The sequence below is a fragment of the Pseudoalteromonas sp. genome (assembly GCF_041629635.1).
In the GTDB taxonomy this organism is placed as follows: domain Bacteria; phylum Pseudomonadota; class Gammaproteobacteria; order Enterobacterales; family Alteromonadaceae; genus Pseudoalteromonas.
Genome location: NZ_JBFKMX010000013.1, coordinates 1 through 51,173 on the forward strand (window position 1 = coordinate 1; position 51,173 = coordinate 51,173).

The 51,173-nt window shown below is 39.7% G+C and carries 45 protein-coding genes; 19 read left to right on the forward strand and 26 right to left on the reverse strand.

The features are described from left to right. Positions 1-735: 735 nt before the first annotated feature. From ABYD77_RS03430 to ABYD77_RS03455, 6 genes are read right to left on the reverse strand one after another with little or no spacing between them, the layout of a single operon-like run. Positions 736-4,557 (reverse strand): cellulose synthase subunit BcsC-related outer membrane protein, encoded by a 3,822-nt coding sequence (locus ABYD77_RS03430; protein WP_372767014.1) that lies wholly within the window; start codon positions 4,555-4,557, stop codon positions 736-738. Further along, entirely contained in the window at positions 4,548-5,666 is a 1,119-nt protein-coding gene (gene bcsZ, locus ABYD77_RS03435) for a cellulose synthase complex periplasmic endoglucanase BcsZ (protein WP_372767016.1), read from the reverse strand. The genes ABYD77_RS03430 and bcsZ overlap by 10 nt, the downstream gene beginning before the upstream one ends. A gap of 2 nt (positions 5,667-5,668) precedes the next feature. Further along, the gene (gene bcsB / locus ABYD77_RS03440; protein WP_372767018.1) at positions 5,669-7,981 is read right to left on the reverse strand and encodes a cellulose biosynthesis cyclic di-GMP-binding regulatory protein BcsB; all 2,313 of its coding nucleotides are present in this window, start codon (positions 7,979-7,981) and stop codon (positions 5,669-5,671) included. Next, positions 7,965-10,592: a UDP-forming cellulose synthase catalytic subunit gene (bcsA, locus tag ABYD77_RS03445; protein WP_372767020.1), complete on the reverse strand. Its 2,628-nt coding sequence runs from the start codon at positions 10,590-10,592 to the stop codon at positions 7,965-7,967. Before bcsA ends, bcsB begins: the two co-directional genes overlap by 17 nt. Further along, entirely contained in the window at positions 10,589-11,302 is a 714-nt protein-coding gene (gene bcsQ, locus ABYD77_RS03450; RefSeq protein ID WP_372767022.1) for a cellulose biosynthesis protein BcsQ, read from the reverse strand. Before bcsQ ends, bcsA begins: the two co-directional genes overlap by 4 nt. Positions 11,303-11,331: 29 nt before the next feature. After that, positions 11,332-11,508 carry a hypothetical protein gene (locus tag ABYD77_RS03455; protein ID WP_372767024.1) on the reverse strand — a complete coding sequence of 59 codons (177 nt, stop codon included), beginning with the start codon at positions 11,506-11,508 and terminating at the stop codon, positions 11,332-11,334. Positions 11,509-11,818: 310 nt separating this feature from the next. On the opposite strand from ABYD77_RS03455, the gene bcsE reads away from it, so the two are divergent. From bcsE to tyrR, 3 genes are all read left to right on the forward strand, one after another. Beyond that, a complete protein-coding gene (bcsE, locus tag ABYD77_RS03460; protein ID WP_372767026.1) occupies positions 11,819-13,408 on the forward strand; it encodes a cellulose biosynthesis protein BcsE in 1,590 nt (529 codons plus the stop codon). Between the two features lie 168 nt (positions 13,409-13,576). After that, positions 13,577-15,190, forward strand: coding sequence for a cellulose biosynthesis protein BcsG (bcsG, locus tag ABYD77_RS03465; RefSeq protein WP_372767028.1), 1,614 nt, complete (start codon positions 13,577-13,579; stop codon positions 15,188-15,190). A 151-nt stretch (positions 15,191-15,341) separates the two neighbouring features. Further along, complete coding sequence (gene tyrR, locus ABYD77_RS03470) at positions 15,342-16,889, forward strand: transcriptional regulator TyrR (protein WP_372767030.1); 1,548 nt, start codon at positions 15,342-15,344, stop codon at positions 16,887-16,889. A gap of 16 nt (positions 16,890-16,905) precedes the next feature. Here tyrR and ABYD77_RS03475 read toward each other — a convergent pair whose 3' ends face one another. After that, a complete protein-coding gene (locus tag ABYD77_RS03475; RefSeq protein ID WP_372767032.1) occupies positions 16,906-17,391 on the reverse strand; it encodes a hypothetical protein in 486 nt (161 codons plus the stop codon). 84 nt (positions 17,392-17,475) lie between these two features. Here ABYD77_RS03475 and ABYD77_RS03480 point away from each other — a divergent pair, with 84 nt between their 5' ends. Beyond that, the gene (locus ABYD77_RS03480; RefSeq protein ID WP_372767034.1) at positions 17,476-18,009 is read left to right on the forward strand and encodes a thioesterase family protein; all 534 of its coding nucleotides are present in this window, start codon (positions 17,476-17,478) and stop codon (positions 18,007-18,009) included. A 53-nt stretch (positions 18,010-18,062) separates the two neighbouring features. On the opposite strand, the gene ABYD77_RS03485 is transcribed toward ABYD77_RS03480, so the two are convergent. Then, positions 18,063-20,654, reverse strand: coding sequence for a TonB-dependent receptor plug domain-containing protein (locus tag ABYD77_RS03485; RefSeq protein WP_372767036.1), 2,592 nt, complete (start codon positions 20,652-20,654; stop codon positions 18,063-18,065). Positions 20,655-20,925: 271 nt separating this feature from the next. Beyond that, complete coding sequence (gene smpB / locus ABYD77_RS03490) at positions 20,926-21,408, reverse strand: SsrA-binding protein SmpB (protein WP_274760499.1); 483 nt, start codon at positions 21,406-21,408, stop codon at positions 20,926-20,928. A 119-nt stretch (positions 21,409-21,527) separates the two neighbouring features. Here smpB and ABYD77_RS03495 point away from each other — a divergent pair, with 119 nt between their 5' ends. Both ABYD77_RS03495 and ABYD77_RS03500 read left to right on the forward strand, forming a co-directional pair. Further along, positions 21,528-21,959, forward strand: a complete 432-nt coding sequence (locus ABYD77_RS03495) for an SRPBCC family protein (protein ID WP_372767038.1) — start codon at positions 21,528-21,530, stop codon at positions 21,957-21,959. Further along, the gene (locus tag ABYD77_RS03500; RefSeq protein ID WP_372767040.1) at positions 21,959-22,288 is read left to right on the forward strand and encodes an RnfH family protein; all 330 of its coding nucleotides are present in this window, start codon (positions 21,959-21,961) and stop codon (positions 22,286-22,288) included. Before ABYD77_RS03495 ends, ABYD77_RS03500 begins: the two co-directional genes overlap by 1 nt. Positions 22,289-22,332: 44 nt before the next feature. Here ABYD77_RS03500 and ABYD77_RS03505 read toward each other — a convergent pair whose 3' ends face one another. Further along, positions 22,333-22,680, reverse strand: a complete 348-nt coding sequence (locus tag ABYD77_RS03505) for an outer membrane protein assembly factor BamE (protein WP_372767042.1) — start codon at positions 22,678-22,680, stop codon at positions 22,333-22,335. 111 nt (positions 22,681-22,791) lie between these two features. On the opposite strand from ABYD77_RS03505, the gene ABYD77_RS03510 reads away from it, so the two are divergent. Then, the gene (locus tag ABYD77_RS03510) at positions 22,792-23,118 is read left to right on the forward strand and encodes a GIY-YIG nuclease family protein (protein WP_372767044.1); all 327 of its coding nucleotides are present in this window, start codon (positions 22,792-22,794) and stop codon (positions 23,116-23,118) included. Here ABYD77_RS03510 and ABYD77_RS03515 read toward each other — a convergent pair. From ABYD77_RS03515 to ilvC, 4 genes are all read right to left on the reverse strand, one after another. Further along, positions 23,057-23,977, reverse strand: coding sequence for a M28 family peptidase (locus ABYD77_RS03515; RefSeq protein WP_372767046.1), 921 nt, complete (start codon positions 23,975-23,977; stop codon positions 23,057-23,059). The genes ABYD77_RS03510 and ABYD77_RS03515 overlap by 62 nt on opposite strands. Beyond that, complete coding sequence (locus ABYD77_RS03520) at positions 23,974-25,134, reverse strand: tetratricopeptide repeat protein (RefSeq protein ID WP_372767048.1); 1,161 nt, start codon at positions 25,132-25,134, stop codon at positions 23,974-23,976. The genes ABYD77_RS03515 and ABYD77_RS03520 overlap by 4 nt, the downstream gene beginning before the upstream one ends. A 78-nt stretch (positions 25,135-25,212) precedes the next feature. Continuing rightward, positions 25,213-26,115: a Dyp-type peroxidase gene (locus ABYD77_RS03525; protein ID WP_372767050.1), complete on the reverse strand. Its 903-nt coding sequence runs from the start codon at positions 26,113-26,115 to the stop codon at positions 25,213-25,215. A 357-nt stretch (positions 26,116-26,472) separates the two neighbouring features. After that, complete coding sequence (gene ilvC, locus ABYD77_RS03530; protein ID WP_372767052.1) at positions 26,473-27,948, reverse strand: ketol-acid reductoisomerase; 1,476 nt, start codon at positions 27,946-27,948, stop codon at positions 26,473-26,475. Between the two features lie 128 nt (positions 27,949-28,076). On the opposite strand from ilvC, the gene ilvY reads away from it, so the two are divergent. From ilvY to ABYD77_RS03575, 9 genes are all read left to right on the forward strand, one after another. Then, positions 28,077-28,967 (forward strand): HTH-type transcriptional activator IlvY, encoded by an 891-nt coding sequence (gene ilvY / locus ABYD77_RS03535; RefSeq protein ID WP_372767054.1) that lies wholly within the window; start codon positions 28,077-28,079, stop codon positions 28,965-28,967. 148 nt (positions 28,968-29,115) lie between these two features. Beyond that, a complete protein-coding gene (locus ABYD77_RS03540) occupies positions 29,116-29,898 on the forward strand; it encodes a MipA/OmpV family protein (protein ID WP_372767055.1) in 783 nt (260 codons plus the stop codon). After that, a complete protein-coding gene (locus tag ABYD77_RS03545) occupies positions 29,888-30,274 on the forward strand; it encodes a DUF3019 domain-containing protein (RefSeq protein ID WP_372767057.1) in 387 nt (128 codons plus the stop codon). Before ABYD77_RS03540 ends, ABYD77_RS03545 begins: the two co-directional genes overlap by 11 nt. 9 nt (positions 30,275-30,283) lie before the next feature. Beyond that, positions 30,284-30,970, forward strand: coding sequence for a response regulator (locus tag ABYD77_RS03550; protein WP_274760487.1), 687 nt, complete (start codon positions 30,284-30,286; stop codon positions 30,968-30,970). 22 nt (positions 30,971-30,992) lie between these two features. After that, on the forward strand, positions 30,993-32,234 hold the full coding sequence (locus tag ABYD77_RS03555) for an ATP-binding protein (RefSeq protein ID WP_372767059.1): 1,242 nt from the start codon (positions 30,993-30,995) through the stop codon (positions 32,232-32,234). 183 nt (positions 32,235-32,417) lie between these two features. Beyond that, entirely contained in the window at positions 32,418-34,199 is a 1,782-nt protein-coding gene (locus ABYD77_RS03560; RefSeq protein WP_372767061.1) for a DUF4856 domain-containing protein, read from the forward strand. Between the two features lie 91 nt (positions 34,200-34,290). Continuing rightward, complete coding sequence (locus ABYD77_RS03565) at positions 34,291-35,574, forward strand: imelysin family protein (protein WP_372767063.1); 1,284 nt, start codon at positions 34,291-34,293, stop codon at positions 35,572-35,574. A gap of 12 nt (positions 35,575-35,586) precedes the next feature. Further along, positions 35,587-37,794 (forward strand): TonB-dependent receptor family protein, encoded by a 2,208-nt coding sequence (locus ABYD77_RS03570; RefSeq protein ID WP_372767065.1) that lies wholly within the window; start codon positions 35,587-35,589, stop codon positions 37,792-37,794. 53 nt (positions 37,795-37,847) lie between these two features. After that, a complete protein-coding gene (locus tag ABYD77_RS03575) occupies positions 37,848-38,852 on the forward strand; it encodes a sterol desaturase family protein (protein WP_372767067.1) in 1,005 nt (334 codons plus the stop codon). A gap of 14 nt (positions 38,853-38,866) precedes the next feature. Here the strand turns inward: ABYD77_RS03575 and ABYD77_RS03580 are convergent, their stop codons facing one another. The 6 genes from ABYD77_RS03580 to ABYD77_RS03605 form a co-directional block, all read right to left on the reverse strand. Further along, positions 38,867-40,318: an aminoacyl-histidine dipeptidase gene (locus ABYD77_RS03580; protein ID WP_372767069.1), complete on the reverse strand. Its 1,452-nt coding sequence runs from the start codon at positions 40,316-40,318 to the stop codon at positions 38,867-38,869. A 19-nt stretch (positions 40,319-40,337) separates the two neighbouring features. Next, the gene (locus ABYD77_RS03585) at positions 40,338-40,553 is read right to left on the reverse strand and encodes a DUF3820 family protein (RefSeq protein WP_038640770.1); all 216 of its coding nucleotides are present in this window, start codon (positions 40,551-40,553) and stop codon (positions 40,338-40,340) included. A 38-nt stretch (positions 40,554-40,591) separates the two neighbouring features. Beyond that, positions 40,592-40,843: a hypothetical protein gene (locus ABYD77_RS03590; protein WP_372767071.1), complete on the reverse strand. Its 252-nt coding sequence runs from the start codon at positions 40,841-40,843 to the stop codon at positions 40,592-40,594. Positions 40,844-40,946: 103 nt separating this feature from the next. Next, entirely contained in the window at positions 40,947-42,533 is a 1,587-nt protein-coding gene (locus ABYD77_RS03595) for a cation:proton antiporter (protein ID WP_372767073.1), read from the reverse strand. Positions 42,534-42,589: 56 nt separating this feature from the next. Further along, complete coding sequence (locus ABYD77_RS03600) at positions 42,590-42,949, reverse strand: DUF3313 family protein (protein WP_372767093.1); 360 nt, start codon at positions 42,947-42,949, stop codon at positions 42,590-42,592. Between the two features lie 12 nt (positions 42,950-42,961). Beyond that, the gene (locus ABYD77_RS03605; RefSeq protein WP_372767075.1) at positions 42,962-43,240 is read right to left on the reverse strand and encodes a hypothetical protein; all 279 of its coding nucleotides are present in this window, start codon (positions 43,238-43,240) and stop codon (positions 42,962-42,964) included. Between the two features lie 175 nt (positions 43,241-43,415). Between ABYD77_RS03605 and ABYD77_RS03610 the strand changes: the two genes are divergently transcribed. After that, positions 43,416-44,159, forward strand: a complete 744-nt coding sequence (locus ABYD77_RS03610; protein WP_372767077.1) for a sporulation protein — start codon at positions 43,416-43,418, stop codon at positions 44,157-44,159. A gap of 54 nt (positions 44,160-44,213) precedes the next feature. Beyond that, the gene (locus tag ABYD77_RS03615; RefSeq protein ID WP_372767079.1) at positions 44,214-44,666 is read left to right on the forward strand and encodes a GNAT family N-acetyltransferase; all 453 of its coding nucleotides are present in this window, start codon (positions 44,214-44,216) and stop codon (positions 44,664-44,666) included. 54 nt (positions 44,667-44,720) lie between these two features. Here ABYD77_RS03615 and ABYD77_RS03620 read toward each other — a convergent pair whose 3' ends face one another. From ABYD77_RS03620 to ABYD77_RS03640, 5 genes are all read right to left on the reverse strand, one after another. Continuing rightward, positions 44,721-46,070, reverse strand: a complete 1,350-nt coding sequence (locus ABYD77_RS03620; RefSeq protein ID WP_372767081.1) for a sodium-dependent transporter — start codon at positions 46,068-46,070, stop codon at positions 44,721-44,723. Between the two features lie 166 nt (positions 46,071-46,236). Then, the gene (locus tag ABYD77_RS03625; RefSeq protein ID WP_372767083.1) at positions 46,237-47,547 is read right to left on the reverse strand and encodes an ATP-binding protein; all 1,311 of its coding nucleotides are present in this window, start codon (positions 47,545-47,547) and stop codon (positions 46,237-46,239) included. A gap of 3 nt (positions 47,548-47,550) precedes the next feature. Further along, the gene (locus ABYD77_RS03630) at positions 47,551-48,249 is read right to left on the reverse strand and encodes a response regulator (protein WP_372767085.1); all 699 of its coding nucleotides are present in this window, start codon (positions 48,247-48,249) and stop codon (positions 47,551-47,553) included. Continuing rightward, positions 48,249-48,620 (reverse strand): DUF3019 domain-containing protein, encoded by a 372-nt coding sequence (locus ABYD77_RS03635; RefSeq protein WP_372767087.1) that lies wholly within the window; start codon positions 48,618-48,620, stop codon positions 48,249-48,251. Before ABYD77_RS03635 ends, ABYD77_RS03630 begins: the two co-directional genes overlap by 1 nt. A 43-nt stretch (positions 48,621-48,663) precedes the next feature. Further along, positions 48,664-49,500, reverse strand: coding sequence for a MipA/OmpV family protein (locus ABYD77_RS03640; protein WP_372767089.1), 837 nt, complete (start codon positions 49,498-49,500; stop codon positions 48,664-48,666). A gap of 189 nt (positions 49,501-49,689) precedes the next feature. On the opposite strand from ABYD77_RS03640, the gene ABYD77_RS03645 reads away from it, so the two are divergent. Next, positions 49,690-50,841, forward strand: a complete 1,152-nt coding sequence (locus tag ABYD77_RS03645) for a serine hydrolase domain-containing protein (protein ID WP_372767091.1) — start codon at positions 49,690-49,692, stop codon at positions 50,839-50,841. Positions 50,842-50,876: 35 nt separating this feature from the next. On the opposite strand, the gene yhbY is transcribed toward ABYD77_RS03645, so the two are convergent. Continuing rightward, positions 50,877-51,173 carry a ribosome assembly RNA-binding protein YhbY gene (yhbY, locus tag ABYD77_RS03650; RefSeq protein ID WP_038640790.1) on the reverse strand — a complete coding sequence of 99 codons (297 nt, stop codon included), beginning with the start codon at positions 51,171-51,173 and terminating at the stop codon, positions 50,877-50,879.

Consider the following 51,173-nt stretch of genomic DNA (forward strand, 5'->3'; position numbering starts at 1 on the left):
AGGTCTGGTAGTGGAAGAGGGTACACACCAACAACTGCTCGAAAAAGATGGCTGCTATGCCGCGCTTTGGCGCAGTCAGAGTCAGTAATTATAATAGTATTGAATAATCTTACTGTCTGAAGTTATTAACTATAAAAAGGAAGCTCGCTCCCTTTTCTATCTTTCAATGCCAGTAGTTGGCAGCCCATTGCAATGATACCCTATTCAATTTCAAACAAGGCAAGTAATTAAGGAATTGTAGTAATATCATTGGTTTTGTATTAACGGCTGTTTCTCTTAGCAGCAATAGATGTGAGTAACTTAATTGTGCACTTTTCCTCTTTGGTAGTAAAAAATGGTGGGCAGTTATTTCTTTAATCGCAATGATCTTAGCACCTGCAGTTTTAATCAGTGACGATATCAACGCTTGAAAACGTTTTAATTTCCTCTTCTTTTAACAGAAAGATGACAGGAGTAATGCTATCAAGCGTTAGAATGCTTGCACCAGTGGAGCCATAACGCTTATCCCAATTAAGCTTTCAGTGTCTCTAGCCTTGATTCTCTTACTACCTTCTACAACAGAGAGTTACGCGAAAATTATGAGAAAATTAATATCTGAAAGAACAAGGTTATTACAACACTTAATACTAGAGTCTGTAATGGAGTTAAAGTGTTTCAGAAAAGTAGCGATCATATTAAGTAACCAAGAATGATATTATGCCTTCTTGTGATCGCTACTTGCGTGCTTAGTTCAATTTATAATGGTCTTGCCGTGGCATAAGGCGCAATCAGCCTAGGTACTAACGGTAATTCACCGTACATAGGGTTAAATAGATATTTCACGTAGATCTGTCCGTAATTTGGCTCATAGAAATCAGCACGGTCAATATTAAAACTTGCGCCAATCAACCATTGCGGTTGTAAGCGATATTCGACCAACCCTTCGATGCCCCATGAAAAGCCACTGCTTTTATCCGCAGCAAACACAGGGTCGATAGCTGTTTCAAGCGCTTTAAGCTCTGCAATTGCTTGTAGTTCGGGGTTGTTAGGGTAAAAATTGATGGCATCTGTGCTAGAACGTGAATAACCACCGTTAACATTAAGGCGATAGACTAAATCATCTTCAAAACGACCATCAAATGTAACCGGTACAGACAGGCCTAAGTATTTTTGCGGGCTATAATAGCCACCATGGCCATACGTTTCTTCTGACAGATTATGTTTATAGCCCCAATAGAACAAGTTAGTTCCCACTGACATTTCAAAGTCTGATTGTTGAATAAGGCGGTAGTATGCACCGGTCATCGCCCGTTTACGCTCGTTATCTAGCACATTTTTGCCTTGGTAGTACTGATAATCAAGCGTTGCCCAAAAGCCCCACTCTAGCCCGAGATCATGGTAAAGGCCTAATGTAATACCATTGCTAGTAACACCACCCCAAATCTCATTTTGATTAACATCTTCAAGGCCAGCGTAAGATAGTACGCTGTTAGTTATTGCTCGTCGCTCGATTTCAATGTCATAGCTAAAGTCACCTAAGCTACTTTGATACAGTAGTCCACCTACAATATTTGAAATTAAAAAGCCTTGTGGCGTAGTACCAATATCTACTCGCCAGTTATCGTTTTGCCAACCAAACCCTAGTGCAACACCTTGATCACGAGGTGTAATACTGAATAATGAACAAGTATCATAACACAGGGCACCCGTACCGTATCGACTTGCTGCATAACGCTCTGAAAAGTTAGTTTGTTGAGCCGAAATACTTACCGCATCGGCTTTCATAAACAGTTGCCCATCCATAAATGGAAAATAACCTTCAAATAGAGCGGCTCCTAAACCTAATTGATGATCATTTTGCGTGCTAGTTTGCCCACTAAAATCACCTGCTAATGCAATATGTCCATCGGTGCGGCTGTTAATTTGTGCAATTCTAGAACGGGCAGAGCGCATGTACCAAGTATCGGTTTTTTTATCTTGCGCGAGCTCGTGCAATACTTTTTTATCCGCAATATCGAGGTTCTGCTTAGTTAAGACCTGACGGTAATATTGGATTGCTAATTCACTCTCACCAAATTTGTCGGCAACTTGACCCGAAAGATTTAGCAATTCGCCATCAGCTGGAGAGAGTGCTAATAAATCTTTTTGCAACCTAAGTGCGCTATCTTGATCTTTAAAATCCAATAACAGCGCCATTAAACGGCGTTGATTATAGTTTTCATCAGCAGGCACGCGGTAAACAAGGTGACTGAGCACTTTCTCACCTAATGCATACTTGTTACTTAATAGTGCTTTTTGTGCGAGTTGGTACTCTGTTTCAAATTCAAGTTCGCCATACTTATGGGCATTTTCGTAAAGTAAATCTACTTGCTCAAATTCACCTTTATTGAGAGCAAATTCTAACAATCGTGTATTGGCAGGAATACTTGATGGGTTATTACTTAAATAAGACGTTAAGATAACTTCTTCACGATCAGGCTGTTTTTTAACCTGATAGCGTACCTTTAAATTTTCAATTTCACGTTTTTCACTTTGTGTTGATGCTGGTGCCATATGTAAATTGGCGAACCAAGTAGAAAGTGCTTCAATGTCATCGGCACTAAGTAACCACTCGCTATACAATTGATACCAGTAAAAATCGAGTTTAGGTGTGTTATCAAGCGCTGTCTTAAGTTGCTTCATGGCGCGATTATGCATACCAAGCTTATACCACTGCGCTGCAATTTGGGCATTTTGCAGATTGCTTAAATCATTTTGGTTTTCAATCTGTTGTAGTAGTGCCAGCGCAGATGCTTTTTGCTCTGTGTCAATCAGTACATCCACTTGTTCGAACTGCTCGCCAAGGGCAAGTGTTTCTTTTAGCTCTTTAATTTGTGGTGTGTAATCTTTTACACGAATATAAGATAGACTTTGTAAGCCAGCGCGAAAATCACCAAGAGAACGCATATACAAGGCATGGGTATAGCGAATTTCAGGGTGCATTGGAAAACGCCAAAGTGCTTGATTATATGCTTTTTTACTTGCGTCTATATCGCCTAACTTGCGCCATTCAAATGCCAAATCATAATAAAGCCAGCCATTGGTTGGTGACGTTTTAATTGCTTTTTCAAGCAATGCTATCGCAGCTTGAGGCTCGCCACGACTCGATAGTTCCTCTGCTTGTTCGCGATAGATAGCTGTTTTTGCGGCGTTTATTTCTGTAACTACTGAGTCACGTTGCTTTTTCGTTAAACTTGATTCAAATCGCTCTAATACCGCGATATCTTGTTGCTCTTCAACTATATTAAGCAACAGTGATAGCGCATAACTGTTGTTTGGATCTGTGCGTAGTACCCTTTGTAGGTATTTAGTTGCCTGTTGGGTTTCGCCTTTTGCTTTGGCCACTTGAGAGGAATATATCAGTACCGTGTTGGTGTCTTCTTTTAGCTTTAAGGCGCTGGCAAGAAGCGCTTCTGCTTCTGTCAACTCAAGCGCATCGATCGCTGCACGCGCCTTGGCAATAAGACCCCAGAACTTAGCGGTGTTAAGTAAGCCAAGCCAAATAGACTTATCACTGTTATCCGCCAAAGATGCCGCTTTACTGAAATACTGTTGGGCGTCGTCGTGTTTTCCTTGCGCCATTAATGCACGACCAAGATCGCCGACCACATCTTGATCCTTAGGTCTACCGGTAGCGGCTTTACGCAGTAGCTTTTCAGCAAGAGCATAGTTTTCATTTGCCATATGGCGCTTAGCGCGCTGCCAAGCTTGATAATTTGGATCTGCTTCAAGCTTTAGTTGCGCAACTAACTTCTCGCTAAACACTTCGTACTGTAATTTGCCTAAATCACTATTTGGATAAAGGCTAAAGAAGTAGCTGTATTGTGAGCGGGTGAACGAGTTAATGGGCATATCTTCGAGTGCATTCAACCACACGCGTTCAACTTCAATACGCATTTGTGAGTGGGTTGCGTACTTGCGTAAAATCGCCAGCGATTTTTTATCGGTAGGCTTGCGCTTTAAGATATGACGGGCATAGGCGACTTCGAACTCGGCGGTATTGGGGTAACGCTGTGCTAGCTTGGTAAATAGTGTTTTTGCTTGCTGCCAGTTATCGGGATCTGCTGACAAGATGTTTGCGTATTCAAACTTTAAACGTGCCGTCGGAATATCACCACGAAATAGGGCTTTAAATTGTTTAGCTGCTTCTTTAGATTGGCCAGCTCGTGCTAATAATCGCACAGCTTGTAACCTCTCTTTACCTTCCTTTGAATGAAGGTAAGCAATACTGTCTAAGCGTTGAATATAGGGGTAAAAGGGTTCGTCTTTTTTAAACGCTTTGAGTTCTTGCAACGCTTTTTCTAGTTCGCCCTGTTCGAAATAATAGCGGATCCACGCAGCACGAACATCAAGGCTCCCTGGTTCAACTTGTTCTAAACGGGCAAGGCTATCAATTACCAGTTGTGGCTTTTGTTGCGCCTCACCGAGTTCAACTTGCTCTAAAAGCCAACTAATAGGCTGCGCATCAAGACCTTCATTGGCATGAAGTGGTGTCCCAAGTAAACAGCTTACTAAAAGTGCTGCAGCTCTTAGTTGCATTCGGTACTCCATGCAGGCACTAATGAACCGTCATTAAGAAGTTCAAAACGTGCATTGGTTGCCGCAGTACCAAATAATGTCAGTACGCTGCTGTAATAATTGTTTCTTAGTTCGTAATCAATATTGGCATTGATCTTTTGGTTAACCATGCTAGCTGTTACACGGTCACCAAATGATTTCATAAAGGGTAGAATTGCCGCTTGGAAACCAAGGGGGCCAGTTTTATCTGTGCGGCCCGTTTTAGCGTAAGTGTTTAGTGGTACTTCGCGATTACTGCTTACTTTACGAGCCATAGGATCAAATTTAAACAATAGTTGTTCTTTGTAACTAACGTTATCGGCTAATAAGCCGACCCAAAGATAGCTGCGAATAGCATTGAAATTCCCTTCATCAGAGTGTTTTTTCGTAAAATGGAAACCTTTCTTTGGATTGTAAAGTACCCAATCAGGACTAAAACCTTTTGGTGCACTCTCTGATAGCACCACTAAAGACGAATTTAACAGTTCTTGCCATGGTTGACTGGGGTAGAGCTCAACAAAACGCTGAAAAATAAATGGTGGCAGATAGCTCGGGTTTAAGCGCCAAGTATCTTCATCAACTTTAAAGCCAAAAGGGGCTGGTAGCAATGTTAAGCCGAGACCCGGTAAAAATTCAGTTTCTTCTTTTAGAATACGTTTTGTCATGACAGCAGCAAGCACAGCATAGCGACGTTCGTTCCATAAACGGCTTGCTTCAGCTAGTGCATAAGCAATCCATAAATCTGAATCTGATGCGGGGTTTGAATCTAAAATACTATAACTTGTTGGCGTTTTTCGGCCCCAAAGCCATGCAGGTAAGCGAGCGCTTAAATCACCTTCAGCAAGATGACGCTCTGTCCAGTTTAATAACCTATCGAACGTTTCTTGGTCGTTAGCAACTAACGCAAAGAACATTGCATATGACTGACCTTCACTTGTAGTAATATTTTTTTCAGAACCTAAATCAATCACTCTCCCATCACTGGAGATAAAATTATTTTTAAATGTCTGCCATTCAGGCCATACCATACAGCTTTCAGCTTTTAACAAGGTCGGCACTAGTAGCAGTAATACTAACAATAACTTTTTCATAACTAGTCTTCCTTATTGCCAACACGTTTACGCGCTAATGTGTTCAGTACACGCCATAAAATAACAGATAAAATAAGTAATGTAATAATTGTCATAAATGCTAAAAGTAAAGGGTGATCCGATAAATGGAACCAAATTAACGTATGTAACGGCAGTGACCCAACATAGTAGCGCTCACCAAGGTGTGATTGATGTACTTTGTAAGGGTTGATAATGGTTGCTGTACCTTGCACTTCAATCAACTTTGTACCATCTATTAACGTATTATTGATTAAATGTAAGTCATTGCTTGATGCAGCCATAATAGATACAACACTACGCTCATCACTAAATGGCGATTGAAAACCAGCGATTGCTGCAAGCGAACCATAGCTTTCCAGTGAGACATGGGTTGATGCGTCTTCATTCGTTTTAGCATATTTATATGGCTGTGTTTCATAAATTGCCTGTTTAATCTCACGTAGTGAATGATTAATCAGTACCGACATATGCTCACTTTGAGCAAAGCTCTCAGCACCAGTCTGCGAACCAATCAATAAAATATCTTTGTTATCAAAATCAATTTCAGCACCATTGTCAGTTAAAATCGTTGCTTTTAATGATGGGTAACCGGTTGTTTGCCCTAGATGACCTGTTGCTGTAAGAAGTGTTTCTACTTCGTCACGATTCGGTGATTCTGGCAGTACGATTAAGGTTTCGCTTAAATCAGCAAACTTAGTGAATGGAAATCCGCCTTGCGCGTAAGCATGCAAATTTGGCATCGCAATATAATGATGATAATCAGAAACATCAATAGTTGAGTTTTCGTCAATGGAGCCAATAGTCCCTTCCGGGGCAGTGGTTTGACAGAATCCCTCTTTTTCAGTTGAAAATAGGAATTCAAAGGCAACGTCATTTTTAATGTCTACTTTAAATCCGGGCACGGTAAAATAACGTTCTTTGTCCGTATCGTCGGTTGATATTAATGGAATACGAATATCTTCATCAACCAGTGTTGAGTATTCATTAGGGTTAAGTTTATAACCTTGAACATACTCTTGGTTGATTGACATATTAAGGCGAGATATCCCTTTGTCTGTAGGCGGAGTATAACGATATTTTAATTCAATGGGTAACCCATCGGTGTACCAAGTAAATAGGTCTGGTGCAACGCGGATATCGAGTTTAACTGGTGGTGCACTGTAACCAATCGCTTGTAACTGGTTTTTATATTCAACTAATTCACCAAAACGAACAGGACGATCAGAGCGGATCCAACGAGGAGCATCATAGGCTTTGCGTGGCTCAATATACTCCACTTTGTTAATTTTTGCAGTACGGCCGGTCATCATTGGCAGGCCAAGGGCAAGGCCTTCTGCGGCTACTTTTAGATCATCGCTGTTACGACCTAGAATAAGTAAGAGCTTTTGGTATCTGTGTTTTGGGTTGGCAATAATTTCAACAACAGGACCATCAACCCCCGGATATTCGGCAAGGAAATCTGGGCGGTTATCATTTGTAGCAAAAACCACACTGTGTGAGCTGGGTAATTGATTGTAGTTAACAGGAAACTTTGCACCGCGCCAATTGGCTTTTGCACCAAACCAAGAGCTTAAAATACTGGCTGCATGCAGGGTTGTATTGTCTGGTGTTTCATTAAATACAAACGGTAAGTTAAGTTGTGAATAATCGCGCTCATCAAAAAAAGGTTCAGGGAATTGCGCTAGTAGACTCTCAAACGGCAGTTGTTGCTCAGTAAAAGTAATGCGACTCGTGCGGCTAATATCAGCCCAAATACTTGAATGGAATGGATCTTCACATTCTCGGGTATAGTGACCAATGAGTTCGAATCGCAAAGTATTGAAGTCTTCAACAAATTTAGGTTCCAGTTTGATGGAGTGACGCTGCATCCCCTCGTTTACTGTGTCTGGATTGACATCGGCAACCGGAATAGTAGCCATGACTTCTTCATTTAAATAAACTTTTAAATGCGAGAGTTCTTTGATAAGTGCTGGTGAGCTGGTAAACGCAAAATCAAGGCTTAAGTCGGTGATAATGTGGTCAACTCGGTTTGTGAAATCCACCGTTCGGCTAGCTTGCACACCACGAAGGCGCATGTCTGGCCGATTTAGCTCTTCAAAGGTATAAGATAGCGTACTTCTCGGACCTGCCTCAGGGTAGCCATCTTTATAAATATCTTTGTTTTCGGCAATTTTAAGTGAACTTCTTGTTAAGTTTTCAGAACCAAGAGTTTCACTCGTAGTTGCAGAGCCATTCACGCTGTAAAGCGAGCAGAGCGCTAAGATGCTTCCAGCTACTTTAGTTAGCACTTTCATAATTTAAGTTTCCCAGTTTTGGCTGTTGTGGCATAAATGAGCCAACCAAAATTAAAATATTACCAATCTTTGTTATGTATTTTTTTGCTTTTTCAGGGGCATGTAAAATTAAGCTCTTAAAGCCTCGCACACTGGTTTGGCGAACGTGCTTAAAACTTTCAGAGGGAAGATCATGCGTGAAATTTTCTTGCCAAGACAACCATGCATCAGCACGGCTGAATGTGGACTCAATATAGTTTTTCTCTTGTTCTAGGGTAAGTGCATTTAAAGTTAGGCCAGCGCGACTTCTACGGGCATTAATGACTTTACAAGGGAATGAAAATTGACGACGCCCACGAGACATAATGAGCTCTACATCGCTTTCAATTTTCACTAAGTCTTCAGCAGGTAAGTGAACTCCTACACCTACATCACTAAAATCAGTGACACGTACCTTATAGGTTTTACCTTGGCTATCGCGGATAGCTGCGGGAAAATCAGCAGCTACACGATGTGAGCGGCGGACTTGTTTTGCTTCAGCTGCAACTGCAATGGCCGCGCCTAAAATCATAAAGTTGTAGAGTGCCCAAGCCATACTAATTAATAAAACGCCTATTTGTACTGGGTCACCAAAGAAAAGGCGAAATACACCGATAATTAGCCCTACTAAGTTAATGCCGGCTAAAAATAAATATGGCTTTGAAATTTCCCAATCATAGAAATCTTTGTCAGTTAAGCCACCTTTTTCTGTGACGTTGAATTTACCTTTATTAGGGGCGAAAAGGGCTACGGTAGTTGGTTTTAAAATATACCAAGCAAGCACTGCTTCATATACTTCACCCCAAAAGGAATAGCGCCATTTACCTTGAATGCGCGAGTTAGTAATTTTTACCTGCATTAAGGTCGGCACAACATAGAGTAAAATTGCTAGAAATGGTGCATAGATGATGTACGCATCAAAATAGATTAACGCAAGTGGTGCTGTTAAAAATACGATGCGAGGAATACCAGAGAAAAAGTGCATAGCCGCATTGAGGTAACAAAAACGCTGACTCAGTGAAAGGCCTCGTCCAAGTAAGGGATTATCGACCCTAAAAATTTGTGCCATGCCACGAGCCCAACGAATACGTTGACCAACATGGGTTGATAAACTATCAGTTGCAAGGCCCGCGGCTTGAGGAATATTGATATACGCAGTGCGGTAGCCTTTACGCTGCATTTTGAGTGCCGTATGAGCATCTTCGGTTACTGTTTCAAAGGCGAAACCACCAATTTCATCAATGGCACTGCGACGGATAACGGCGCATGAACCACAGAAAAATGTTGCATCCCAGAGGTCATTACCATCTTGAATTAATCCATAAAACAGCATGTTTTCGTTCGGGATTTGCGCAAAATTACCAAGGTTCTTTTCAAATGGGTCAGCAGAGAAAAAATGGTGAGGTGTTTGCACTAAACACATTTTAGGGTCTTCAACAAACTGACCGATTGTCATCTGCAAGAATGAACGCACGGGGACGTGATCACAGTCGAATATGGCAATCAATTCGCCATCAGTGTAACGCATCGCATGGTTCAAATTACCTGCTTTGGCGTGAGAGTTATTGGGACGAACAATATAACCAACGCCAATTTCTGCTGCAAATTGTTTAAACTCGTCTCGTTTACCATCATCGAGAATATACACATTGAGCTTATCTTCAGGCCAATCAAGAGCCAGTGCAGAAATGGTTGTTGGTTTTACAACACTCAACGGTTCGTTGTAGGTCGGAATATATACGTCTACTGTCGGCCAATTACTGGTGTCTCTTGGTAGTTTAACCGGTTTTCGTTTTAGAGGCCTAATGGTTTGAAAGAAACCGAGGATCAGAATAAACCATGCATAGGCTTCTGCTGCTAACAAACCAATACCTAAAAATAGCGCAATTGGGTCGCCCCAATTGAGTGTTTCATTAAAGCGCCACCAAATATATCGGGTAGAGGTGGTTATTGACAGAGTTATCATTACAATTGTTGGCAGCGGACCTTTGATACCTCGCAATGAATAAGCAATAAATAGGATTAAGCTCATGAAGATAGCTTGCGCTTCAAGGGAAAAGGGTACTGTAATAAAGATTGCTAACAAGAAAAGAACTGCGGCAAGTAGTATCTTTGTGATATGGGGTTTTTCCCAAAAATCAGCAGAGGTAAGTTTTTGAAAGCCGGTTTGGGTGCTTTCATTAATTTCTTTGTTTAGCGATTGCCTTACTCTTAATGTGAACCATTTATCAAAACGAAGTGCCCAGTCGATAAAGAGCGGCAAGATTTTGAAAATGGAATATGTCGCTTCCTTTTCACTTACATCTTTAGCATCACGTTTAATTTTGACCAAAGCTAAAAAAATCAACTGAATAATAAATCGAAGCGGGTCGCCTAAACGAAAACGTTTTGGTTTTAACTGTGGGAAATAGCGATAAAAGGTATTATCAAAATCAATTCGCTCTAATTTAACAAAGGCAAATAGCACAAAATAGCCAACAGTAAGCAAAAGCGACATAAACACGCTATAGCTGTTTTCTTCGAAAAAGAAATTATAGCGTGATTTAATGAGGTCTACACCGCCATAAGGGGTTGATAAAAAGCGTGTTCTCATGACGATTTTGACAGACTTTTGCGCTTATTATTCAACCAGCTAGCCAAAGCATGAAAATCTTCTTTCACTACACTTAGAGGTGAACAGTTGATAAGCACATTCTTAGCAGCCAGAGCTTCTGGAACAGCGCTATCAAAATGAATAAAAAAGGGTGCCAATCGTTTTAAGTTTGCACGCCATATTTGGTATACATCAAGCTCTAGTGGATTGCTGGCATTAAAACGGTTTATCAAATAGTAACCATTATTGTCTAAGCGCCGTTTCTTTATTTGGCTATAACAACCAGGATCACAGGTCACAACGTTGATAACAATATCATGCTCATCGAGAGGAAGTTGTTCCAACGAAATATGACTCGGTACATCAAATAGTAACCAAGAGTCAGATTCCAATGCGAGACGTTTTGATTGATTAAGTAATGTACTCAGTGAAAAGTTGTTGGCCGGCTGCGAACCAAATGGAATATATTTCACATTATCTTCATTGATATAGGCAATATCAGTCCAGTTGGCGTTTGTTTCAGAGACTTTGTTAGACCAACCACTTTGGTTTTGCCATTGATGACCTAAATGAAGGCAGAGTTCATTTTTAGGGTCGAGGTCGATGCAGAGCACATTATGACCGCTGTTAGCTAATAGCGTTGCGATATTGGCAATAATAGATGTGGTGCCTGTACCGCCTTTAATGCCTTTTAAAAAAACTCGATTCATACAAAATTGTGCTTGGCTTCGGATAGTTGTTAAATTTCTTCTATTTCGCTGAAAAGATCGTATTTAGCAATGATTTTGATCTCTTTTTGCTTTTCCGTAACTTCAACGTAATCAGCTACTGCAATGTTGCTTTTCGATTCCAATTTAGAAATATCGTGTGCGTGATATGCATTTTCAAGCTTTTCTGCATTTCGACTATTTGTCACTATTTAAACCTCTTATCGTTAAATCCACCTATTATTAGGTAGTTAGCTTAGGATAAACTATTCCACTGAAGATTAAGAATATTTACCTGATGTTTGTATGTACACCTTTAAATTTATAAGGTTTATCAGCTGATAAAAATAAACTCAAGAAACGGAAATCTGAATTTATCGATTTTATCAGTAATGATACTGGACTTAGCTAAATGATTGTATATAAAATCATATTTTTAACTAAATAGAAAGTATTACTTTCATAGAACGATGCGTTATGTCTTAATAACGTGACTTAGATGATAAAAACGGGCTAAATGTGCATAAATTGAACTTTCCTGGCATTCAACTTGAGCAAGCAAATATCGCGAAAGGGGCAACGTATTTGTTATTTGCCAACAGCGAAGACGCTGGTATTGAATTCGCCTTGAGCTCGTTGGACGAGCACAATAAAAACTTTATTATTTCTCAAGACCCAGATCGCTTTTTGGCAAAAGCTAAACGTTGCTCAAAGAGTAATTACCAGGCATTCACCTTAGATCAAAGTTTTTTTATCGAAAACCGAACGCAATTTATAGCGCAAACATTTGAAGAGTTGAGTTTTTATTCGGGCTTTCGTAATAGTCATCTGATAATGCACTTTTCTGAAGCACTGACTCAACGTTTTGATGAGAAATTTATAGTCAAGATATTGAAAAAAAGTAAAGAATTGACGAAACGCTATAACGTAAGCCTGCTGTTTTTAATGACGGGTAAAACTGTGCAACAAAAAGCTAGCGATTTTTTAGCTCACAACGCTTTAATCGGTGGAATAGCCCACTTAAATACGCAATTAATGAGTCATCGGTTAGTGTTCGACTTTTGGCGTCATGCGCAAGGAATATCAACAAAAATAAGTTACTCAGTATATTTTGATGACTCACCTTATGCACAAATTGAAGAGCTACAACAAGATGACAATGCCCTCTACCAGCAAAACCTTGATCAGGTATTTATTGCTAAAGAGCTGTTGCCGAGTGAGACGAAATTGCCGCCAAATTATCATGTCTGTGATAATAACCTGCAAGTATTGGAAAGTGCTAAAACAAATCATGCTGCAACAGTTGTGCTTTACGCATCAAGGGATGTTGAGAAAGCCGTGCTTGCTGCGCAATGTTATGAGTTACGAGAGCATTGTGGTCCATGGTTGAAAATCGTAATCAAAAATAAAGACGGTGTGCTACGCCATCACGATGAATGCGTGTTCTTAACGTTAGGTGTTAATCTGATTTTACATACCACAACTGATATTTCTCGTTTAATGTCGCAAGTGCAAGCGCTGCAAGGCGTAAAGTTTGCACGCATATTGCCAAAAGATTATAAGGCAGTGTTGGCTCATGCAAATGGAGTGGAAGCAAAAGGGTATTTAACACCGCAGCATTTTATTGATGCTGTAAAAAAACAAAGAGAAGCAAGTTTATCTACGGGGATCAGTGGGGTGCTTGTAGTACTTGATTTGATTAAAGGTGTTGATGCAATTGATGCACTGCGACTTTTCTCAGTAAAACGAAATGGTGATTTTTTTACCGCAAATCAATCGCAGGTCTTTTTATATCTTCATGGCTGTCGGGAAAATGATGTAACTAATGCATTAGAGCGACTGTTTCGATTAGCTATCAGTGAGTTTTTTACTGCGCATGCTATTTACTCACAAGACTTATATATTGAACAACTATGCCGTGATCTTAAACGTGCAGATGACAATAAAGAATTAGAGGATTACTCAATTCAGCTGTTAGAATCAGCTGTTGAAGAGCAACCGCTTGCAATGAGTACATCAGGACGCACATCCTTAATCAGCGATATCAATCGTTTACCTAGTAGAAAGCCTTGTAAACCTTACACATTAGAATTAATGGACTCAGAGTAAATGTATTTAACTTATATTATGCTAGCGTTTGCTTTTGGCATTATGATAGGCATTGTAATTGCACAATTTGCGAAAGAATTAAAACATAGCATCAGCAAATTTTACAAAACCTGGACATTTAAACACAAAGCGATCCACCCTTATAAGCCACAGGAAAAAGACTAATTTATGAGTATTGTACACGCCGACAAAGATCCTTTGCGATATGATGCGTTAGGGCTTTGGAATTTATACTTTTTAGTAAAACTTGGTTTATATTTTGGTGAAGTAATTGACCTTCACGTGATAGAAAATATTGCGTTTATAGCGTTTTTGTTGCTTCCATTTAAACGAAGAATTCTAATAAAAATAAAACATGTTGTAGCGGTAGTTGTGGCACTATTTTTGTTACATTACGATTCCTATTTACCCCCTTTACAACGTTTATTGGAAAGTGGAGACTTACTCGGTGATTTTAGTTTCCCGTATTTAATAGAGTTGTTATCGCGCTTTTTATCATGGCAGTTTGTTGCGATGGTGCTGGTATTAGTGATTGTTTATATTTATTTAGTGAACTGGATCCGTTTTACTACGGTGAGTATTGCAGGGGTGTTATATATCGGTTTACTACAATTTTTTGCATCGCAAAGTGACCTACCTCCGGAACCTGTGCTAGTTAAAGATAGTGGCATATCAAAAGCAGGTCAAAGCCAAGTAAAAACAGTACTAAACCCTGAACAAGCAATTGAAGCTTTTTATCAGCAACAATCGCGATTACGTACTGAGTTCCCCTCATCTAATTTGGGTGGTGATTTTGATATTGTCTTACTCAACGTATGTTCACTTGGTTGGGATGATTTAGAGCGTGTAAATTTAGCCAAACACTCGCTGTTTAATCAATTTGATTTATTATTTGATAACTTCAGCTCTGCGACTTCTTACAGTGGTCCAGCAGGTATTCGATTATTAAAAGCCAGCTGTGGTCAAACTTCTCATCAAGGACTTTACAGTGATGCGAATAAGCAATGCTATTTGTTTGAGAACTTAGCAAATCTAGGTTTTGATAATGACTTTGCAATGAATCACAACGGTAACTTCGATAATTTCCTTGGCATGGTTGAAAGCCAAGGGCGAGTTGATGCAAAACTACAATCGCTTACGGGTGTAAAAATAGCACAGCGATCGTTTGATGGCACACCGATTTTTGATGATGGACAGGTACTTAATAAATGGCTTAAATCAAGACTGACTTCACCTAAATCAAGGGCAGCTTTATATTACAATAGCATTAGTCTACACGATGGGAATGTGCTTGAAGGTCGCAGTAAATTCGGCAGTAGCCTTAACAGCTATGGCACCCGAGCCGAAATATTATTTAAGCAGTTTGATCAATTCTTTAAGCGTTTAGAACAAAGTGGCCGCAATTATATGGTGGTTATGGTGCCAGAACATGGTGCTTCACTGGCCGGTGATAAAATGCAAATAGCTGGAATGCGTGATATACCAAGTCCAGCAATTCTTGATATTCCTGTCGGGGTCAAATTTATTGGTCCGAAAGTGAAAGTGAATAGTGCACAAAAAGTCATTTCAGAGCCATCAAGCTATTTAGCAATTTCAGAATTAATTGCCCGTGCTACCCGCCAGAATCAATTTGAAGGTACACTTGATTTGGCAGCATTAGTCGCAGATTTACCGAAAACGCCAATGGTTGGCGAAAACTCTGGTACACGTATGCAGATGTTTAATGGCAAACCTTACATTCAACTCGATGATGGTGAATGGATGGTATATCCAGGCTATTAATTTAAAAAGGGAGCAATTGCTCCCTTTTTATTTAAATGAATGGTTATTGGTTATAGCTTTTTTGTTCATTAATGTTTACAAATTTTCTTTCAATCTGTTGTTTTTTCAGTATTATCATGATCAATGTGCTTAAGCTGGTAATGGGGAAATTATGCGCTTAGAAATCCACTGTGCTGACCGAATCGGCATCGCTCAAGAAATACTCAATATATTAGTGAGTTATCAAGTTGATTTAAAAGGTATTGAGGTTGATGCCGTTAATTGTCGGATGTATGTCTCATTTCCACCGATTGAATTTGAACAGTTTCAAAAAATAATGCCTGAGATCCGTTTGATTCATGGGGTGGAGGATGTAAGAACCACGGCTTTTTTACCTTCCGAGCGAGAGCATAATGAGTTAACTACATTACTAAGTGCATTACCTGATGGTGTTATCTCTATTGATGTGAAAGGCATTATTCGTCATTGTAATGACTCGGCCTGTCGTGATCTTAATGCGCAAAGTAATGATATTATCGGTAATCATATCAATACATTATTGAAAGGTTTTAACTTTAGTCGTTGGCTTGAAAGCGAGCAGGTACTTGCACAAACTACGCGAGTAGAAGTGAATGGTGAAGACTTTATTGCCGATATTTTGCCTATTTCAGTACCTGATTCTGAACATGGTTTTACCTTTGTTGGTGCAGTGGTAAATATCAAATCGCAAAGTCGTCTAGGTGAACAGGTAAGTGCGTTCAGGCGCCAAGGCAATGAAAGCTTTGCGACAATTCATAGCTACAGCAGTGCCATGCGAAAGGTGGTTCGCGAAGCCCGCAAAATGGCACAGCTTGAGGCACCTATTTTAATCACGGGTGAAACGGGTACAGGTAAAGAATTATTGGCAAAAGCATGTCATTACGCTTCGAATCGAGCGAATAAACCTTTTGTTACTCTATCGTGCGCTTCATTACCTGACGATGTAGCAGAGCCCGAGTTATTTGGCTGTGCATTACCTAATTCTGAAAGCCGAGGGGTATTAGAGCAGGCAGATGGTGGTACTGTTTTCCTTGATGAAGTTGGGGAAATGTCACCACAATTACAAACTAAACTTTTGCGCTTTTTACAAGATGGTACATTCAGACGTGTTGGCAGTGAGAATGAGATTAAAGTGAATGTAAGGATCCTAGCTGCTACACAAAAAGATATTCCAGGCATGGTTCAAGAGGGGCGATTTCGTGAAGATCTTTATTACCGCATTAATGTATTGAGCTTGGAACTAGCACCACTTCGTGACCGTAAAGCGGATATTGTACCTTTAACCGAACACTTTATTAGTCGCTTTTCACATCAATTAGGAAGAAAGTCTCCTGTAATTGATGAGTCTACAGCTGCGTTTTTACAACAATATCCATGGCCTGGTAATGTACGCCAACTTGAAAATTCGCTCTATCGCGCTATTTCGTTGTTAGACGATGAGCAACTAAGTATTGAAAATCTGCAACTGCCCAGTTTTACTAATGACTTAGGTTATCTAGAATCTGATTTTGAAGGTACACTTGATCAGGCAGTTAAACGTTTTGAATCGACCTTGTTAAGAAAACTTTACCCGGCCTATCCTAGTTCACGCCAACTAGCAAAAAGGTTGGGGTTGAGTCATACAGCTATTGCCAATAAATTACGCGAATACGGTATTAACCGAAAGACGATTAAAGTATAAAAAAGCGCTAGCGAGTCTAGCGTTTTTTTCCTTTATCTTTATGGATTCCGCTTGGAATAATGTAATTTATTCCCTCTTTATTAAAGACTAATTTCACTGTTGGATTACTATTTTTCAAGAAGTAATCATATTGGTCAATCCACAGAATATAATCGCCTCTTACTGGATAATCTAAGCGCTTTTTTTCAAGCTTAATTGTATGAGGACCTATATTCCATACAAATTCAGAAATATAACCATTCGCGAACTCTTGAACAAATACGGCTTGATCGTCACCGGCAAGTGTGAGCGCGATGGAATACGAATCAGGTAGCTGATCCATAGGATATTGTTGGGAACCAATAGTAAATTGCTTCTTTTTACTATCCCATTTAAAGCCAAAATTAAATTCTTTTTTCAGTCCAGAAGGATAGGTAATGAAACCATTTCCGGGAAGATCGAAGTTGGCTTTTGCATTGCCACACAAGCACATTAATAAAATAAATACTAAGTACGATTTCATAATCACCTTAAAAATATCGACTTTCTCTTGAGATTATTATTAAACCTGAGAAAATACCTTTTTCTGGTATGACCTCTCAAGACTATGAATTTATATTTTAGATTACTATTACTTTTTTATCGGATAAAGCGGAATAAACTTTATCAACCTTTGTTAGAAGAAGTCGAAATTAATTATCGTGCACTGCCTTCCGACTGCGATATTAACCTACATTTAACTAATTCTCGGTACCTCGCGTTTATGGATTTGGCACGTACTTGGATGACCGAGCGATTAGGACTACTTCCCGTAGTGATGAAGAACCGTTGGTTTCCAATTGTCAATGCGACGGCAATTACTTACATTCGAGACATTAAGCCATTACAAGAATTTACCGTTGCCACTCAGCTTGTTGGTTGGGATCATAAATACTTTTATATTAAGCAAACCTTTAAATCTGAAAGGGGTTTACATGCAGTAGCGTATGTGCGCGGTGTGTTTAAGAAAAAAAGGGGCATTGTGACTGTGGAAGAATTACTTGAAGCTGCTGGCTTTGATGGTGAAGCGCCAGAATTACATGAAGAGATTGTACATTGGAAAGAAATGCTAGAGTGTAAAAAACAGCGAGACCATATTTAAAAAATCAATGTAAAGAAAAGCCCCAAATTGGGGCTTTTCGCTTTTTAGTCTAATTAAAACTTATAACTTGCCTGAACATAGGCAAATCGGCCTTGTCCGCTGTGAACGTTAACCACAAAGCCCATAAAATCATGATAAGCAAATGGTGGCTCTTCGTTTGTTAAGTTGGTAGCACCAACTGTAAGCACTAAATCTTTAATACCAAAATAATTCACTGACGCATCGAGTGTGGTCATTGCATCAACATCTTTATTTAGGTTTAAAGAAGCTTCTTGCTCGAACGAGTCGATATAGTTTAGTGCAGCAGTTGCGCTAAAGTCATCTTTAACCCAATCAACTGATGTAGTCCAGCGCATTTGAGGTTGCTCAAAACCACCTTCTTTGGTGCCTTTATAATCTTCAAAATTCAGAACATAGTTAAGCACATAGCCAAATTTAAACTGGCCAACTTCAGTATCTAAGTTATAACGAACGTCTAAGTCGATACCTGAAGTTTGTAAGTCACCAATATTTTGATAAGAGTCATTAACTTGAATCACTTCACCTGGATCATTCGCAATAGACGTAGGACGACGTTCAACAATATTGGGATCTAAACCGTACGTATCCATTACAAATTGCGTATCCGCACCAATGATATCGGTAATATCATAATCATAGTAATCGATAGAGAAATTCAGGTTCTCTGTAATATTGTAGATTAAACCTAGGTTATAACTTTCTGACTCTTCAGGCCCAAGCTCAGGGTTACCTTCAAAGATTGCAGTATATTCTTGCGGTTCACACGCTCTGTCTTGGTTACCAATCGCACTACAGCGAAGAGTATCTACAAGGTTTGGCGATTCATCAGTGCGGCCTAGACCGAGTTGGTGCAATGATGGTGCTCTAAATGCTGTACCCCAAGAACCTCGAAGGCTGACATCTTCCATTGGAGACCAGAAGAAAGAGACTTTAGGGTTTGTGGTATCACCAAAGTCACTGTAGTCTTCGTAGCGTGCAGCAAGTTGCACTTCTAGAGAATCTAATACTGGAATAGACATTTCACCGAAAACAGACATGTTATCGCGAGAACCATTTGCTTGTGTCGCTTCGGTACCAAATACTTCACCACGCAAGAACTGGTCATCAGGATTATCACTAATTGACTCTTCGCGGTATTCACCACCGAAGGCTAACATTAAGTCACCGTGTTCCATTGCGAAAATTGAGCCTGAAGCTTTGAAATCAAGCGATTTCATAGTTGATTTACCAATACGTGTCGTGGTTGTTTCAATATAGTCTAATACTTGTTGACCATTTGATGATGGTTCAAATGGATCATAAGCGCCAGAATCAATGGCTTCTTGCATACGTCTTTTATTAGGGAAACCATCTACACCGCGCTCAGTTGAGCTGCTTTTAATATAACTATAGGCCGCTTCCCAGTTCCAATCTTTGAATTCACCTTGGATACCTAAGATTGCACGGTGATAATTCGAATCAACTCGTTTTTCACGGTTACCGATATCCACAGTACGACGGCGCATTGTTAGGTCTTGGCCATGGAATTCATGATCTGGCATATTGGCAAACGGATGGTTAATATTATCGCCTGTCATCGTTAACTCATTGAAACTTGGGCTACCAGCCCCTCGAACAGTCGATTTTGAATTTTGACCATTTAACTCCGCAAAGGCGCGAAGATTATCATTGATTTCATATTTACCGAGATAATTCCAACTAAAGCGCTCCGCTGCTGGGATCATCGTCATATGAGGCGCATAATCGTATCGACACAAGTTATTGGCAAAGTCGCGGTCTGCTTCTGGACAAGTATCATTCCCATATAAATCAATTAAACGCTTTGAAGGGTCGCTTGCAAGAGCAATAGTACCAGGAATACCTGAAGAGCTTCTAAAATCAGTTGCATCTGGATCACCAGTTCTTAATGCTTGGTTAGATGTTCTTGAGTAGTCTCTGTCAGCATAAAGCACTTCTTCACGATTAAAGTACTCTAAAATAAAGGTATGGCTTGAGTTATCCGTTTGATTACCAAAAACTAAATTAACGCTTTGCTCATCACCGCCACCATCTGCCGTAGTACCAAACTTAGCTGAAACCTCTGCGCCTTCAACATCATCGCGTAAAATAATGTTAATTACACCTGCCACAGCATCAGAACCATAGGTTGCTGATGCGCCATCTTTTAAAATATCGACACGTTTAATTGCAGATAATGGGATGTTGTTAATGTCTACAAACGATGTATCAATGCCCTTCGCAAATGGTGATACCGAAACACGGCGACCATTGATTAAAATTAGCGTTGAATCGGCACCTAAGCCACGTAATGATACTGATGAACCACCATTTGCTGTGTCATCACTGCTGTTTGCTTGAGTTGAGAAAGTACCTTGGCCTGAAATTGGTAACTTTGTGAATAAGCTGATTAAATCTGTCACCCCTGACTTTTGAATATCCTCTGCTGTTAAAGTTGCAACAGGTGATGGGCCTTCTAAATCAGTGCGTTTAATGTGAGAGCCGGTAATTTCGATGCGTTCAACTTGTTTTTCTTCATCTGCTTTTGCAACAAAAGTAGAGAAAAGTAGTGATGAAGAAATAACTGAAGCGAGAGTACTTAACTTGAACTTTGTAGCGCTGTTCATAGTAAATTCCTTGTTTAATTATTATTAAAATTAAGTAGTTAATTTACTTCCATTAACTAACCAATAATATTAATACCATGCAAACAAAAAATTAACAATTTAGGTTGTTAATACATCAAAGCAATTGTAATCAAATATGAATTACGAAATATTTACAGAAATGTTCAAGTAAGGATTACTTTCTAGCAGCATGCTTAGTGCGAAAAAAGGAGGAGGGTATGAGAGTGTTTACAGACAAAAAACCACGCATTTGCGTGGCTTATTTAGTAATTTATCGCGCTGAATGTTTCATTGTACGCTCTTTTTCACGCGCCCAATCTTGGTCTTTACTCGCGGCACGTTTGTCGTGCAGCTTTTTACCTTTTGCTAGACAGAACTCTAATTTAACCCAACATTTTTTCCAATACATTGCAGTTGCAATTAAAGAGTAGCCTTCGCGTTCTACAGCACCGATTAAACGGTCAATCTCACGTTTTTTTAATAACAGTTTACGCGGACGCATAGGATCGCAAACAACGTGCGAAGATGCTTGAAGTAAAGGAGTAATTTGACTTGCGTGTAAATACGCCTCGCCATTTTTAACTTGGATAAACGTTTCGGTAATGTTTACTTTGCCGGCGCGAATACTCTTCACTTCCCAGCCTTGTAATTCCATACCGGCTTCAAATTTATCTTGCAGCAAATACTCATGGCGCGCTTTTTTATTTAACGCGATGGTATTACTTTGTGCTTTTGGTTTTTTGTGTTTTGCCATAATGGCGTCATTATACTTATCCGTTATGGTTTTACACTCTTTTTTGACATTCTCGCGCTTCTTTTTTTGTATCTTAGCTAAACCTTGATAGAATTCGCGGTGTTGAATCTGGAGAGTATATGCCGCAAATTAGTCGATCTGCGCTGGTGATGTTTAGTGCGCAGCAAATGTATGATTTAGTTAATGATGTTTCAAAGTACCCCGAATTTTTACCAAATTGTTCTGGTGCCAAAATACATAATCAAACTACACAGTGTATGTCTGCTTCGGTCGAAATATCGAAAGCAGGTATGCGTAAATGGTTTTCGACGGAAAATACATTAATAGAAGGCCAAGCGATAAATATGAAATTGCTAGACGGCCCATTTAAAACGCTTGCGGGTGGTTGGAAATTTACGCCTTTAGATGAAACAGCCTGTAAAGTCAGTCTTGAGCTTGATTTTGAGTTCACTAATAAGCTGGTGGAGTTGGCATTTGGTAAGGTTTTTAACGAAGTGGCAAATAATATGGTAAAAGCATTTACCCAAAGAGCAAAGCAGGTGTACAAATAATGAAATCAATCGATATTGTGTATGCATTGCCAGATACAGCAACCACTGTGACTTTCAAAACTGACGATGACCTCACCGTTGAAGAAGTGATAACACAGTGCGGTATTATAGAAAAATGTCCAGAAATTGATTTAACCTCATTAGCAGTTGGTATTTGGAATCGTACTTGTAAATTAAATCAAGAAGTTAAAGATGGCGATCGCATCGAGATTTATCGTCCATTGATTGCCGATCCAAAAGAAGCACGCAGACGCCGGGCGGAAAAAGCCAAAGATGAAGGGCGCGCTAACAAAATTACTGGCGGTCGGTCAGGGCGCAGACAGTCATAAAAAAAGTCATGCATTTGCATGACTTTTTTAGTTAACTATTTTGCTTACTGCTCAAGCGGCGTGTTAAATGCTTCAGGCGTTTCATAGTCGCCGCGCAGTGCTTTTAATTTATCGCCGTCAAACTCAACAATAAGTTCTTTTCGCACTTCATTTTTTCTGCCAGCGTTAAATTGGTACAAGTAATACCATGTGCTTTCATCAAAGGCGTCTTTTGCAATTGGTTGACCTAACACGTACAACACTTGTTCACGCGTCATTTCTACACGAAGCTTATCAATGTCAGTTTGCTCTAAAAAGTTCCCTTGTGGGATTGGCATTCTATAAAGCCAAGAAGAACAACCTGAGCTGATAACCAATACGGCACAGAGAAAAATATACTTAAACCAATTCATTGAATTCTTTAATCCTTACTACTAATCGCATCATGATACCTCTTGCTATCAGGTTATAAAAGTGTAAATTTGACTTAAATTGATGATTGAAGTTCCCAAATCGCTGTTTTTATGTCTAATGAAGTTATCTGCACTAATAATCAATCGGTTAAACCTATTTGGCATTTATATATTGTCGAAACTCGGTATCACCATTGGTATACGGGAATTACAACTGATGTAGCAAGGCGTTTTTCGCAACATGATTCGGGAAAAGGTGCCAAAGCCTTAGTTGGCAAAGGGCCTTTAACTCTGATTTTTAACATGCCAGTTGGTACGCGAAGCGAAGCAAGTAAATTAGAATACCAAGTCAAAAAGTTAAGTAAGCTGCAAAAAGTTAATTGGGTAAAGCGCTGTTTAGCAGATGCGCATTTGCATCCAGTTCAGAAATCACTTTAGCGATGTTATGTAAATTGGCATCAAAAAAGCCGTGGTGAATATTTTCATAGGTGTCGTCTACGGTGTGGTAGTTATCATGTTCACCTACACCAAAATATAATACTGGAATGTTTTTTTTGTAAAATGCACGGTGATCACCTGCATCTATAATACGACGTCGTTGTTTTTTCACTGAGCTGTTATAAAAACCATTGCCTTTAGTGAATTTTAATTTGCTATTGGTATGCCAATTGGTGTCTTTTAGTGCCTCAACCAGTGGCTTTGATGGTGTATTGTAAAGCGCCAGCAACCGTTTTCGTTTGCTTACCCCTAACATATCCAAATTGATGTTGATTAATACATTAGATAGTGGGATAGGTGGGTTATTAATAAATTCGCGCGCGCCAAACAGTCCTGCTTCTTCTGCATCGGTTGCTAAAAATAAATAATTAAGTTGCCGGCTTGGGTTTTCAGAAATCAATTTTGCCAAGGTTAATAAAGCCGCCACGCCCGAAGCATTATCATCTGCACCGTTGTAGACTCCCTTGCCGCTACTGCCTAAATGATCAAAATGCGCGGTAATAACAACTGTTGGTTTGTTGGTGATTGTTGCAGTAATGGCCATTACATTATGTGCATTACCTTCACTAAAAAAACCGTTTTTATAATGAAATGGCACAATAAAATGATTGCTAACAGGAGCCAAACCATACTGCTTAAATTGCTTTGCAATATAACTGGCAGCTAAATTAGCGTGTTTAGTAGCTGTTTTTCGACCTGCAAGTTGATCATGACTCAAAAATTGCAGGTGCGCGTGTGATGCTAATTGCTCTTCCGAGGTTATTGAAAGAGAAAGTACAATTAAAGCGATATTTATCATTGCATTAAATGGGCATTTAGCGACAAAATTTTGCCACGATAACGCCGTTTTTCACCTTCAAAGTATGCGTGTTTCTCGGCTTCTTCTAATTCATTCAAGGCTTTATCGAGTTCACCGAGATAAAAATAGGCTTTAGCTAAACCAAAGTGACTTTCGTGTATTTTGCGATCAAGCTTAATAGATTTCTTGAAGAACCGAATCGCTTGCTCAAAATCTTGTTGATACAGCGCTTCATTTCCTTTGGCGATTGCATAATACGGATTTTCACTGCGCTCATGTTCGAGTGCAGCGCGGATTTTTTCAGCGAGAGTGCTGCGATCTGTTAAGTCGTATAAGCGCGCTAAATTGCCTTTTGCAGTATTATTACCACTGTCCAGTAATAATGCATGGTTGTAAGCAATTTCAGCCTGTGTAAATTTGTTATTGATTCGATAAAGCACACCGAGATTACCAAAACTTGAGCTGTACTCAGGCGCACTTTCAATGGCAGCACTAAAGTAAGAGTAGGCAAGATCATGCTCACCATTGATCATCGCAGCTGCGCCTTTATTGTTATAAAACATTGCAAGGATAACGTCTTCACTAATTATTTGGGTACGGAATTTTTGCCTAAAGCTACTAGGGTTAAAATCGACAATTAAGTCACCAACTGCATCATAAACTGTAGAGGTGAGGGCAACATTACTTGAATTTGGTCTTTTTAAACGTAAATTTACGTGGCCAGTCAGCATGCTATAGCCATTCTCACTTGCCCAATACTCGGGAATAAATACCTGTTGAAAACGCGATTCAAGACCAAAGTGTTTTGCCATACTATGCGCCATAATTGACAGCGAAAGACAATTTGCGTCTTTACTGTTGAAAGTTTCTTCGGCGGTAAGTGTTGCGCCAGTGAGGTAATTTAAACTTTGATTTTCAGGTGCGAATATATATTTAAGTAAAGAGCGTGTTGTTAAGCGCTGATCTAATGAGCGTGATATTTCCGCTTCCATAATTGCAATTGACCTTTCGGATAATTCAAATACATCCTGTTTAGATTCAATGGTTACACGAGAAAATTGATCATCATTTAGTAAGAGTGGAGGTGGTTTATGTGTATTTTGAGTTGAATTACAACCCATTAACAACAGTAAAACCAAGCAAAATGAAAGACGCATAACACCTCCAGAAACTTCTAACTACTTGATTAAAGATAGTAAAGTTTCGCACCCTTTGCTTGGTTAAATTGTTACAGTTTATTTCCCAAATAAAGCATTTAGTTGCTGCTGTGATGGTGCAAACCAATAGGCGCTATTCACCGCTTTGGAAAAATCAATTAACTTGTCGTAAATACCGTCGTTAGTTAAACCAAACATGCGCTCTAACTGAATTTGAAAACGCTGTTGGTCGCAGGCAAAACCCAGAAAATAAAGCCCTTTTTCATTGGCGTTACCAAAAGGTACACTGCGGCGATAGAGTTTCATCGCAACGTTATCTACTTTGACATCGGTACGGCTTACATGCGAGTTTTCAGGCATATCATCACCTTCTAACTCAATGGAATTTGATTTGGTGCGGCCAATCACTTTTTCTTGCATTTGCGTTGGCATTTTTGCGAACTCACTTAAGTCATGAACCCACTTTTGCGTTAAAACAAAACTGCCGCCAGCATGTGAATGTGTGTTTGGTAAAAGTGCCGCTTCTGCTTTTGCTGCTAAATCTTTGGGATTAGCGCTGCCATCGACAAACCCGGTAAGGTCGCGGTTATCTTTGTAGCGGAACCCCGGGCATTCAAGTGCCAAAATTGCCAGCTCTGTAAGTTGATTTTGACATATTTGCATTGCATCAAACACATTGTCTAACTCATCATCATAAAGCCAAATCAGTAAATCATGCTGTGTAGCTGGTGCAGTGTGACCAAAAGGGCCTGATAGGGTAGCAAAATCGTTAAATTCTAATGGGCTGTGCTCTGTGTCGATGTGTTGCCAAAGGCGCTTACCAAATGCGATAACATTACTGCATTTGATACTGTGAGTGATATTTTTAAGCGCTTGGGTAAGCTGTGAAAGTGTTTGTGTATCGCGATTGGTAATGACATATTCTAAAAAATAGCTGTGGCGATTATTTTCATTAAAAATGCCAGACTGCGCATGTTCCATATCTAATACCCCTTAAATTGTTTTGGCTACATTAACCTAGGGTCTGTTGATCTTTCAAGTTCGTTTTTGCTGCAGCTTAATTGCGTTTTATACAAGGCAGAGGCTGCGTGGCATAGTTATGCTATGTGAGTCAGCCGATAACACAGTAGAAAACGCAATCAAGCGCTGCCGAATGGTTCTTTTGAGCACACTTTTCTCATTGTTGCTCGATATTCGCTTAGATTGCTAGGCCACACATCGATCGCCGCGATAAAAGCACGCTCAAAGAGAACAAAAATAGAACAGCAAAGATCAATAGACCCTAAAACCAAGGCAAAAAAAAGCCCGCTTCAGGCGGGCAGTTTACTCAGGGTTTTTTTAAACTATTGGTTTCATTGCAGACATGTAACCACGCAGCGTTTCACCAATTACTTCAACTGGGTGTGAGCGAAGTGCTTTATTTACTTCAATCAAACGCGCGTTATCAACACGATTATCCGTTGTTGATAGTCCTTTACCGATAACATCAGTATTTACTGTGCCCATAAAGTCTTTTAATAGTGGTAAGCAAGCATGGTTATATAAGTAACAACCGTATTCAGCAGTATCTGAAATAGTTGCGTTCATTTCATATAGCTTTTTACGTGCAATCGTATTAGCGATTAACGGTGTTTCATGCAGTGATTCATAGTACGCAGATTCTTCTTTAATACCTGCTGCTGTCATGGTTTCAAAAGCGAGCTCTACACCTGCTTTAACCATAGCTACCATTAAGATACCTTTATCAAAGAACTCCTGTTCAGTGATTTCGTCGCTGGTATTTGCTTGCTGTTCAAATGCAGTTTCGCCAGTTTCTTTACGCCAGCCTAAAAGCTTCGCGTCATCTTCAGCCCAATCTGCCATCATACCTGATGAGAATTCACCGCTCATGATGTCGTCCATATGCTTGTTGTAAAGTGGACGCATAATCACTTTTAATTCTTCAGATAAATCAAACGCTTTAATTTTTGCAGGGTTCGATAAACGGTCTAGCATGTTAGTTACACCACCATACTTAAGCGCTTCTGTGATAACTTCCCAGCCGTATTGAAGAAGCTTTGATGCATAAGCAGCGTCGATACCTTGTTCAACCATTTTGTCAAAACAAAGTAACGAACCCGTTTGCAGCATGCCACACAGAATTGTTTGCTCGCCCATAAGGTCAGATTTTACTTCAGCTACAAATGATGAAAGTAAAACGCCCGCACGGTGGCCACCAGTACCTGCTGCATACGCTTTCGCTTGAGCAAGGCCTTTACCTTCAGGGTCGTTTTCTGGGTGAACTGCGATAAGTGTAGGAACACCAAAGCCACGCTTATATTCTTCACGAACTTCTGTACCAGGGCACTTAGGTGCAACCATGATTACTGTAATATCGTCACGAACTTGCATGCCTTCTTCAACAATATTAAAACCATGTGAATAAGCAAGCGTTGCGCCTTGTTTCATTAATGGCATAACCGCTTTTACTACACTGGTGTGTTGTTTATCTGGTGTTAAGTTAAGTACTAAATCCGCATCTGGGATCAGCTCTTCGTAAGTGCCAACAACAAAACCATTGTCTGTTGCATTGATATAAGATTGACGTTTTTCAGCAATTGCTGACTCACGTAATGCGTAAGATACATCAAGACCCGAATCACGTAAGTTTAAGCCTTGGTTAAGGCCTTGCGCACCACAGCCAACGACAACCAGTTTCTTACCAACCAACGCATCAACACCATCGCTGAATTCTGATGGATCCATAAATTCACATTGCGCTAGCTGCGCAAGCTGCTCGCGTAACGGTAAGCTGTTAAAATAATTCGTTGCCATGTCTAATTCCTAATAATAAATAATGCGCTGCGTCTTGCAGCATTGATTTAACCTTAAAAGAAATTATTAATTGCGTAAAATGATATATTTGAATTATTGTATTACAAAAAATGAAATAAAGGTTTGTCGTGGATATTAAACGCCTACAATTGTTTTTGGTGCTTGCAGAGCAATTACACTTTACTAAAGCAAGCGAGCTGGCAAATGTCAGTGCACCAACACTTAGCCGGAATATAAAACAATTGGAAGATGAAGTAGGGGCGATACTATTTAATCGCAATAAACGCAGTGTTTCGCTCACTAAACAAGGCGAAGCTTTTTTACGTTATGCCCGCACAACAATTACTGAATGGCAAATGTTTCGTTCATCGTTAAATGAAGCTGGTGAGGCACTTTCAGGTGAAGTGCAACTGTTTAGCTCTGTTACCGCAACTTACAGTTTTTTATATGATTTATTAAAAAAGGTGAGGTTGGCCCACCCACATATAGAAGTGAAACTAAATACAGGCGATCCTGCGCTTGCAATTGAGCGTGTGATGAAGGGGTTTGAAGATATGGCCATTGCTGCAAGGCCGGATAAATTGCATGAAAGCTTGGCATTTTATTCGCTTGGCTCATCGCCACTTGTTTTTATTGCGCCGAATGATGATGGGCCACTGGGTGCGATGATCAATGAGGCAATAAATAATCGTTCTGAAATACCATGGCAAAAACTACCCTTTATCGTGCCTGATCAGGGACTAAGCCGAAAGCGCTTAGCCGATTGGTGGCATAAAAATGGCATTAATCCACTTATATACTCTAAGGTAGCAGGTAACGAAGCTGCAGTTTCAATGGTTAGTTTAGGTTTTGGTGTGGCACTTATTCCAAAAGTTGTTGTCGATAATAGTCCTATTAAGGATAAAGTGCAGATTTTAGCAATGCCCGATCCTGTGCCTGCATTTGATGTTGGCCTAGTTACAAAAAAAGCACATTTACAGCAGCCAATCATGAATGCTATATGGCAATTGCTTAAATAACTAGGAAAAAAGAATTACTAATTGGCTGATTTTTATTCCGACGTGTAAGTAATTGTAATTTTTGTTGCAGGATTTGTTTTGATTGGTAAAGTGCGCGTGTTTTCTCGGAGAATTTTAAATATTGAAGCATCTCTTTTGCATATTTATATTGTTCTTTTGCCTAGCTACTAGTGCTAAGCAAATAGATGAAGCGATAGAACAAGGCGAACTGCGCCTTGGTTTAGCGTTAGGTCTTGGAACAATTTCAAATCCGCTAAATGAGGGGGATAACTTTCCATTAATTGCGATTCCAGATATTGCATATTATGGCGAGCGCTTTTATTTTGACAACGGCCAGTTAGGTCTTACTTTGGTGGATGAAAAACACCATGTGATTAGTCTTATCTCCGAATTAAACCCAGAAAATCGCTTTTTCGTTACTTGGCACCCTGCCAACGTATTTATTGTTAGAAACGCTTACACGGAACCAGCAACACGCGACAGGATATCCATTTCTGAGATAAATCGCCCAAATTGGGCACTGGATGGTGGATTGAATTATCAATATATCGCAGATTCATGGCGTTTCTCCGCCGATGTTTTGCATGATATTAGTGGAGTTCATTTTGGTTATCGAGTAGCGCTGAGCTTGGCCAAGGGTTGGCAATTTGGTTCTGGGGTTCTCAGTGTGCGTTTGGGGCTCGATTATTTATCTCACAAACTCGCAGATTATTATTATGGTATTCAGGCCGACGATAATGTCGGGCAAACCTTTGAGCAGGATGCTGCCGTATTACCGCACGTTGAAGTTAGTTGGCAAATGCCTATCAACGAGCGTTTTGGTTTGCTGGCTAAAATTAAATACCACAACCTTGGTTCTTTAAGTGATAGTCCTTTATTTTCGAGTGATGAAAGCGTGACAATATTTACAGGGGTGACCCATGTTTTTTAGATATTGTTTGCTTTTAGTTATATGTGTTTTAACCAGTTTTAATGCTACTGCAAATAAAAGTACTCAGTTTCAGCTGACACCTGCAGTTTGTATGGTGCAAAACAGTGATGATGTGTGCCAAATTGAAGTCAATTTTGTGTGGCAAACAGAAACATCACAAGACGTGTGTATTTTACGTGATCAAACACCGTTAAAATGTTGGCAAAGTGCTATTAATGGTAATTTTAGTTATAAAGCGGACGTTCAGTTTGGCACTGTATACTCCTTAGTGAATCGCAAAAGCGGTGAACAAATTGCTACAGCCAAAATTAAAGTGCAAAGTAGTAATACAAAGTCCCAGCGTAGAAGATTACGCACCCCGTGGAGCTTTTTCTAGGAGATACACATGGCACACATTTTATTAGTGGAAGACGATTTAGCACTGCAACAATTAACCAAAGATTACCTTGAGCACAATGGTATGACGGTTGATGTATTAAGTAATGGTGCTGAAGTGATGGCCGCGCTTGAGGCAAATATGCCTGATTTAATGATTTTGGATGTGATGTTACCAGGTAAAGACGGCTTTAGTGTGTGTCGTGAAGTACGAGACCGTTACCAATTACCGATTCTGATGCTTACTGCAAAAGGTGAAGATTTTGATCAAGTAATTGGCCTTGAATTAGGGGCTGATGATTATGTCATTAAGCCTGCTGAACCACGTGTGTTATTAGCACGTATTTCCGCATTATTACGCCGTGGTGCTGTTGAAAAAAGTTCAGAAGAATTGCGCTTTGGTTCGCTGACCATTGATAAAAACAGTCGCATTGTTAAGTTAATGGGCAATGAAGTAAGTTTAACGTCGCACGAGTTTGAATTACTCTGGTTATTATCTAATAGTGCAGGTGAAGTATTGAGTCGTGATTTTGTGCACGAAAAAATGATTGGCCGTGAGTATGATGGACTCGATAGAACGGTTGATGTGCGTGTTTCGCGTTTACGTAAGAAGTTAGGCGATAATAGTGACAAACCTTACCGCATTAAAACAGTTTGGGGTCAAGGTTATTTGTTTGTGTCAGATGCTTGGGGTTAGTAATAACTCTTTAGGAGATTAGATGGGCAAGTTATTCCTTAGCCTCTATGCCTATATTATCGTTTCAATCTTTATTTTAAGTGGCGCGCTCGAAAAGTTATGGCCTGAGCCTAATGGCATCGAAGCGTTGCCACTCGCACCGCAAGTTAGTGAATCGATTTCAGCTTTAGCTGTCACGCCTAACGGCATTAATAAGCTGAAGCATATTTATCAGCATCAAATTATTCCTGCCGACCAAATTGCCTTTTTACCAGAGCAATCATCCCGTTTACAACAAGGGCAGGCTATTCCTGTTTTTGATGGCCCAAAACAAGTCATTTGGTATCTGCAATTCGATAACTCACAACTCTTAAAAATCGGCCCCTACCGCTTTGACAGCAATAGTTACGACTCTATTTGGCCATTTATTATTATGCTGATGGTAATAGGCCTGCCTGTTGCGGCATGGAGTTATTGGTTATGGCGCGATTTCAATCAGTTAGAGCGTGCTTGTCATGATATTAATGCCCCTGAAGATCTTCAGCTCAGTAGTGATGATAAATCGGCACTACTACCAATAAAACAAACCTTGATGGCTATGAAAGAGCGTATCAAACATTTGCTTGATAGCCAGCGAGAGCTTACGTCATCGGTATCTCATGAATTTAGAACGCCTTTAGCGCGGCTAAAATTTGCTATTGCGATGCTAGAAGATACACAAAGCAATGAGCAGACAGCGCCATACTTAGCAAGCATGCAAGCAGATATTCAAGAATTAGATGCTTTAGTAAGTGAAATGTTGGAATTTGCTAAGCTTGAACGTGAAAAGCCAACTCTAAATTTAGAACAATATGATGTTGTAGAACAGGCAACGGTACTTGCAGAAAAGCTTGGATTTAACAGCAAAATTAAAATAAATATTGAAACAAGTTCACCACTTATTATTACTGCAGATGCACATTTCATTGGTCGTGCTATACAGAATTTTGTTGGCAACGCATTAAAATATGCTGAGCATGAAATTCGCATATCCATTTATCAGCAAGCAAGTCGTGTATTTATAAAAGTTGCTGATGATGGCGTGGGTATTGAGCAATCAGAATGGGAGCATGTATTTAAACCCTTTACCCGCCTTGATAAAAGCCGTAACAAAAAAATTAAAGGGTTTGGCCTCGGCTTAGCTATCGTGCAAAAAATTATTAATTGGCACAATGGCAAATGCTATTTAGAAAAAAGCCCTTTAGGCGGCGCTTGCTTTGTAATTGAATTGCAATTACAGTCCTAATTTAATCAAATTAATCATTCTTTGATCTGACGTCATAAATTGTTGTATTAGCATTGATACACTTATTTGCGTAAATAAAATATTAAAATAAACTAAATGATATTGATTCTCATTGGATTTGAGGTTTATAATAGCGTTAGTTTATAAATCTTCATTAATAAAAATTATTTAATAGGTCGAATAATGATTAATCTTCGTAAATCTGCATTAGCTTCTGCTGTGCTTGCTGCGGCTATTGGTTTAACTGGTTGTGGCGGTAGTGATAGTAAAGACCCAGTAACACCTGTAAATCAAGCGCCAACTGATATTCAAATTTCAACTTCAACTATTTCTGAAGATACACTAGGTGTTGTTGTTGGTGCGCTAACAGCAACTGACGATGCGACAAGCGGTCTTACTTTCTCTATTGAAGATGAGCGTTTTGAAATTGTAGGCACAGATTTAAAGCTTAAAGATGCACTTGCAGTTAACTTTGAAGAAGAACAAGAAGTTACCGTTAATGTAACCGTAACAGATGCTGGTGGCTTAACTTTCTCTAAAGCACTTACATTAACAGTAGAAGACATCGATGCAGAAAACGGTGTTAATGTTTATGAGTTTGACAGCAAACTTGCTGGTTTCAGCGGCTCATCAGTATCTTATTCAGGTCAAACTGCGCGTCATGCACTTTCAGCAGAAATTAAGCATTACATGGGCTTAATGACGGTTGAATACATCGAAACAAACGGCATTATGGCAGCAGATGTAAGAGCTAAGCTAAATGCACTTTGGGGTGATTATGCTGCGGTAGTTGATTCTTCTATTTCACACTTAGGCGATGACCTTTCATCTTATAAGCAAAAAACATTTTTTGATATTTCAGAAACAGATAAATCATTAAGTGGCAAAATTGCAGGTAACGACCCAAGTAAAATGTATAAAGTTTGGGATGATGGTCAATCATTCAAAGGTTGGTCTGACTTTGGTACTCAAGCTGCGACACCAGAAGGTCTAGTACTTCACTATTTTGATTTATTCGTAACACAAATTGAAAAAGTAAACGCAGGTGATGCATTAGTAGATGCAAACGGGGTAGCTATTTCAAAAGCGTATATCACACCTGAAGGCTTAGATTTAGTTCAGCTAGTTCAAAAGCATACACTTGGCGCATTAATGTTCTCGCAGGGGACAGATGATTATCTTGGCGAAGGTTTAGCTTCTGATAACAAGGTATCTGACAAAGGTACTAAAACGTATACAGCACTTGAGCATCAATTTGATGAAGGTTTTGGTTACTTTGGTGCATCGCGTAACTACTTAGAATATGCAGACAGTGAAATTGCTAAAAAAGCGGGCCGTGAGAACTTTCAAGGCAAAAACGATATCAATGGCGATGGTGTAATTGATTTAACTTCAGAATTTATTTGGGGTAACTCGTCTAATGCTGCTAAGCGTGACTTAGGTGCTGAAGTTGCTACAGATTTAACGGCTAAGGCAATGACACACTTTATCGCCGGTCGTAAAATGATTTCTGATAACGTTGGTAAAAATGTTGATGAATTTTCGGCAGAAGATAAAACGAAATTCGAAAATCATGTATTCCAAGCAGCATTAGCATGGGAAAAAGCAATCGCAGCAACAGTTGTTCATTATATCAATGACGTGATTGCTGATATTGAGAACATTGAAGATGGCGAATACACATCAGCAGAATTTGCAGATTACGCTAAACATTGGGGTGAAATGAAAGGCTTTGCTCTTAACTTCCAATTCAGCCCGTTCTCACCATTTGCAAACCATGCATTGAATCCTAAGAAAGATACCGTAGGTCCAACTCAGTTTGTGGAAATGCATGACTTATTCGGTGATATGCCAGTGCTTGCTGGGGCTGATGAATTTGCAAACTACAAAGCGAAATTAATCGCTGCACGTGATATCTTAGATAACGCGTATGACTTTGCTGATGCAAACTCAGAGAACTGGTAATTTAAAATAAACGTTAAATTAATTAAAAGGTTAGTGATTTAGGTCGCTAACCTTTTGCTGTATTTATTATTCGAGATTTTAGGATAATTTTATGTTGATATCCGCAAAACTTAAACCGATAGCACTTGTAACATCGCTAGTACTGACGTTAGCGGCGTGTTCAGAAGATACCTCCAGTACACAAGGACCGAACTATGGTGGTGGCACGACCGACCCTGGTAATGGCGGCGGTACAAGTTTTGACGAAAAAGCGCTTGTTGCGAACTTAGTTGATAATGTTATTACACCAACGTTTACCTCATTTAATCAACAAGCAGCTGCGAATCATGCAACGTTAAGCCAATATTGCGCCGTTGAAAAATCGGCAGCAGAGGGTGAAGCTACAGAAGATGAGCGCTTAGCTGCACTTTTAGAGGCACAAACAAGCTGGCGAGATACCACGGCACTTTGGCAACATGCTGAACTAATGCAAATGGGGCCACTTTTGGAAAACGAAGGTGAGCTGCGCAATTTAATTTATTCGTGGCCAGCTAAAAGCTTATGTGGTGTTGACCAAGATACCGCGTATTTTGAAGATGGCATGATCAACCTAGATTCAACCAGACCTTATGATATTAAAGAGCGTACAGCTACTCGCCGTGGTCTTGTAAGCCTAGAGCATTTACTATTTTCAGAACAGCTGAATCACAGCTGCTCAATTTCCAATGACGCACTTGCAGATTGGAATAACCGCAGTGACAGCGAGCGTCGCATTGCGCGTTGTGAGTTTGCAATTGAAGTTGCAAGCGACCTTGTCGATAACAGCCAAGTATTACTTGATAAATGGAATGGCGATTCAGGCTACGCCATGGCACTTAAAAATGCAGGCGAAGTTGACTCGAGTTTTGATTCAGCTCATGCTGCGGTGAATGTGATTTCTGATGCGCTGTTTTACCTTACCGAGCAAGTAAAAGATAAAAAGTTAGCTCTGCCACTGGGCTATGAAAGTAATTCGTGTGGTTTAGAAGCCTGCCCGCAAGACGTTGAATCGCCAATTGCAGCGCAATCACTCGCTAATATCCAAGCAAATCTTGCTGCTTTTGAAAAATTATTTACAGGCAATGGTATTGCGCAAGACAACACGACTGGTTTTGATGATTTTCTGATTGAAGAAGAGGGCACAGACACCAAAGATGCGATGCTTAAAGGGTTAACCGATTCTAATAAAACACTTGAATCAATTAATGGCACGTTACAACAAGCCCTAATTGATGAAAAAGCAAAAGTTGAACAAACGCATGAAAAAGTAAAAGACGTTACTGATCAACTTAAACATGACTTTATTAACAAGCTTGCGCTTGAGTTACCTAAATCTTCCGCTGGTGATAATGATTAGAGCTTTATGAATATGAAAAAAACACTATTAGCATTAGCAATTGCAAGTTATGTAACCCCAATTTTTGCCGACGATAAGAAAACCAATGATGATGACATTGAGCATATAACGATTATTAGTCATGGCAATAAATTACGAACAGAATCAGGGTCTGCAACACTGCTTTCAGAAGTGGAACTTGAAAAATACGAATACGATGATATCCACCGCATACTAGCCAAGGTACCGGGTGTGAATATTCGTGAAGAGGATGGTTATGGCCTGCGCCCTAACATTGGCTTTCGTGGTGTTACACCTGAGCGTAGTAAAAAAGTAACTATTTTAGAAGATGGTGTGTTAATTGGCCCTGCGCCATACTCAGCAGCTGCGGCTTATTACTTCCCAGTAACAACACGTATGACCGCCGTTGAAGTGTTTAAAGGCCCTGCAGCGATTAAACACGGCCCACAAACAGTGGCTGGTGCGCTAAATATGGTAACACGCCAAGTGCCATTTGAACTAACCGCAGGTCTAGATTTAGCAACGGGCGCTGATGGTTATCATAAGGCTCACGGCTTTTTTGGTACTGAAGTCGCCAAAAACGTGGGTGTGTTAGTTGAAGCAGTACGCCTTCAAGCAGATGGCTTTAAAGAAATCGATAACGGTGGCGATTCAGGTTTTAAGAAAAATGATTTCTTATTTAAAACTAAATATTTGCTTGATGGTGAACAGTTTGATCAAAGCTTTGAACTTAAGCTTTCTTATGCGGATGAAAACTCAGATGAAACCTATTTAGGTTTAACTGAGGCGGACTTTAAAGAAAATCCATATCGTCGCTATGCCGCATCACAACCTGCGAATATGGATACTGAGCACACGCAATTTATGTTTACCCATAATTTATCAAGCGATGTGTTTTCGATAACTACACGTTTGTATCGTAACGATTATGAGCGTGCTTGGCGTAAACTTGGCAAATTAACAGGCTCAAATGCGAGTTTGTCAGATATTATGACCGATCCACTCTATTACGAACGTGAATATAATGTGATTTCAGGTCAACAAAACTCTGTTGAAGCTGGCTTTAATACTATGTTCTTGGTAATGGGCACTAACGATCGCGAGTATTATTCGCAAGGGTTACAAGTTGATGCCGATTACAACTTCTCACTCTTTAATATCGATCATCAATTATCATTTGGTGTGCGTTACCACGAAGACGAAATTGAGCGTAAACATTTCGAAGAAAAATACTCAATGACGGATGGTTTTGCGCTAAGAACCGAAGAAGCGAAAAAATTTACAACACAAAATATCGAGAATACCGAAGCGCTTTCTATTTACATTGAAGACACCGTTAAGTTTGGTGACTTAACCGTATCTGTGGGTGTGCGTGGCGAAGACATGGATATGTTTTATACCGACACTGTTGATAAAGATGACTGGCAACGTAAATCAACCACCATTTGGTTACCAGGTGTCAGTGGTTTCTATCAGTTGACTGAAAATGCAGGTGTATTATTTGGTGTGCATCAAGGTTTTGTGCCGAGCAGCCCAAAACAAAACTCAGAGATTGAAGTTGAAAAGAGCGTTAATTACGAATTTGGTGGCCGCTTTAATGATGGTGCAACTAACTTTGAAATTGTTAGCTTCTTTAATGACTACAGCAATTTAAAAGAAAGCTGTTCACAATCAAGTTGTGGTGTTGATGAGGAGTTAGACCAAGAGTTTAACGGTGGTGAAGTAAATGTGTATGGTGTGGAAGCGCAATTAGCACAAAGCTATCCAATTAGTACACAATTTGATATGCCATATAGCTTTACTTACACCTACACAAAATCAGAGTTCCAAAACGATATTGATTCTGATTTTGTGCAATGGGGTAAAGTTGAAGCTGGTGACTCACTACCTTATCTACCTGATCATCAATTGAATTTTGAAATTGGCCTTGCCGCAAACAATTGGGAAACCAACCTTAATTTCAAATACGTAAGTGAGATGAAGGAAGTTGCTGGTGAAGTGATTGGTGCACCAGCGGGAGCCAATACGCTTGAGGGTGTAAAAACCGATACCAGCTTGATTGTTGACCTTTCAGCGAGTTACGATCTTGGTCAATATGGTCGCATCTATGGTAAGATTGATAACCTGACTGATGAAGCATATATTGTCAGCCGTCGCCCGTATGGTGCAAGACCAAGTAAACCAAGACAGTTTGTTATTGGTTATAAATACCAATTCTAATTCTTTGGTATTGTGATTAAGGGGCATTTTGCCCCTTTTTTGTAGGAACTGATGTGTTAGAGATATTTTCTAAAAGTTTAAGTGAACTACCGAGTTACTTCACCGATGCTAATAAACGCATTTTTTATATATATTTATTAAGTGCGGTGGTTTTGGCATTACCCGTTTATTTTGCAGCGGTAAGTCAGCGCTCGCCAATTGGTTTTATCAATTTTCTCTTTCCTAAGTCGGTATGGCTTGCAAAAAGCGCTAAACAAGATTACGCCTTATGGGTGGTGAATAAGCTGTTAAAAGCGTTATTGTTTGGCCCAATTGTATTGACCATGGCACCCATTGCCATTGCATTAAGCGATGTTTTAGAGTTTTTATTTGGCCATATCGAACCAATAACATTAGCAAAGTGGAAAATCATTACCTTCTTTACATTTTTGCTTTTCATTGTTGATGATTTTACGCGCTTTTTACTGCATTACGCGCTGCACAAAATTCCATTTTTGTGGGAATTTCATAAAGTGCATCACAGTGCCAAAGTACTTACGCCGTTTACCATTTATCGTTCACATCCAGTAGAAAGCTACTTATATGCCTGCCGTATGGCGATTGTGCAGGGCACCGCTGTGGGACTAGGGTATTACCTGTTTGCCGATGCCATTAGTATGTTTGATGTGTTAGGCGCCAATGTATTTGTGTTTTTGTTTAATTTATTTGGCTCTAATTTACGTCATTCGCATATTTGGTTATCTTGGGGTGATAAATTAGAAGGGATCTTTATTAGCCCAGCACAGCATCAAATTCATCATAGCGATAACCCAATCCATTTTGATACTAACTTAGGCTCGGCACTTGCGATTTGGGACAGATTTACCGGCACGCTAATTAAAGCCTCAGAGGTTGGTAAAATTTCAATAGGTGTGGGGCAATATGATTGTGGGCATGATTCACTTTTCGCAATTTATACAAAACCGTTTGTTGAATCTGCCAAATCATTAAAACGCAGTGCTAAAAAAGGCGTAACTAAATTACGCCTTAATAAACAAACTAAAAAAACCAGCGGCTAACGCTCGTTTTTATTTTAAGCTTTGCTTGGAATATTACCTAACACTTCAACCAGCAGGTTAAAGAAAGGCTCAACCGTATCGATTTTCACTTTTTCATCTGGCGAGTGAGGGAAGCGGATCGTTGGGCCAAATGACACCATATCCCAATGCGGATAGGCATCTTTAAATAAACCACACTCAAGGCCAGCGTGGATCACCATGATTTTAGGCAATGAGCCAAACATGCCTTGGTACGTTTCACGTAAGATATCTTTAATTTGTGAGTCGTCTTTTGGCTCCCAACCAGGATAAGCACCAGTAAAGGTTACACTTGCACCAGCAAGCGTAAACGTCGATGCAATCATATTCTGTGTATTTGTACGTGCACTATCAATCAGTGAACGAACTAAACATTTAATACTTATGTGGTTGTCTTTGGTGACGACAACACCTAAATTTGTTGAGGTTTCAACGATGCCGTCAATGCTATCACTCATGCGAATTACACCATTAACACAACCATTAATGCTGTTAATTACTGCTGCTTGAGATACTTTTGCTAGTTGCTTTTCAGGCAGTGGCGCATCGCTAACAGAGAGCTTGATATTTGGCTCTACCTTGCTCATTTCAGACAAAAATAAGCTATTAATGTTGTTTAAGGCTGCTGTTAATAGGACCTTGTCTTGTTCATTAATTACTAATGTCACCTCTGCTTCGCGAGGGATTGCATTACGAAGAGAGCCACCTTGGATGTTTGCGATTGCATAATCAATTTCAAGCAAGCTTAACATACGAACAAGTAGCTTATTGGCATTGCCACGACCAAGATGAATATCAACTCCAGAGTGGCCGCCTTTTAAGCCATTAAGCGATACATTAACAGCTGATTTAGTTGAGTCTGTCGCTTCCCACTCAACTGGTAATTCAACATTTACATCAATACCACCTGCGCAGCCCATGTAAACTTCGCCTTCGTCTTCTGAGTCGGTATTAAGTAAAATTTCGCCATCAAGCCAACCTGCTTCTAAACCAAAAGCACCCGTCATACCAGCTTCTTCGTCAATAGTGACAAGTACTTCAAGCGGACCATGTTTAATGTCTGTGCTTTGCAGCACAGCTAAACTTGCAGCAAGGCCAATACCATTGTCTGCACCTAGGGTTGTGCCGTTCGCAGTTACCCATTCGCCGTCAACGAAGGCTTCAATAGGGTCATTTACAAAATCATGTTGTTTATCGTTATTTTTTTGCGGCACCATGTCCATATGTGCTTGTAAAATAACGCCCTTGCGATTTTCCATACCTGCGGTCGCTGGTTTTTTGATGATTAAGTTACCTACCTTGTCTTCTTTAACCTCAAGGCCAAGATCAGTGGCAAATTGCTGGATCCATGCAGAAATCTTTTGTTCGTGCTTACTCGGATGAGGAATGCTGCATATTTTTTCGAAAATTTGCCACAGCGGTTGCGGTGATAATTGAGAGAGTTGCATTACAGTCTGTTCCTTATAATTACTTAAGCAATGGCATTAACACTTTTTCAAGGCCATTACGTTTCACTTCATATATTAATGCAAGTTGTTGCCCTAATTTGCCTTCGGGAAAGCCTTTTTGTTTAAACCAAACGAGGTAAGGCTCTGGTAGTTTTAAGAGTGGACAGCCAGCATATTTACCGAATGGCATTGGCTGATTGATAGCGTCTAACAACGCTTGTTTGTCTGCAAGCATACATAAAGTAGTGTTGTGAAAGTCACCACTAGTATACCCTAGTGAATCTGAGTTTTGATCTGTTTTGATGGCGTAAAGCCTTTTTCTTGTAATAAAAGATTGAGCTTTTCAACCGGTAAATGATGTTGCGGATTATGACGAAGCGCGTGGTCTTTAGGAACAGCGTGTTTGTCTAGCAATAAATTATAAAAGGTGAGCTTAGCAACATCTGCATCGAGATAACTTAGTTCGTCACTAATGTACTCAAGCAATTCAGAGGATAGTGCTTTATTCTTAGTTTTTTGATGCATAACCACGTCATTTAGGATTGGAAATTGTTACCTAAATGTTACCCCAAACAACATGGCCATGTGTTTCAAAAATGTAAACGAACGTAATCGTTACGAGTGTGAGTTACGCTTTTTCAGTCGCAGCAAATACCTTTTCTTTTACATGTTCAGCAAAGCCACTACCAGCCTCTAAATAGAAGTTAAAAGTGGTATGAACGCCCATATCTTCAAGTTCTTTTTGTTGATCAGGGTAATTGGCAATAGCTGTTACTTGGCCAGAAAAGCCAGATGCTTTTAATCGCTCCAAAGCAAATAGATTTTGCGCGTGCTTGGGCATTGCTAACATTACCATTTCTACTTCTGAGTGATTAATACGATTCCAAAAATCAGGGTCGGTAGCATCTGCCAAAATAGCAAAACGTTCTCGTTTAATATGCTTTTCAACTGTTTCAGGATTGATATCAACACCTGCGACAGAGTTAGGGTAGGTTTGCGCGATAGTTTCATAGGCACCCGTACCGACACGGCCCATGCCAAAAATAAGAATTTTGGTTTTATTCAAATTAACTGGCATCTCTTCAGCAAGGCGTTTACTCGACTCAAATTTCAGCAGGTAATTTTCTAATTTAACATACAGCTCATTCGATTTCTTATTGAGAGGCGATGCAATAATAAAGGTAATAGACACTGCAATGGCAACCACTGCGAGCCATTCACCTGTGAGCCAGCCACTTGATACCGCAAGCGCACATACAATCAAACCAAACTCACTGTAATTCGAAAGCGAAAATGCGCCAAGCAATGATGTGCGGGCACGTAAATGAAATGCATTGGTTAAAATGTAATAAAGTAAAATTTTAAATGGCAGCACAATAATCAAAATGGTGGCAACCATTAGGGCATGTAAGGTTAGCTCTGCATTTAGGCCAATTGTTAAAAAGAAGCCGACTAAGAACAGATCTTTAAAGCTTAATAAAGCCTTTGAAAGTTCACCCGCTTTTTTATGCGGCGCTAAAATCATACCAATGATCAGTGCACCTAAATCACCTTTTAAACCGGCAAATTCAAATGCATTGTAACCAACCACAAGAGCAAAGAAAAAGCCGAACAGTGGTAGTACTTCACCGTGTTTTGAACGACCAAGCATCCAATAAAACACTGGGCGAACCAGAGGTAATGCTAGCACCAATGCAATGGCCCAATAATTGGGTACTTTGCCTGTGCTTATGGCAAGGAAAACAACAGCAAAGATATCTTGCATAACTAAGATACCAATGGCCACCTTACCATGTAAGCTTGACATTTCACCGCGCTCTTCGAGTACTTTAACGGCAAAAACGGTTGATGAAAAACTCAGCGCGAACGCTAAAATTGCTGCTGATTGTGTTGTCAGTTCTGAGAACAAAGGTAGCTTTAGCCAACTAAAGCCAAGTAAGGCACCCCAAAATAATAAACTACATAACACGATATGTATGGTTGCAGGGCCCCACACCTGTGCTTTGGTTAAATTGCCAATTTTTAGTTTTAAGCCAATGCTAAAAAGTAATAGCGTAACTCCAAGATTGGCCATTTGCTCAAGCAGTTCACTGCTTTGATAGCCAGCGATATTTAAAATGAAACCAGCACATAAAAAGCCAATTAGCGGCGGTAATTTAAACTGTAAAATAACAAAGCCACAAATAAAGGCTGTAGCGTAAAACAATAATTCCATGGGGTATTTTTTTAATTCTCAATTAATTAGAGTGTAACTAAAAACAGTGTAGCGCGCTATGCATTCTCGTCCAGTCTACGTTTATAAGCCTTTAGTTGTTGATCCCACGCAAAACACCAGCTTTCGATTAACTGCGTTATATGATCTAATGAGAGTTTTTCACTACTGTTTTCAATTTGTAATCCTTGCCCGCCATGCACAGCTTTAGCAAGTAACCTATCGTTTAAACCGTTTTTGATTTTGGTTTCAAGGCGGATTTCTACGTCACGGTCGCGCCCACCAAGCGATAAGTTAACCGCAGAGATAACAGCACGGAAGGGGATTACTTCAAGGGGCGATAAATCTTCGAGCGATATTTTTACCGCAGTAATTGCAGGTTCAATCACCAATACATCTTTCCCCTTAGTGGTTGAAATAGGGAAATACTGCTAAGCAATGGTTTTCATTCGCATATCTAAATACTGTTGTATTTTCGTTGCTGATAGATAATCAATTTGTTGATGCTGCTCCAGCTGCGGGTAATAGATAACTGGCGCTAGGTATACCGCCTGTGGTTTGAATGGCGATACTTTTCGCGTCATTTCTCTTGATACCCAACGTTGATGATAACCTGTGTTGGTGTCTTTGTGGGTAGTGAGATTTTGATAGCTTGGTAAATAGCCATTTTTAATGTCTCTTGTGGTTAATGTGCAACCAACTAAAAGCAAAAAATAGCACTTATTGTGAGCAGTTTATGTAAATGCATAATCAATCTATGTATGAAAAAAAAGCGTATCATAGCAATGCTAACTTAATCCGCTCTTAACAACGTAAATTTTAACTGACAAGCATGAAAAATTATGGTTAATATGCAATATAAGTATAAAGAACAAGGTGAGTTATATGTTCAAAAAAGTTCTCGCATCTATCGGTATTGGTGCGGCAAAAGTGGATACTGTGCTACATACTGAGCATTTACAGCCAGGGCAAAAGTTTTCAGCAGAAGTTATCATCAATGCAGGTGATGTTGATCAGGATATTTCAGGGCTAGAGTTAGCTCTAATGACCAAAGTAAAAGTTGAGTCAGATGAAGGCGATTACTTTGCAGATCATGTGTTAGAAAAGTGGTCGATTGTTGATCAGCGTACATTAACACCAGGGGAAGAGTTACGCATTCCATTTGAAGCACGTCTTCATTCAGAAACACCTATTACCGAAATCTCACAAGGTATTAATCAAAGTGTTGTTTGGATTGCCACGGGTTTAAACATTGATTTTGCACTTGATGCGACAGATCGCGACCCAGTTTATGTTTACCCTAATGAAGCAGTAAAAACCTTTATGCTCGCAATGGAAAAATTGGGCTACAAACTGGTTAAAAGTGATGTTGAAAAAGGCTATTTGCGTACTGCCAATTTCAATTCAACCTCAGGCTGTTATCAGGAATTAGAATATAAACCAGCGGGTTTAAAAGTGTTTGGCCCGAAAGAAGTTGAGCTTTCTTTTGTACCTGAGGCACTTAAAACGCATGTACTTATTGAAATTGACCGTATGTTCGGCTCAGATGGTTATGTAGACCTAACAATTGAACACGACCAGGTAAATTTAAGCCAAATTTGTGATCAGCTTGAACATATTTTTGGTTAAGAGTTTAAGCATTGTAAAAAGGGGCAAGTGCCCCTTTTTTTTTTGGAAAATGGTATGACTAAATTTTACAGTAAAACCTTCAATGAATTGACCACACTTGAGTTATACACGTTATTAAAGCTAAGAGTAGACGTATTTGTGGTCGAGCAGAACTGCCCATATGAGGAACTCGATGGCTTAGACATGCACGATGAAACACGTCATATTTTAGGCTATGACAATAATGAGTTAGTGGCTTATGCACGTTGCTTAGCGCCTAAAACAAGTTATCAGAACAGTGCAGCTATTGGTCGTGTATTGGTTAAGCAATCTCATCGCGGAAAAGGTTTAGCACAAGCCGTTGTATCACTCGCGAAAGATATTTGTGCCAGTCACTTTTCAAAGTTTGGTATTGAAATTTCAGCCCAGTGTTATCTAGTGGATTTTTATTTAGCGCAAGGCTTTAAGGTAGAAGGTGAGCAGTACCTTGAAGATGGCATACCGCATATTCATATGATTGCTAATTAGTTGTATAGAAAAGACAAAAAAGCCGATGTTATGCATCGGCTTTTTTCATTTTGATTAAGTAAACGAGTGAATAAACACAGCGGCAATAGCAAGTGGGCATACAAATTTCGTATACCAAGGCCAGATTTTCCAAAACAATGTTGATTCAACTTGCTCGTTGCCTTGCTTTATTTCTTCAATCAGCGAATTACGCTGCCAAATCCAACCTGCAAAAACACAGCAAAGCATAGCAATAATTGGCTGACCATATTCCGTTGCCAGTGTAGCAACAAAATCAAGCATGGTGTCTATGTTAAAAATAATCACAAAACTAATCGCCAGAATACCAATACCAGTCCACGTAGTGGCTGTTTTACGTTCAATATTGTGGCGTTCTACTAAGTACGAAACAGGGCCTTCCAGCATAGAAATTGACGAGGTAAGTGCGGCAATTGACATTAAAATAAAGAAAGCTAAGCTGACAAATACACCTAGCTGACCCATTGAATCAAATAGGCTTGGTAATACTTGGAATACAAGTGTAGGGCCTGCCAATAAACTGCCATCTTCAGCGAAAATTTGTACCCCTTGCTCTAGTGCAACGTACATAGCGGGAATAACTAAAAGACCGGCTAAAAAGGCAATAGAGACATCAATAAAGGTTACTTGCGCGCCAATTGTCACCATATTTTCTTTTTTAGAAATATATGAGCCATAAATCACCATTACACTCGTACCAAGTGACAATGAGAAGAATGCTTGGCCTAGCGCGCTTATTAATAAATCAGGATCAAGCACACGAGATATATCAGGATTTAGATAGGCTTGTAAGCCTTTATCTGCACCGTCGAGTGTTAAAACGTAAATGATCAGTAGTATAAGCAGGCCAATCATCGCTGGCATTAAGCGTTTTGACCACTTCTCGATACCATCTTCAACACCGTTGCGGATAATAATCACGGTTAAAAACATAAACACGGCACAGAAAAAGATATTGCGCGCAATACTGTCGCTAACAGCCCATTCAGCTACGCTCGTTGCACCAATGATTGATGCACCTGATTCAACAGCGTAAGAGGTCATCCAGCCAGCTAAAATGCCATAGAAACTTAAAATTAATGCAGCACACACAATCCCGCCAAAACCAACTATAAAAGCAAAGCGTTTTTGTATTTGGCTACGTGATATTTTTTCTAATGAAGTAACAGCGTTTGCTTGACCATAACGGCCAATTAAAATTTCTGCCATAAAAGCAGGGTAGGCTAAACAAAACGCTAAAATTAAATAGACTAAAACAAATGCAGCACCGCCATTCGTTGCTGTTTGTGTCGGGAATCCCCAGATGTTGCCAAGACCAACAGCACTCCCGGCTGCAGCCATAATAAAACCTAGTCGAGAGGTAAACTCTCCACGTGAAGCACCCATATATTTTTCTCGTTATTAATTTGCCGCCCAATCTACTGTAAATTGAAATAAATTAATAGAGTGAGTTTGCTTGATTTAGATCAATTGATTTAAAAAATTGTAAACACAGAGTTAGCATTTTAAATCAGTTAAAAAGCAGTAAGCTCTTCGATTGTTATGAAAACACTTACCAAGTGCCTGTTTTATTCTTCAAATGACAACGATGGGGTAGGCGTAAAGTAAACTTTGCACCACCAAGTTCTTTCGAACGAGCGACTTTAATATCACCAAAATGCCATGCAATTACTTTCGCTACGATAGCAAGCCCAAGGCCATAGTTTTTAGCGGCGCGATTTCGATGGTTTTCTTGCTGAAAAAATGGCTTCAAAACATTATCGAGATTGGCGTCATCAATACCTGGGCCATCATCTTCAATTTCGATAAAGGTATCTGCATGGGTTTGTGTTGTACTGATGATAATCTTAGTTTTTGCAAAATCGGTTGCATTAATTAATAAGTTAACGATTGCACGCGCAAGCCAATGGGGGTCAACGTAAAGCGCTTGGTTTTCAGTTTTTATTTCTAACTCAATTCCTTGCGAATTGAGCTTATGCTCCACTTGGTAAAAGCAGTTTTCGAATAGCTCTGAACTTGAAATCGAGGTTGGCGATATTTGATAAGATTTTTGCTCAAGGGTGGCATATTCTAAATAACTATTTAGCATGCATTCCATTTGATCTAAATCGCTTTCCATTCGTGCTAAATAATGTTTAATTTTGCTCGGATCTTGGCTATCAATGGCAGCATCTAAGCCAAAGCGCAAACAGGCAAGGGGCGTGCGAATATCGTGCGACATGCTTGACGCTAACAATTGGTTTTCTTCAATCAATTGCTGAATTTGATCGGCCATACGGTTATAGCTGGTCTCTAGTTCGCGTATGTAACTGAGGCCAGTTAAATTAATTCTGGCGTCCAAATTACCATTGGCAAATTGCGCGGTTGCCTTGTTTAATAAACTCAGCCTTTTAGTCAGGGGCGCTAGCCACCACCACATAAAAATGCAAATGCCGAGGTAAAAGCCTACAGTTAAAAATAAATCGGTGCGGTTTGTTGGCATCGGGGGCTTTTCAACACGTAGTTGAATATGGTGATCAGCTAAGGCTTCACTAGTTTGAATTAAATAAAAGCCTAACTCATCTTCTAAGGTTATGCCGCCTGGGATAAGCAGCTGTGAGTGAAGTTCAATAGGTAAGGCTAGTTCGGCATTATTGTGATAACTTAAACTAAATTGGCTTGCCGCTGCAAAGTGCGTTAACCAAGCTTGATGTTCTTCAGCAGGGTGTAGGCTTATTTCTGACACAACCCCTGCGAGAATCTGCTTTTCAACTTTAAAGTTATCTTGATTACTCGGCGGTGCACTCAAAGAATCTATCAGCCAACCAAGGATAAAGGATGAAATTAACGCACCTGTGATCAGGCTGATATACAGTTTTTTCATTATTTACCAAGCTTGACTGACAAATAAGTAGCCTTTGCCCCAGATTGTTTTAATCTTGCTTGGACTTTGTGGGTCATCACCAATTTTTTTGCGAAGAGCAGAAATAAGCACATCGACACTTCGGTCTAAGCCATCGTATTCACGGCCTTTTGTTGCCAAAAACACGCTGTCTCGGTCGAGAATTTGATCGGCATTTGATGCTAAGAAATACAATAATGAATACTCTGCGTTGGAAAGCGCTAGTTTTTGCTTATCCATAAATACATCGCGTGAAAGCGTATCAATTTGCAAGCTGCCAATGTTTATTTCATCGCTACTGTTATCGCTTGAGCCTGACTTTTCCCGAAGTACAGCATTGATTCGAGCAAGCAATACGCGCGGGCGAACAGGTTTAATAACGTAATCGCTAGCGCCTACTTCAAGACCGAGGACTTCATCAATTTCATCGCCTTTGGCAGTCATCATAATTATTGGCTGGTGATAAAATACGCGTAAGTCGCGACATACACTCATGCCATCTTTACCTGGTAGCATTAAATCGAGCAAAACCAAATCGGGGTTATGCTTTTTAACCGCTTGCACCGCTTCATCACCCCGTTGGCACAAGGCGACATCAAATCCTTGTTCAACAAGGTATTCACTTACCCATTGAGCAAGGGACGTGTCGTCTTCAACTAAGAGTATTTTTTTTGCAATATCCATTAAAACAGTCTCCATCGACGTTTTTTTCGTTTATTTGTGTAAACCCAATTTACTTTCATTTCTACTTGATTGCTTACTTGGCCTGAACCAATTTCAATCAGTTCATAGCGTTTTGCATCAGGTGAGTTAAATTCGCTTTCTAATTCACCAAATGTACTATTATACCAACAGCGGATTAATTTTTGGTCGCTGACTGTGCGAATACAATAATCACCACGAATAGGTGCATGCCACTGAAATTTTATTTTTGTGTAGCAGTGTTTACCTTGCCTTAGAGCAACACATTTTTCTGGGAAAATTGCGAGCTCAGGAACAGTAAAAGGGCTGTTAACCAGTTTTTCAGTATCGGCAAAACTAGTATTGGTAAACACTAAAAGTGCTATCAGCTTTAGCTTAATTAAAACGAATTTCCGGTTAAAATACATAGCGAATGCCAACCTTAGCTCTATGCACTAAACTGTTGCTAATAAGCGGGCTGTCGCTTATTTCTTTGGAATACCATGAGGATAGCCAGCCACCTAAAAATACCCAATTTTCGCTAATAGGGTATTCAGCATGAAATTCAAATGTCACACTGTAAGCAATACTCGGGTCGTAAACAGGGCGAACATTTTCAATTGCTTCACTAGCATCCACACCAAAGTAGTATCCGGTAAATTCTGATGAATAGATATTAAGCCCAGAGCCAACTCTGAATTCCCAATTTCGGTAATCTTGTATGGTGCTAATAAAGCCACTCGCCCAAAGACTTTTGTGCGCGCCGGAAATATCTTGTAGTAATTCAAAAGAGACTTGGTGGGTTTTTTCTTTACGGGTAAGGCGAAGCCCTGCGTTAAAATCGTCTTCACGTTCTTTAATGCCGCGTAACTCGTACACTGAATCTTCATCATAGAAGGTGCCTGTTTCATCAAAGCCTTCGTGCGCATTAATTGCAAATAAATCTAAACTCCAGTCATATTTGTCAACTAAATTGTAACCAATGGTCAAGCCACCCGAGAGCTGTGAATTATCGACATCGAAATAAAATTTATCGTAATTAATGGCTACATTGATATTGAGTTCGAGTCCATCTTGATAATCAATACCATGTAGGTAATGTTTATCGATGTAGTAACCTGCACCAAAACTCCAATCCCAGGTAAAGCCATCGCTGGTTTCAAGTGTGTTGTCGGCATAAAGGCGATTACTCGCGAGGCTAGACGCTGAAACGAATATACATAGTGAAATTAGTGTCGTTATGAGTTTGTTCATTAGATTATTGTTTTACTAACAGGAGTTACGTACTGATTACTAAAATACGTATTATATGTGTAAATGTGTAGTTCACCTGTAAAAAAATGTATTAGCTAGTAGCAATTAGAATAATTTAATAATTTTTTTCAGCATCGTTGCGAGATGCTTGTTAAACTATGTGCGTATTTATTCCGAGAATAGCGATATATGCGGTTTTTGTTTTTCTCATTTTTGTTGAGTTTTAATTTCTTTATCTCTGCCGATAGTCTTGATAATGCTGGGCAAGTTCTTGAGTTCGATCGTTTTGTGCAAAGCTATAAGAAATCCATGGTGGCCAAATTACGGAAAAAAGGCATTCCAGGTGCAGCCCTTTCTGTTGTTAAAGTTGATGGTGGTGAATTTGCGTATGGCTATGGTAAAACTAAACGTGTTGGTGGTAAACCAGTCGATAATAATACGCGCTTTCGTTTAGCGTCTGTATCAAAAACATTTGCAGGTTCATTGGCCGCAAAACTTGCCACTGAGGGTCTGTTAAAGCTTGATGATACTGTGAATAAGTATCTGCCAGATTTTCATTTTCACAGTCGTGATAAGAAACTGCGTGTTTCACACTTATTGAGTCATAGCAGTGGTCTTGTGCCAAATGCCTACGACAACTTGATTGAATCTCGTATGTCTTATGACAAGATCAAAAGCAAGTTAGCTGAGGTGGAACCGATTTGTTCACCAGGAAGGTGCTATGGTTACCAAAATGTTATGTTCAGTTTAATTGGTGATGTAATTGAACAATCAACCCGTATGGATTATGACACTTGGCTTAGTGAGTTTTTATTTAAGCCATTGAACATGAAAAATGCCAGTTTAGGTTTAAGCAAAATGACTAAAGATGATAACTATGCCCATCCTCATGTCAGAGCGAGAAAGCGCTGGTACACTACAAAATTGAAACCTAATTATTATAAAGTAGCACCTGCTGCTGGCGTGAATGCGAGTGCCAGTGATATGGTGCAATGGCTAAAAGCACAATTAGGGGAATATCCAAGTGTGTTATCAAAGGAATCTTTAGTACTTCAAACAACACCCCAAATAAATACCAAAAAAGAATTAAAGCGCAGGGTTTGGCGTTCAAACCTTAAAGAGGCGCAGTATGGTTTGGGTTGGCGAATTTATGACTACAAAGGTGAGACCATTTATTACCACAGTGGTTGGGTGCAAGGTTATAGGGCGGATCTGTTAGTGATCCCGAGATTAGAATTGGGGTTTAGCTTAATGATTAATGCAGAAGCGGGCATTTTAAATGAATTAACAACTGATTTTCTGGATATGACATTAAAGCAATATAATAAAAAACGCGCTTAAAGCGCGTTTTTTATTAGGTTGATATTTGTATTGAATTAACCTTTTGGTAATTGGATCTTTTTATCTTCGCTTTGTTTATATAGCACGATAATGTGGCCAATTGTTTGTAACTTGATAGCACCTGTTTCACGCACGATTGCTTCAAAAATAAGTGCTTTAGTCTCACGATCACTTGTAGGAACTTTCACCTTAATTAATTCGTGAATTTCAAGCGCGTTTTCAATTTCGAGAAGTACACCCTCAGTTAAGCCATTTGCACCTAAAAGAACAACAGGGTTTAACGCGTGTGCTTCGCCTTTTAAAAACTGCTTTTGTTTGTTTGATAACTTCAT

Bases quoted from the DNA above. Each gene is read 5' to 3' on its own strand.
- ABYD77_RS03525 (WP_372767050.1), bottom strand. From the start codon at position 26,115: ATGGAACATGCGCAGTCTGGCATTTTTAATGAAAATAATCGCCACAGC.
- ABYD77_RS03565 (WP_372767063.1), top strand. From the start codon at position 34,291: ATGTTGATATCCGCAAAACTTAAACCGATAGCACTTGTAACATCGCTA.
- smpB (WP_274760499.1), bottom strand. From the start codon at position 21,408: ATGGCAAAACACAAAAAACCAAAAGCACAAAGTAATACCATCGCGTTA.
- ABYD77_RS03625 (WP_372767083.1), bottom strand. From the start codon at position 47,547: ATGAAAAAACTGTATATCAGCCTGATCACAGGTGCGTTAATTTCATCC.
- ABYD77_RS03520 (WP_372767048.1), bottom strand. From the start codon at position 25,134: ATGCGTCTTTCATTTTGCTTGGTTTTACTGTTGTTAATGGGTTGTAAT.
- ABYD77_RS03485 (WP_372767036.1), bottom strand. From the start codon at position 20,654: ATGAACAGCGCTACAAAGTTCAAGTTAAGTACTCTCGCTTCAGTTATT.
- ABYD77_RS03505 (WP_372767042.1), bottom strand. From the start codon at position 22,680: ATGAATTGGTTTAAGTATATTTTTCTCTGTGCCGTATTGGTTATCAGC.
- ABYD77_RS03500 (WP_372767040.1), top strand. From the start codon at position 21,959: ATGAAATCAATCGATATTGTGTATGCATTGCCAGATACAGCAACCACT.
- ABYD77_RS03595 (WP_372767073.1), bottom strand. From the start codon at position 42,533: ATGGAATTATTGTTTTACGCTACAGCCTTTATTTGTGGCTTTGTTATT.
- ABYD77_RS03515 (WP_372767046.1), bottom strand. From the start codon at position 23,977: ATGATAAATATCGCTTTAATTGTACTTTCTCTTTCAATAACCTCGGAA.
- ABYD77_RS03480 (WP_372767034.1), top strand. From the start codon at position 17,476: ATGAATTTATATTTTAGATTACTATTACTTTTTTATCGGATAAAGCGG.
- yhbY (WP_038640790.1), bottom strand. From the start codon at position 51,173: ATGAAGTTATCAAACAAACAAAAGCAGTTTTTAAAAGGCGAAGCACAC.
- ABYD77_RS03620 (WP_372767081.1), bottom strand. From the start codon at position 46,070: ATGGGTGCTTCACGTGGAGAGTTTACCTCTCGACTAGGTTTTATTATG.
- ABYD77_RS03550 (WP_274760487.1), top strand. From the start codon at position 30,284: ATGGCACACATTTTATTAGTGGAAGACGATTTAGCACTGCAACAATTA.
- ABYD77_RS03545 (WP_372767057.1), top strand. From the start codon at position 29,888: ATGTTTTTTAGATATTGTTTGCTTTTAGTTATATGTGTTTTAACCAGT.
- ABYD77_RS03585 (WP_038640770.1), bottom strand. From the start codon at position 40,553: ATGCTTGCAGACAAACAAGCGTTGTTAGACGCTATCAATCAGCCAATG.
- ABYD77_RS03630 (WP_372767085.1), bottom strand. From the start codon at position 48,249: ATGGATATTGCAAAAAAAATACTCTTAGTTGAAGACGACACGTCCCTT.
- ABYD77_RS03610 (WP_372767077.1), top strand. From the start codon at position 43,416: ATGTTCAAAAAAGTTCTCGCATCTATCGGTATTGGTGCGGCAAAAGTG.
- ABYD77_RS03580 (WP_372767069.1), bottom strand. From the start codon at position 40,318: ATGCAACTCTCTCAATTATCACCGCAACCGCTGTGGCAAATTTTCGAA.
- bcsB (WP_372767018.1), bottom strand. From the start codon at position 7,981: ATGAAAGTGCTAACTAAAGTAGCTGGAAGCATCTTAGCGCTCTGCTCG.
- ABYD77_RS03495 (WP_372767038.1), top strand. From the start codon at position 21,528: ATGCCGCAAATTAGTCGATCTGCGCTGGTGATGTTTAGTGCGCAGCAA.
- bcsG (WP_372767028.1), top strand. From the start codon at position 13,577: ATGAGTATTGTACACGCCGACAAAGATCCTTTGCGATATGATGCGTTA.
- bcsQ (WP_372767022.1), bottom strand. From the start codon at position 11,302: ATGAATCGAGTTTTTTTAAAAGGCATTAAAGGCGGTACAGGCACCACA.
- ABYD77_RS03640 (WP_372767089.1), bottom strand. From the start codon at position 49,500: ATGAACAAACTCATAACGACACTAATTTCACTATGTATATTCGTTTCA.
- bcsA (WP_372767020.1), bottom strand. From the start codon at position 10,592: ATGAGAACACGCTTTTTATCAACCCCTTATGGCGGTGTAGACCTCATT.
- ABYD77_RS03555 (WP_372767059.1), top strand. From the start codon at position 30,993: ATGGGCAAGTTATTCCTTAGCCTCTATGCCTATATTATCGTTTCAATC.
- tyrR (WP_372767030.1), top strand. From the start codon at position 15,342: ATGCGCTTAGAAATCCACTGTGCTGACCGAATCGGCATCGCTCAAGAA.
- ABYD77_RS03590 (WP_372767071.1), bottom strand. From the start codon at position 40,843: ATGCATCAAAAAACTAAGAATAAAGCACTATCCTCTGAATTGCTTGAG.
- ABYD77_RS03645 (WP_372767091.1), top strand. From the start codon at position 49,690: ATGCGGTTTTTGTTTTTCTCATTTTTGTTGAGTTTTAATTTCTTTATC.
- ABYD77_RS03560 (WP_372767061.1), top strand. From the start codon at position 32,418: ATGATTAATCTTCGTAAATCTGCATTAGCTTCTGCTGTGCTTGCTGCG.
- ABYD77_RS03430 (WP_372767014.1), bottom strand. From the start codon at position 4,557: ATGCAACTAAGAGCTGCAGCACTTTTAGTAAGCTGTTTACTTGGGACA.
- ABYD77_RS03615 (WP_372767079.1), top strand. From the start codon at position 44,214: ATGACTAAATTTTACAGTAAAACCTTCAATGAATTGACCACACTTGAG.
- bcsZ (WP_372767016.1), bottom strand. From the start codon at position 5,666: ATGAAAAAGTTATTGTTAGTATTACTGCTACTAGTGCCGACCTTGTTA.
- ABYD77_RS03475 (WP_372767032.1), bottom strand. From the start codon at position 17,391: ATGAAATCGTACTTAGTATTTATTTTATTAATGTGCTTGTGTGGCAAT.
- ilvC (WP_372767052.1), bottom strand. From the start codon at position 27,948: ATGGCAACGAATTATTTTAACAGCTTACCGTTACGCGAGCAGCTTGCG.
- ABYD77_RS03570 (WP_372767065.1), top strand. From the start codon at position 35,587: ATGAAAAAAACACTATTAGCATTAGCAATTGCAAGTTATGTAACCCCA.
- ABYD77_RS03510 (WP_372767044.1), top strand. From the start codon at position 22,792: ATGTCTAATGAAGTTATCTGCACTAATAATCAATCGGTTAAACCTATT.